This is a genomic window from Nonomuraea maheshkhaliensis, assembly GCF_039529435.1.
GTDB lineage: Bacteria > Actinomycetota > Actinomycetes > Streptosporangiales > Streptosporangiaceae > Nonomuraea > Nonomuraea maheshkhaliensis.
Genome location: NZ_BAAAMU010000086.1, coordinates 1 through 45,472 on the forward strand (window position 1 = coordinate 1; position 45,472 = coordinate 45,472).

Sequence of the window (45,472 nt, forward strand, 5' to 3'; positions counted from 1 at the left end):
GCCGCCGCCTGCCTCGGTGCTGGGAGTGAGCGTGGGCGGCATCACGCTCGGCGACGACGACGTCGCCCGCAGCACGGTCACGTTCCGCACGAACGGCGCCGGCGCGGTCACCGTCACCGCCACCTGGGCGGCGCGCGGCGCGGACGGCACCGTCCAGCGCCTGCGCCTCAGCGGCGCCACCTCCTACACCCGCACGCTGACCTGGCGGATGGATGAGCGCCCCTGCGGCAGGACGGTCACACTGAACGTCGCCACGTCACCGGCGGCCCCCGGCGGGACCACGACGGCCTCCCTGTCCGTGCCGGCCTGCCCGGTCAGGGTGAACGCCCTCGGCGTCGCACTCAGCCTGCCCGAGGCCCCAGGCCGCACGGCCACCGCCCGGGTCAGGCTCACCGCGAGCGGCACCGGCGCGATCCCGGTGGAGGCCAGGTTCGCGGTGGACGGCGAGGCGGTGGGCACCCGCGAGGCCACCCTGTCCGGCCGCACCTCCTACGCAAGGGCCTTCACCCACACGTTCAGGTCCCGTCCCTGCGGCTCGACGCTGTCGGTGCGGGTGAGCGCGGGCGGCAGGACCGACACGGCGCGGCTCTCGGTGCCGTGCCCGCCGCAGGTACGGCAGGTGGCGATCGTCGAGGCGGGCGCGGGGGCCGGCGGGATCACCGCGCAGGTCAGGGTCACCACGGCGGGCACCGGGCCGGTACGGCTCACCGTCAGGCTCGCGGCCGGCGAGGGGGCCGGCACGCAGGCGGTGACCCTGTCGGGCGCGACCTCCTACAGCCGCTCGTTCACCTACCGGGCCAAGCTGCCCTGCGGCTCCAAGTGGTCGGTGACGGCCGCCACCGACCCGGCCGCGGCCGGCGGGGGCGACAGCCGCAGCGGCGCCACCCCGGCGTGCCAGGAGGAGGAGCCGCCCAAGGAGCCGCCGAGCGACAGGCCGGTGGAGAAACCGCAGGACACGCCCAGCGAGAAGCCGCAGGAGCCCGCGAAGGAGACACCGCGAGCGACGCCGAAGATCACACCGAGGCCCGACTCTCCCGGTACCGTTGGGTGACATTTCCCCGCTTGTCTGAATAACGGTAGCGGGAAAGCGGCTCCCTCTGGTTAAGCTACGGACCGTTTGATGAGGGTGGGGGCCCTAGTTACTCCAGAGGAGAACCGTTATGTACGGTGATGGGCCGTGGGGGGTTCCGGGCTACACCGAGGTCCGCGAGCTGGGCTCGGGGGCCGCGGGCCGGGTGGTCCTGGCCAGGCGCGACTACGACGGCGCCGAGGTCGCCGTCAAATACCTCAGTGACGAGCTGAGATCCGACGTCGGGTTCGTGGCCAGGTTCCGCCACGAGGCCAGGCTGCTGGCGACGCTGCAGAGCGCGTACCACGCCAGGCTGATCGACTACGTCGAGGCCGGGCAGGGCGCGGCGATCATCATGGAGCTGATCAACGGGGTGTCGCTGCGCGAGTTACTGCGCTCCGAGGGACCCACGGGGCCCGAGGCGGCCCTGACGGTGCTCAAGGGCTCGCTGCAGGGTCTCGCCTCGGCGCACGCCATCGGGGTCGTGCACCGCGACTTCAAGCCCGAGAACGTCATGGTGCAGCGTGACGGCACCACCAAGCTGGTGGACTTCGGCATCGCGGTCAGGACCGGCGAGCACGCGAGCGCCGCGGGCACGCCGCCGTACATGGCGCCCGAGCAGTGGTCGGGCAAGCCCGCGGGGCCGGCGACCGACGTCTACGCGGCCACCGTCGTGCTCTTCGAGTGCCTGACCGGCACCCGTCCCTTCCGCGCCCCCAACCTCGCCGCCCTGGCCCACCAGCACCAGGCCGTGGCTCCGCCGACCGAGGAGATCCCCGGGCAACTGCGCGACCTGGTCGAACGCGGCCTGGCCAAGGACCCGGCGCAGCGGCCGCCGTCGGCGGAGGCGTTCCTGACCGAGCTGGAGGTCGTCGCGGCGCAGGCGTACGGGGACGACTGGGAGGAGCGCGGGCGCCGCCGCCTGGCCGCGCTCGCGGGCATGCTGGTGCTGCTCTTCCCGAGCGCGCTGGAGGAGCCCGCGCAGACGGAGACCGCGCTCGCCGAGACGAGCTTCGAGGACCCGCCGAGCGTCCTGAGCAAGCTGCCCGTCAAGATCGCCCTGGCCACGGTGACGGCGGGTGTGCTCGTCGCGGCCGTGGTGATGTTCGTCAGCTCCGGATCCGAGGAGCCGGTGCTCCAGGCACAGACCACCGAGGTCACGCCGACCGCCTCCGAGCCCGATCCGGCCGTCGAGGAGACTCCAGAGGACGTGCCCGACGAGGCCACCGAGGAGCCCGAGGAGCCCACGCCGGAGGAGAGCACCTCCGCGCCGGTCCCGACGGCCACGAGCAGTGTCGCGCCGCCGGTCGTGCGGCCCACGGCCACCAGGAAGCCGACCCCCACCCCGGCGCGGACGCCGGTCAGGACGCGGAAGCCGACCCCGAAGCCCACCACCGCGAAGCCCACGGCGACCGACACCGAGGAGCCCGAGCTGAACGGCGACGTCTACCGTCCCGACGGCGAGCGGCCTCCCACCCCGGACGCCCCGAGCTCCACGCCTCCGACCAGGCGGCCGGACCCGATCCCCGACCCGACCACGGCCTCGCCCACCCAGGGCGAGCCCAGCCCCACGAGAGGCGACGGCGACGGCGGCGCGACGGCGACCGGGGGCGGTCAGGAGCCGCCGCGCGGCGAGCCTGAGGTGCCTCGGGCCGCCGAAGGGGGCGCCGGAGGCGCGTTGCTCGCGCTCGGCCTGGTGACGACGGGCGCGCTACCGGTCACACTTGCGGTGAGGCGCCGTATGGCGGGACGTCACAGAAGGAAGCGCTAGACGCGCCCGGGGGGCAGGCGGCGATGAACAACCCTGATCACGGTATCGCCGGATTCCGGCTCACCGAGCACACCTGGATGACCGAACTCGGCAACTGGATCGACGCCATCTCGCCCGACGGCCGCAGGGCCGGCGCGCTGCTGTTCGACCCCAAGATCGTCGGCCTGCCCGGCGTCCGCGACCGCGTCGTGCAGGCGGTCATGACCGACCAGCGGCTCGTGCTGGCCGGGCTGAGCGGGCTGATCCCGGTGGCGGACGTGGTCGCGGCGGGCGAGCAGGTGTGGCTGCTCACCGCGCAGGCGGTCAGCCCGACGCTGGCCGACCTGCTCGCGGCCGGTCCCGTCGATCCGGGCGGGGCGGCCTCCGTCCTGGTGGAGACCGCCCAGACGCTGCTCGCGCTGCACTCGGCGGGGGTCACGCACGGCTCGGTGCATCCGGGCACGGTGGTCGTCACGTCCGAGGGCGTCTCGCTGCTGTCGGAGCGCGGGCTGTCCGACGCGATCAGGGCGCGGGTCTCTCCGCGCGAACGGGACGCGGCCGGCTGGGCCTCCCTGGCCCGCGGCCTCGGCGCCTCCGCCGGCCGGCAGGCCCCCGAGGTGGCCGCGCTGTTCGAACGGGCCGCGAACACGGCCGGCACCCTGGGTCTGGCCGCCGCCCGCGATCTGCTGGTCAACGAGCGCGGCACGCTGCCTGGCGGCCGCATCAGCAGGGAAGCCCTGGCGAGTGCGGCGCGGGGCAGGTCGGCGTTCGCCCAGGCGCCGGCGTACGGGGGGGCCTCGGCGGCGCCGCCGGTCCTGCCGCCGAACAGGGACGAGGGCGACATCGTCACGCTGCTGCACGTCCCCGGCCGTTCGGCGGGACCGGTCCAGTTCGGGCCGGGGGTCGGGACCCGGCCGCAGCAGAATCGGCAGGAGACGGAGGCCGAGCGGATCTGGCGGGCGGGGCGCGACGAGGCGGCCACCGTCCACCGGCCCGGCGGGCGGGCCGACAAGGTCGCGCGGGCCCGGCGGCGGCGCACGATCCTGTCGGCCGTCGTGTTCGCGATCGTGATGGCGGGGGCCGTCCTGGCCTGGCTCAAGCTGGGGACGGGGCCGGACCTGGCGGTCACGTCGGTGAACGTGGTGGCGCCGAAGAAGACGCAGGGCTGCGACCGCGCGGTGGTGATCACCGGCACGGTCGTCACGAACGGGGCGGCGGGCGAGATCACCTACGAGTGGCGGAAGAACCTGGACAAGGAGATCGTCAAGGGGACGTTACGCACGCAGGCCGACAAGACGTCGTACACGGTGCCGCTGCGGTGGACGCTGCGGGGCAGGAGCAACGTCAAGGCCACGGCCACGCTGCGGATCCTCACGCCGGGGCCGGTGCGCTCGGACAAGGCGACGTTCTCGTACAAGTGCTGACGGGCTCGTACGAGTGCTGACGGGCTCGTACGAGTGCTGACGGGCTCCTGCGGGTGGTGACGGGACGGCTGCGCTGAGGCCGTCCGATCGAGCTCAGCAATGCATATCAAAGCGGTTCTTACTAATCTGGCGAACATGACCACGCAGACCCCCGCGGGCTGGTACCCCGACCCCTACGGAGAGCCTCAGCTCCGCTGGTGGGACGGCAGCCAGTGGACGGACGCGCTCCATGCCCAGGAGCCGCCGGGCCGGCAGCCGGCGTCCGGACCCCAGCCGCAGCCCTCCTCCCAGCCGTCCGCCCAGGCCCCGACACAGGCGTTCCCCCAGCCTTCGTTCCAGCCCGAGTCGCAGCCCTCATCACAGCCCCAGCCCCAACCGCAGACCGGTCCAGGCTGGGAGGCGACGCCGGCGAACCCCACGCTGCAGTTCGGCCAGTCGGCCTACGGCGCGCCCGGCGGGCCCGCCCAGCCGTCCACGCAGCCGCCCATGCAACCGTCCATGCAACCGTCCATGCAGCCCCCCACGCAGCCCCCCACGCAGCCCCCCACGCAGCAGCAGTGGGGCGGGCCGCTGCCGGGGCCCGGCTACCCGCCGCCGCCCAAGCAGGGCAACCCGCTGCCGTGGGTGTTCGGCGGCCTGGCCGCGCTGGTGGTGCTCGCGCTGATCGTGGTGGCCGGGATCTTCTTCATCAACCGGGACAGCACGCTCGTCGCGTCACCGCCCAGTGAGACGGCGGAGCCGCGCTTCCCCACCGAGGATCCCCCGTCCCAGGATCCCCCGTCCCAGGATCCGCTGCCGAGCCAGGGCGCCGAGTTCCCGCAGCCGGTCGACGGCGTGATCACCGATCCGCGCAGCGGGCTGGCCTTCAAGGTGCCCAGCGGCTGGCAGGTGGCCGCGGTCAACGAGGTCAACAACGGCAGCCCGGCCGAGCAGCAGTGGACGGCCGCGGTCAAGCAGGACGCGCAGGAGAACTACGAGGGCGAGGCCGACTGGATCGGCAACGTCTTCACGGGCGTGCTCAACGAGCTCTACCCCTACTCCGGCGCCTCGGGCCTCGGCGACACCGCCAAGGCCGTCTTCGTGGACTTCACCACCCGCTACTACGCGCCCGCCCACGAGAGCAAGGTCGTCGCGGACAAGGCGATGAAGGTCGGCGACAAGGACGCGTGGCTGTTGCAGTTCGAGCTCGACTTCACCAAGATCTCGGAGGAGAAGGGCTTCAAGTGGAAGAAGGAGAACGGGGCGATCGTGCTCGTGGACCGGGGCGACGGGCAGAGTCCGGCCATCGCGTACGTCTCCGTTCCCGACAATCTGGGCACCGACGTGGTCGAGCAGGTTCTCGGCTCGCTCAAGCCCGCCTGAGCGATAGCACTAGGCTGGTGGGGTAACAAGCGGGCGGATTGCTCCGAGCCGCTGGGCGAGGAGATCGAATGAGTGACGTGCTGGTCTGGATCGACTGTGAGATGACCGGGCTCGACCTGGGGCGCGACGCGCTCGTCGAAGTGGCGTGCGTGATCACCGACAGCGAGCTCAACCAGCTGGACGAGGGCGTCGACGTGGTCATCAAACCGCCGCCCGAGTCCCTGGAGCAGATGTCGCAGGTCGTGCGGGAGATGCACACCGCCTCCGGGCTGCTGCCCGAGCTGGCGGGCGGGGTGACGCTGGCGGAGGCGGAGGCGATGGTGCTCGACTACATCCGCCGCCACGTGCCCGAGCCGAAGAAGGCCCCGCTCTGCGGCAACTCGATCGGCACCGATCGCACGTTCATCTCCCGCGACATGCCCGGGGTGGATTCGTATTTGCACTACCGGATGATCGACGTCTCGTCGATCAAGGAGCTGGTGCGCCGGTGGTATCCGCGGGTCTACTTCGCCGCGCCCGAAAAGCAGGGCGGACACCGTGCTCTGGCGGACATCACGGAGAGCATCAGAGAGCTGCGCTACTACCGCGCGGCCATCTTCGTGGGGCAACCGGGGCCCGATTCGGCGACCGCTAGAGCGCTGGCAGAGCGGGTCAGCGGCTAAACGGGTGGCGTAAAGACTCCCGAATCCCGCTACACTTTTCCTGTGCCACCACACAGCGGGTGGTCATGGTGGGTGTAGCTCAGTTGGCAGAGCGCCAGGTTGTGGTCCTGGATGTCGAGGGTTCAAGTCCCTTCACTCACCCCAGTGCGAACGGCCGGTCCTTCGGGACCGGCCGTTTGTCTTTTCTACCGACAACGGCCCCAAATCATGACAATGCGGGTTATGCTCGCTGTCTACCGCTAACGCCGGAAGCACGGGGGCCCTCGGCGATCTGACCGTCTGCGCGCCCCCGGAGGCCGGATGAGAGTCGACGACGCAGCGTTCGATAGCGTGTTCACGTCCCTGAGCAAACGCGAAGCCGAGGTCATGGACCTCATCGCCACTGGCCAGTCCAACGGGCAGATCGCGCGACGGCTGTTCCTCAGCGAGAAGACCGTGAAGAACCACGTCAACCGGATCTACGCCAAGCTCGGCGTCGACTCCCGCGTCACGGCCATCGGACTGTGGCGCTCACGCCAGGAGTAGCCGCCGGCCCCGTCACGGGCCTTCTCGCTCCCCCGATCACGCGAGAGGGCCCTCTTGCGTGCGGCGGAAATTGCGCACCGATCCCGTATTCAGTGGTTTAAGAGATGCTGGCGGTGCCATAGGCATCCATGACGCTGCCGAGGGGGAAGGACTCTGTCATGGTGAAGAGAGCGCGGGTCGTCGTCGTGGGCGCGGGTTTCGCGGGGCTGAACGCGACGCGGGAGCTGGCCAGGCGCGGGGCCCTGGTCACGATCGTCGACCGCAACCCCTACTCCACGTTCCAGCCGCTGCTCTACCAGGTGGCCACGGCGGGGATGGGGACGTCCGACGTGTCCTACCCGATCAGGACGTTCGCCGCCAAGTGGCCCAACGTGCGGGCCCGGCGGGCCTCGCTGAGCAAGGTGCTGGCCGGCGAGCGGCGGGTCGAGCTCGACGACGGGACCGTGCTCGACTACGACTACCTGGTGCTGGCCACCGGGGTCACCACCAACTGGCTCAACGTGGCGGGCGCGCAGGAGAACGCGCATCCCATCTACTCGCTCAACGACGCCGCCAGGCTGCGCCGGCTGATGCAGCACTGCCTGGAGGACACCGCGGCCGGCCGGCGCGAGGGCACCCACGTCGTGGTGGTGGGCGCGGGCGCGACCGGGGTCGAGATGGCCGGCACGCTGGCCGAGCTGCGGCGTCGCACGATCCCGCTGACGCATCCCGAGGTGCGGCCCGACCAGACGAGCGTGACGCTGGTCGAGCGGTTCGACTACGTGCTCGCGCCGTACAAGCCGCGGCTGCGCGACTCGGCGGCCAAGGCGCTGCGCAAGCGCGGCGTGCGCCTGCGGCTGGGCTCCACCGTGGCCTCCGTCGAGCCGGACGCGGTGGTGCTCGAGGACGGCACCCGGCTGCCCAGCGACGTGACCGTGTGGGCCCTGGGCGTCACCGCGCCGCCCGAGGTGGGCGCCTGGGGGCTGCCGCAGGGCAGGGGCGGCAGGATCACGCTCACCGAGGCGCTCAACGTGCCCGAGCATCCCGAGATCTTCGTGGCCGGGGACCTGGCCGGGCAGCCGGATCCACTGCCCCAGCTCGCCCAGCCGGCGATCCAGATGGGCAAGCACGTGGGCAAGCAGATCGCCGCGGCGATGCGGGGGCGGCCGCTTGAGCCGTTCGCGTACCAGGATCCGGGGATCATGGCGACGGTGGGCAAGGCGGAGGCCGTGCTGCAGTTGGCCAACGGGCTGACCATGCGGGGGCTGCCCGCCTGGCTGGTGTGGATCTTCATTCACGTGGCGTACCTGCTGGGCGGGCGCAACCGGGTCAGCGTGCTGCTCAACTTCTTCTGGCGGTACGCCGGGCCGAGGCGCACCGCCACCAGCGTCACGCAGTAACCCTGTCTAGAGGGCCGCCGACAGGGCGGTCAGGCCGTGGTCGATGTCGGGCTCGGGGATGTTCAGCGCCGGGCGCAGGCGTACGGACCTGGGCCCGCACGGCAGCACCAGCACCCCGTGCTCCTCCCTGAGCCGGGTCACCAGCGCGTCGCGGGCGGCCTGGTCGGGCAGGTCGAAGGCGCACATCAGGCCGCGCCCGCGCACGTTGGACAGGATCTCGGGCCGTTCGGCCTCCAGCTTGGTGAGGCGTTCGAGCAGCATCTCGCCCACGGTCGCGGCGCGGGCGATCAGGCCGTCGCGCTCGACGATCTCCAGGATGCCGCGGCTGCGCACCATGTCCACCAGGCCGCCGCCCCACGTCGAGTTGATCCGGCCGCTCTGCCGGAAGACGTTGTCGGGCACCTCGTCCACCCTGCGGCCCGCCATGATCCCGCCGACCTGGACCTTCTTGGCGAAGGCCACCACGTCGGGCTCCAGCCCGAGTTGCTGGTACGCCCACGGCGTCCCGGTCGTGCCGCCGCCGGTCTGCACCTCGTCCAGGATGAACAGGGCGTCGTACTCGTGGCAGAGCCCCTGCATGGCCTGGAGGAACTCGGGCCGCATGTGGTTGTCGCCGCCCTCGCCCTGGATGGGCTCGGCGATGAAGCAGGCGATGTCGTGCGGGTGGCGCTCGAACGCCGCCCGCGCCTGGGCCAGCGCCCGCTCCTCGGCCGCCTCGACGTCGCCGAAGTGGATGGCGGGCACGTCGACGCGCGGCCAGCCGAAGGTGGGGAACCGGTCGGTCTTGCCCGGCTCGGTGTTGGTCAGGCTCAGCGTGTAGCCGCTGCGACCATGGAAGGCCTTGGTCAGGTGCAGCACCTGGGTGCCCAGGTCGCGTGATCGGCCCGCGGCCTCATTGCGGCGGCTCTTCCAGTCGAAGGCGGTCTTGAGCGCGTTCTCGACCGCGAGGGCGCCGCCCTCGACGAAGAACAGGTGGGGCAGGGCGGGGTCGCCGAGCACGCGGGCGAAGGTGTCGACGAAGTCGGCCAGGTGCTCGGTATAGATGTCGGGGTTGGCCGGCTTGTTGCGGGCCACCTGGCCGAGGAGCTGGGTGAAGTCGGGGTCGAAGGGCGGGTTCACGCCCAGGGGGGCCGAGGCGAAGAAGGTGTAGAAGTCGAGGTAGCGGCGGCCGTTCCTGGCGTCGACCAGCCAGGAGCCGTGGCTGAGCTCCAGGTCGAGCACGAGCCGGTATCCGTCGACGAGAAGGTGGCGGGCAAGGCGGGCGTGTACGTCCATAGCGCCTCCACAGCGAATCGGGTGCCTGACATTCCTCTTGAAGAATGTCGGCATCCATACAAAATTTACGGGATACCTGCCCCCGAAGTGAAGTTCTTCACGCGTAGAGACAGGGCGATCATCGCGATGCCGTAGAGGACGGCGAAGACGCCGATCAGCCAGGCCAGGCCCAGCAGGCCCGCCTTGGGCCAGACGAGCAGCAGCACGCCGAAGATCACCGACAGGATGCCGCCGACGATGAACATCCACTCGTTGTCGATCACCTTGCGCAGCTGCACGCCGGCCACGATCTCGGCGATGCCGCTGAAGATGGCCCAGAAGGCGATGATGTAGAGCAGGGCGACGGCGGTGATGCCCGGCCAGACGAAGGCCACGATGCCGGCCAGGATGCCGAGGATGCCGGAGACGATCAGCCAGACGCGCGACCGTTCCCCGTGCCGGAATCCGGCGAACAGCTCGGACACGCCGCTGACGATGGCGTACACGCCGAAGAAGACCACCAGGACGAGCAGCGTGATCCCGGGCCAGATGAGCGCCAGGATGCCGAAGACGATGGCTGCCAGGCCCCGGATCAGCAGCAACCACCACGAACGAGCGATATCACCCATGCTGGTCTGCTTTCCGAGGAACGCCCTCAAACAGACCAGCGGCAGGTCAAATGTCGCCTTTTACCACCGCATGGGGATCAGACGTGGGAGTAGACCACGATCGACACCGCGATGTACTGCACCAGGTACGCGGCGACGGTGAAGGCGTGGAAGACCTCGTGGAAGCCGAACCAGCGAGGGGACGGATCGGGGCGGCGCAGGCCGTAGACGACGGCTCCGGCCGAGTAGAACACGCCCCCGACCGCCACCAGCACGACGGCGGCCACGCCCGCGCCTTCGAGCAGTTGCGGCATGACGAAGACCGCGGTCCAGCCGAGCGCCAGGTAGAGCACCGTGTAGAGCCAGCGCGGCGCGTTCATCCAGAGTATCCGGAACAGCACCCCGGCCAGGGCGCCGCCCCAGATGACCGAGAGCACCGCGACGCGGGGCACGCCGTCGAGCGCCAGGAGGGCGAACGGGGTGTAGGTCCCGGCGATGATCAGGTAGATGTTCGCGTGGTCCACCCGGCGCAGGAACTCCGCGAGCCGGGGGCCGAGCTCACTGCGGTGGTAGGTGGCGGAGATGCCGAAGAGCAGGGCCGAGGTGACGGCGTAGACGGCGGCGGCGGCGCGCGCCTGCAAGGTGGGCCCGAGCGCCACGAGCACGAACCCCGCGACGAGGGTGACGGGCAGTGCTCCGGTGTGCAACCAGCCTCGCAGCCTGGGCTTTACGGTGATGGTCGTCATGAAACCTACGGTACCGTAGGTTAGCGGACGCTCTCCTTCCGGCCCGGTGGAAATCACAGGCCCTGCAGGAAGCGGGCGGCCACCGGGACGGCAGCCGCGCGGCCCGAGCCGCCGTTCCTGATGAAGACGCAGAAGGCCAGGTCGTCGCGGTATCCGATGAACCAGGCGTGCGAGGTCTCCCCCTCCACCTCGGCGGTTCCGGTCTTGCCCGCGACCCCTTCGGGCAGTCCCATGTCGCGGGCGGTGCCGTGGTCGACGACGGCCGTCATCATGTCCCGCAGCGCGGCCACGATCGTCCCGTCCATGACGACGTCGCCGTGCGGGACGCCGTCGATGCGGCGTACCTGCTCCTTCGACAGCAGCCGCGGCGAGCGCCAGGTGCCGCTCTCGACGGCGGCGGCGAGCGCGGCCATGCAGAGCGGGGTGGCGACGACCTCGCCCTGACCGATGACGTCGGCGGCGAGCATGTCGAGGTCGGTGGTCTCCGGCACGGTGCCGCAGGTTCCGCCGATGCCGGTGGCGATCGGCCGGCCGAAGCCCCATTCGTCCGCCGTCTCGCGCAGGGCGGCACCCGTCAGCCTCGTGGTGCCCTGCTCGACGAAGGTGGTGTTGCACGAGTGGGCGAAGGCGTCGGTGAACGTGACGACCCCGCGGTCCACCTCGCCGTCGTTCTCGTACAGGCCGTGGAAGGGGATCTGGTACGTGCCCGGGCAGCCGACCTGGGCCCCCGGGTCGAGCCCGCTCTTGAGCAGGGCCGCCGCGGTGATCGTCTTGAAGACGGAGCCGGGCGGGAAGACGTCGCGGACGGCGCTGTAGTTGTCTTCGAGCCGGTCGGCCAGGCCGATGATCTCGCCGGTGCTGGGCCGGATGACGATGATCGTGGAGTCCTCGACGCCGTCCAGCGCCCGCGCGGCCGCCGCCTGGACGGGGCGCGACAGGGTGGTGCGCTCGACGTTCGCCTCGGGCCGCCGGGTCATCAGCTGCTTGTCCGGCTGTCCAGGAACCTTCGAGACCAGCGCCCAACCGTGCACGGCCTGCTCGAACTCGGGCTTGAGCGGGTTGAGGTAGGCGTCGGCGTAGCTGTCGTTCGGGATCTTGTCGCCCTCCGCCGTGACGAGTTCGGCCGCCGAGGCGTCGATCTCCGCCAGCTCCAGCGTGCCGCCGTCCTTGAGCAGCGGGTGCAGGGTCTCGGGCGCCCACAGCACCTTCCAGGCCCGGTCGCGTACGGCCAGGCGTAACACGCTGTCGAACGGCCACGCCCCGAACTCCGACAACTGCCGCACCCCCGAGAACGGCACCTCGGCGCTCTCCTCCCCCGTGCTCTTCACCGGGCCGGGCACGAGTTCGATGGACTCGACGTGCAGATCGTCGCTCAGCGCGCGGTGCCGTACGACGAAGTCCGGCGGAGGCTGGTAGACCAGGCGGGCCATCTCCGTCGCGTCCGCCTCCCGCCAGGCCGCGAAGTACTTGGATGCCGTCTCGGCGGCGCTGCCCTTGACCCGGTTCGACGCCATGACGGCGAAGGCACCCGCCCCGACTACCGCGACAACGGCGATAACGAGCACAATCAGCCTTCGTCGTCGCATACGGTTTCTCCCAGGAGGGGATCAGACGTGGCACGTGGACAGCGAGAGCCGATGCCTGGCCTGTACCCGGTGACTTTCGGCGAGATCGAGCTGCTCCGGGATCTGGACAGGCAGGACGGCTGGGTGCTGTCCAAGGATGGCGTACCTCAGTCGTATGTAGATCTACAAGACCCGACATTTCTGGAATTTGAGTATGTACGACTCATGGCGGATGTGATCGACCTTTTGCCAGAAGGGGCGCTCAGCTGCGTCCACGTGGGCGGCGGCGCCTGCACGATCCCCCGCTACGTGGCCGCCACCCGGCCCGGCTCCCGGCACATCGTCATCGAACCGGACGGCCTGCTGGTCAACCTGGTACGCGAGCAGCTCGACCTGCGCTCGGTCCCCCGGCTGAAGGTCATCGTCGCGGGCGGCCGCGAGGGCACCGCCAAGGTGTGGGACGAGACCGCCGACCTGGTCGTCCTCGACGCGTTCACCGGGGCGACGATGCCGGTCGAGCTGGCCACGGCCGAGTACATGGGTGACCTCGCCCGCGTCCTGCGCCCGTCGGGGACCCTGCTGATCAACCTGGCCGACGGCAAGGGCCTCGCCTTCGCCCGGCGGCTGGTGGCCACGGTCACGGGGACGTTCCGGCACGTGGCCCTGCTGGCCGAGCCCGGCATCCTGCGCGGGCGCCGCTTCGGCAACCTCATCGTGGCAGCCTCCCGTACCGAGCTGCCGATGGACCTGCTGACGCGGCGGGCGGCGGGCGGCCTGACGCAGGCGCGCTGCGTCCACGGGGAGGCGCTGACGAACTTCGTCGCCGGCGCGGCCCCCATCAAGGACGGAGACCCGGTCCTCGCCCCGGTCCCGCCCCCCGCCGTCTTCGGCTGACCCCCGGACCCCGCACCTGAGAGCCGCCGGCGCCATGTGCCCCCGCGGTGACATCGCCATGCCCGCATGAAGGTCCCATCGACTGCGGGGTTTCCCCGTCTCACAAAAAGTGATATCACTTTGCTAGCAAGGTGAAGTCACATGGGAAGGGAGACAGGTCGATGGCGAACACATCGGGCGGGGTCGCGCTCGAAGGCACGGTCGTGGACATGCCGGAGCCCCAGACGAGCGAGCGGCCGCTGCGCGCGGCCAACGGGTTCGTGATGGCGGGCGTGGCGACGGCGCTGGAGCTGGCCGGCATCGCGCTGTTCATCGTCGGGATCGTCGTGCTCACCACGGACGGCGGGCAGGCCGGGGTGTGGGCGCTCGTCGCGGGCATCCTGGTGGGGCTCACCGGGTTCTTCCTCTACTTCGGCCTCACCGCCGTGGCGCCGGGCGAGGCCAGGGTGGTGCAGCTGCTCGGCCGCTACATCGGCACCCTGCGCACCCCCGGCTTCCAGTGGATCAATCCGATCACCCAGCGCCGGCGGGTCTCCACCAGGATCCGCAACCACGAGACCGACGTGACCAAGGTCAACGACGCCGACGGCAACCCCATCCAGATCGCGACCGTGGTGGTCTGGCAGGTGCGGGACACCGCGCAGGCGGTCTTCGAGGTGGACGACTTCGTGGAGTTCGTGGCCATCCAGGCCGAGACGGCGGTGCGGCACATCGCGGGCAGCTATCCGTACGACGCCCACGGCGAGCCCAGGCTGTCGCTGCGCGACAACGCCGAGGAGATCAACGACCAGCTCTCCGCCGAGATCGGGGCCAGGGTCGCCTCCGCCGGCGTGAAGGTCATCGAGTCCCGCATCATCCACCTGGCGTACGCGCCCGAGATCGCCCACGCGATGCTGCGCCGCCAGCAGGCCGGGGCGGTCGTGGCGGCCAGGCAGCGGATCGTCGAGGGCGCGGTCGGCATGGTCGAGATGGCCCTGGAGAAGCTCGCCGAGCACGACGTGGTCGAGCTCGACGAGGAGCGCAAGGCCGCCATGGTGAGCAACCTGCTCGTGGTGCTGGTGGGCGACCGTGACACCCAGCCGGTCGTCAACACCGGCACGCTCTACCAGTAACCACCGTGGAACGTAAGAAGATCCTTCTCCGGCTCGACCCCGTGGTCCACGACGCGCTGGCCCGGTGGGCGTCCGACGAGCTGCGCAGTACGAACTCCCAGATCGAGTTCCTGCTGCGCAGGGCGCTCACCGAAGCCGGCCGGATGCCCGACGGGGTGGGGCGGATCCGCCCGCGCGGGCGGCCGAAGAAGATCCCCGAAGACGGCCAGGACGAGAGCCGGGACGAACAGGAGCAGGCGGATGGAGACACCGGCGAAGCAGACTGAACCGCTGACCAGGGCGGCCTTCATGCTGGCCTTCGACCTGAGCAAGGAGCGCCTGACCAACCGCGGCGAGCTGGGCTACCTGCTGCGTGCCGCGGCCCTGGCCGAGCTGCTGCTGGCGGGGCACCTGGCCGACGAGTCCGGCAAGCCGCGGGCCCGCAGCGCGCCCCACTCCGGCGGGCTGCCGCAGGTCGTGTGGGAGCAGATCTCCGCCTCACCGCCCCGCTCCTGGCGTCACTGGATCCGCAAGGAGAGCGGCAAGGCGGTCCGCCTGGTGCGCGACGAGCTGGCGCACGACCGGGTGATCAGCGTCGAACGGCGCCGGTTCCTGCTGTTCCCGCTCACGGTGGTCCTGCCGCGCAAGGCGTACCTGTGGCGCAGGCTCGCCGAGCGCGTCGGCCAGGCCATCCGCGGTGGCCGGCCGGTCACCAGGATGGAGCAGGACACCCGCGTGCTGGCGGCGCTGGCCGCCGCCGCCCGGATGAAGGTGGTCCTGACCAGGACCGAGTCCTACCGGCACCGCAAGCGCATCGAGCAACTGTCCGAGCCCGTCAAGCCGATCACGACCGCCCTGCGCAAGAACATCGACGCGGCCAGGAGCGCCGCGGCGGCGGGCTGACCCGCGGAAGGAGAGCAATGACCACGCTGACTCAGCCGCCCGGCCCCCCGGGCGTCGCCACCGGCCGCGCGCTGGCCCCCGACCTCGCCCGAGGGGCCATGCTGCTGGCCATCGGATTCGCCCACGCGCCGCTGTTCGTGACCGCCGTCGATCGCGGCCCGGCGGTGGCCAACGCGATCACCGACCTCTTCCACGTCCTCTTCGTCGGCAACCACGCGCGGCCGATGTTCGCCTTCCTCTTCGGGTACGCGCTGGTGCAACTGCTCGACCGGCGGCTGGCCCGCGGCGACACCTGGGTGAGCGCTCGCAAGCTGCTGCGCCGGCGGGGCTGGTGGCTGATGGCGATCGGGTTGGCGCACACGGTGGCGCTGGTGCCGATCGACATCCTGGCCGTCTACGGGTTCGGCGCCGTCCTGCTGACCGGCCTGCTGCGGCGCGGCGACAGGGCGCTGCTGTGGACGGCCGGGCTCACGCTGATCCCCGCCACCGCCGTGATCGGGGCCGTGATGTGGTTCCCGCTGTCGCAGGGCGTGTCCAGCTACACCAAGGGCAGCGTCGCGGCCGGCGCCCAGGGCTTCGGCGAGCTGCTCGTCGAACGGACCCTCGTCTGGCCCTTCGGCGTGCTCTCCGCCGTCGTCACCGTCCTTCCCGGGATGGCCTTGGGCATGTGGGCGGCGCGGCGGCGCATCCTGGACGAGCCCCACCATCACCGCGCCCCGCTCATCCGCTTCGCGGTGATCAGCAGCGTCGTGTCCGTCGCCGGGGGCCTGCCCGCGGGCCTCCTGCAGATCGGGGTGTGGAGCGCGCCGGACGCGGCGGTCTGGGCGGCCGCGATGGCGCAGCCGCTCACCGGGTACGCGGGCGGCATCGGCATGGCGGCCGTCGTGGCCCTGGTCGCGATCCGGGCCTCCCGTAGCAGGGGGCGGCTCACCACGATGGTCGAGGCGCTCGGGCAGCGCTCGATGACCTTCTACCTCTTCCAGTCCGTCGTGTTCGTCCTGGTCTTCTACCCCTACGGTCTGGGGCTGCAGGACGACCTCGGCCTCGCCGCCGCCACCGGGGTGGCCGCGCTGACCTGGCTGGCCTCGCTGGTGCTCGCCGACGTCATGCGGCGCGTGGGCCACCGCGGCCCGGCCGAGATCCTGCTCCGCCGCCTGGCCTACCGCTGAACCACCTGCTGGTGAGCCTCCTGCCTGGGGCCGGTTACGAGGGCTCCGGCCCCAGGTAGGCCAGCACCGCCGCCACCCGCCGGTGCACGTCGCCGCTGTTCTCCAGGCCGAGCTTGGTGAAGATGGCGTTGACGTTCTTCTCCACCGAGGAGATCGACAGGTGCAGGGCGCGGGCGATGGCCGCGTTGGAACGGCCGTGCGCCATCTCCCGCAGCACGTCCCGCTCCCTTTCTGTCAGCGCCTCCTGCTGACCCCGCACGCCGCGCCGGGCCAGCAGTCCCTCGACCACCTTCGGGTCGATGACCGAGCCGCCCGACGCCACCGCCCTGATCGCCCCGAGCAGCTCGTCCAGGTCTCCCACCCGGTCCTTGAGCAGGTACGCGTACCCCTCAGTGCCGTGCTTGAACAGCTCGAACGCGAACAAGGCGTCCGCGAACTGCGACAGCACCACCACCCCGATGCCGGGATGCGCGGCGCGGATGCGGTGGGCGGCGTCGATGCCCTCGAAGCCCTGCCGCCACTGCCCGCCCGGCATCCGGATGTCGGTGACCACGACCTCGGGGCCGAGCCTGCGTACGGCGTCCATGAGCTCGTCGGCGTCGCCCACCGCGCCCACGACCGTCACCTCGCCCGACATCTCCAGCAGCCGCCTGGTGCCCTCGCGCACGAGGTAGTGGTCGTCGGCCACCACCGTGCGGATCCTTGGGCGGATCGTTGGGCGAATCACTGTGCGGATCACGTCACCCACCGATCGGCACCCACGCGTTCACCCGTGTTCCCTTCCCCGGTTCGCTGTCCACCGTCAGTTCCCCGCCGAGCGCGTCCAGCCGGTCGGCCAGCGTGGCCAGGCCCCTGCGGCGCGTCGTGTGCGGGTCGAAGCCCTTGCCGTCGTCGGCGACCGTGGCGCTCAGGCGGCCGTCCGGCTGCGCCAGGCCCACCTCGATGCCGGCCGCGCCCGCGTGCTTGAGCGCGTTCGCCACGGCCTCGCTCACCGTGAAGTACAGCGCGCCCTCCACCTCGTCGGCGAAGCGCCGGGCGCGCAGCGACGGGGGCGCGCTCACGGTCGTCCGCACGGGGAGCCGGGAGCAGCGCTCCTCCACGGCCTCCACCAGGCCGCCCTGGCTGAGCGCGGACGGATGGATGCCGGCCGCCAGCTCGCGCAGGTCGTCGAGCGTCTGCCTGGCCTGCTCGCGCAGGCCGGCCAGCATGTCGGCGCCGGCGCCCGTGGCCCTGGCCAGTTCGAGGCCGGCGATGAGGGCGACGAGCTGCTGCTGTACGCCGTCGTGGATGTTGCGCTCGATCCGGCGGCGTTCGGCCTCCTGCGCGTTGACCAGGCGGGTGACCAGGCCGGCGCTCTGGATCGCCAGCCCGGCGGGCACGGCCAGGGCCTCAAGCAGCCGGCGGTCCACGCGGGTCAGCGGGCCCGCGTCCCTGGGGCCGCACTCGATCCGGCCGAGCCCACCGCGTACCGGCAGCTCCAGCACCGCTTCGCCGCTCTCCCTGCCCGACACCACGCGGGTGCCGTCGGCCAGCGTCACGGCCGCCCATCTGAGGTCCAGCCCGGACCGCACCGCCGCGGCCAGCCGGCCGACCTGCTCCACCGGCTCGGCGGCGTCCTCCAGCGCCGTGCCGAGGTCGGACAGCACCTCGTCCGCCGTCGGCCGCAGGTCGAACACGAGCTGCAGGCGCGAGCCGCGCAGGCCGACCCTGATGTCGAGCAGCCGGTGCCGTACGACGGCCACGGCGATCGCGGCGGGCAGCGAGCCGACCACCGTCAGGATCCCGATCATGCCGACCGCCGCGACCTGGACGCCGCCGTAGCTGAACAGCGTGGTCAGCACCGCGCCCGCCGCGGTCGCGACCATGCCGGCCACCATCAGGGCGTACTGCCCGCGCTCGCCCTCACCGGCTCGTCGCCAGCGCAGGACCAGCCCGCAGAACACGATCACCGCCATGATCCAGGTGACCAGTTGCCCGGCTCCCGACGTGAGCATCGCGGCCAGCGCCACCGCCGGGCGCGGCCGGTCCATGGCGGACGGGGCGATGCCGGCCGCTGCGGCGCCCCCGGCGTGCGCCGCGACCGCGACGCCCGAGATCCACGCCACCGGCCGCCAGCGCGGCGACGGCAGCCGCCCGTCGGGGAACAGCAGGGGCACGTAGATCCAGGTCAGGCCGTAGAAGACGGCGAACAGCGAGCAGAGGAAGGCGACCAGCACCGAGGGCCCGCCGTGCAGGTCGAGGCCGACGCCGAGCATGCCGAGCCCCAGGGCCAGCGCGGCGGCCAGCAGCAGCCAGCCGTAGCCGAGCTCGGGACGCCTGGCCGCCAGCAGCCAGCCGAGCGCGGGCAGGAGCAGGGAGACCACGACGAACGCCCACTGCGTGGCCGGCGCGGGCAGGCCCGACTCCAGGAGCCCGCCGGTCACGATGCTCCCGGCCGCCAGCAGCGCCGGCGGCGCCGCCATCAGCCTGCGCTTCATAGAGCCTCATCGTGACGAACGTGCACGTACCGCGTCTATGAGGTTAACCGCATATTCGTTACGGCCATCCCCACCAGCGACAACGGCGGCCCGCTTGGTGGTGGCGACCACGCCGGGCCGTGTTCGCTGAACCCACGAACCAGAAATCCGAACCGAAACCGCAACCCGAAACCCGGGGCCCGAAGCCAGAGGACGACCCCGAAGCCCTAGCCGGCCCTAAGGCCCCAAAGCCCTTAGCCCGAAACGGAGCTCCCCATGAACATCAGGTCGAAGCCCGTCCGGCTGCTCGCGACGGCCGCCATGGCGGTCACCATGACGGCGTGCGTGAGCCACCCCGCCCCCGTCCAGGCCGACACCACCACCGCGCCCGCCTCCCCCACCGCCTCCTCCACCGCGCCGCAGATCCCCGGCACCCCGGCGGGCAGACAACTCAGCTGGCTGTTCGAGGCGGTCCCACGCGCGCCGATCGCCGACGACGAGCTGGCCGGGCACTTCACCGCCGACTTCCTCAAAGCCGTCCCCGCCACCCAGATCAACCAGATCTTCGCCCAGGTCAAGGGCATGCGGCTGGAACGCATCGTCAGCTCCGGCGACACGCAACTGGTCGCCAGGGTCGTCGTGGGCAGCACCCCGTTCGAGATCGTCGTCGCCGTGAACGGCGCGGGCCTGATGAACGGTCTGCAGTTCCGCGAGCCGGTCGAGGCCAAGCCGGCCCCGAAGAGCTGGGCGGAGGCCGACAAGCTGCTGCGCGCCGTCTCCCCGCAGGCGGGCTTCCTCGCGGCCGAGCTGACCGCAAAGGGCGGCTGCGTCCAAGCGCACACCCTCGCCGCCGACCACGCCCGCCCGCTCGGCTCCATGGTCAAGTTGTACGTGCTCGGCACGGTCGCCGACCGCATCAAGCGCGGCGCGTTCGGCTGGAACACCCAGCTGACGATCAAGGACGAGCTCAAGAGCCTCCCGACCGGCAAGCTCCAGGACCGTCCCGACGGCAGCAAGGTGTCGGTCCTCGAAGCCGCCAAGCTGATGATCTCCATCAGCGACAACACCGCCACCGACCTGCTCATTCACAAGGTGGGCAGGAGGGCCGTCGAACGCACCATGCGCGCGTGGGGCGTGCGCGAGAAGGGCAACGTGCCGCTCCTGACGACCAGAGACCTGTTCGCCCTGAAGGGCGCCGACTACCCCCGCCTCGCCAAGCGGTACCTGTCACTGAGCCCCGGCCAGCGCCGGGCGTACCTGGAGCAGGTCGTGGCCAGAACACCCCTGTCGCAGATCAAGCCCTGGACCAGCCCCCGCGAACTGGACACCATCGAGTACTTCGCCTCCCCGTCCGACATCTGCCGGGCCTACGCGCGACTGATGAAGCAGGGCGACAAGCACATCGGCGAGGCCATGTCGATCAATGACGCGGGCATCGGCCTGGACAAGAAGCGGTGGCCGACGGTGTGGTTCAAGGGCGGCTCGGAGGCCGGTCTCTCGGGCCTGAGCTTCCTCGCGCGTACGAAGGCCGGCAGGACGTACGTCGTCACCACCATGGCCGTCGACCCGACCGCCCCGATCACCGAACAGGACACCCTGGACCAACTGATCGTCTCCCGCGCCGCCTTCACCCTGCTCACCAAACCCTGACCAGCGGGCCCTGACCTGGCGACACTCTTAGGAGCGCACTTCTTATAAACGCACTCCTGAAAGCAGGCGTACGATTCCGCGGGCTGTGCGGCCTTCTGTGCAACCTTCTGTGCAACCTTCTGTGCTTCCGAGGGCGTAAGACGGGTGATTGTCCCTTGGAGGAAGGACCGCGCATGGCGGATCGCAGCCGGCCCGCGTTCGAGCGGCCGATTCCGTGGCACGCGCTGCGGGCCGGGGTGCGCCATAAGCGGCGACGCCGGTTGTCCGCCGTCGCGGTCGCCGGCACCGTCGCGGTCGTGGCCCTCGCGGCGGGGACGGTCGTCGGCTTGGGCGGGCCGGAGGAGGTCGAGCGGGCGACGTTCAAGGTGAAGGTGACCGGCAAGCCGGTGGCCGTCCTGCCCGACTGCCCGACGCCCAAGGCGTCGCCGCTGTACGTCAGCGCCCGGGTGCCGGGCCTGGACAAGGTCTTCCAGCTGTCACCGGTGCCCTTCCTGATGAACTCGTGCGGGCGGGGCACAGCGGTCGACATGCAGCTCTTCCCCGCGGGAACGCGGACGATGACGTGCACCGTCGAGGACAGCGGCAAGAACACGAACGAAGGGAAATGGCGGTTCGGCGTGTACGAATGGACACCGCCGGCCACGCCACGGCCCCCCGCGCCCCCGGTCGAGCCGCCGGCGACGATCAGCGCCGGGAGTCTCCACCTGGTCACCAAGGGCAGCGCCACCTGGCCCGGCACCCGCGAGGTGACGCTGATCGTGCCGAACAGGGGTCGCAGCGTGGCCCTCGTCATCTACTGCGGGGACGGTCTCACCGAGCGGCTCACCACCGACGTACGGGTGAACGGGCGCGTGATCAAGGGCCCCCAGGGGTGCTCAGCCCCGCCGACCCGCCGTGGGGGCGGCTACCTCGATCTGGGCAGGCAGCCGCGCGGCGAGTAGACGCCGACGATCAAGGTCCGGCCGGAGACGGACATTCCCGGCTACCGGCAGCGCGCGGGAACGCTGACGGTAGCGGCCTACGACGGCAGTCGGTGACGGGTCACTTGAGCGTCAGGCAGGCGATGCGGTCGCCTGCCTGACCGGCCTGCGGGCCCGAGGGCTTGGTGGCCTTGGCGTGGATGACGAGCGAGCCGGGCACCTTGGCCGGGTCGAGGGTCCACTCGTGCCGGGCGCTGGCGCGTCCGGCGCCCTCGCCGTCGGTGGTGAAGTCGAGCCAGACCTCGCTGGTCGGGTCGATCTGGCCGGGGTGGTGCTGGTAGTGGGGGCCCGAGTCGTCGGGCTTGGCACCGCAGGGCTTGGTGTGCAGGTGGGCGCCGTAGCGGCGGTCGGGCAGCAGGCCCTCGGCGACGAGGGAGGTGCGGGTCTGCCCGTGCCCGGACTCGACGGTGACGCTCGCCTGGCTGCCCTTCGGGGCGAGCTTGCGGTCGTAGGCGATGGCCGCGGTGTCGTCGTCGCTGAACTCGCCCGCGGCGGACAGGTTGACCGACTGCTCGGGGGCGGTCTTGGCGTTCTGTACGGGAGCGGGCGGTGCGGCGCAGGCCGCCGTCAGCAGGATGAGCAGGAACGCGGGCACGCGCATGAGACCCCCCATGACGAGAGCCCCACCGGCACGAGGGCTCAGAGAGAGCACCCACTCTAACCAGTGACCGCTCTGCCACGCTGGGTAATCAGCGGCTACGCGCCATGTTTTGCCGCGATGTCGTCGATCACGGCGGCCAGCCTGAAGTCGAGCTCCGTGAGCCCGCCCGCGTCGTGCGTGGTCAGGGCCAGGTGGAGGGTGCGCCAGCGGATGTCGATGTCGGGGTGGTGGCCGAGCTCCTCGGCCTTGACCGCGATCTCGTCCACGATGCGGATGGCGGCGGGAAAGTCGGGCGCGGTGAGCGTGCGCCTGATCTCGTCGCCCTCGCGCCGCCAGCCGGGCAGGCCGGCGAGCCTGCTGTCCACGTCCATGGGGCCTCCCGCGTGCGTCGCCTACGCGACCACGTTACTTGAGGGCCCCCGAGCCGAGCCCCGACTGGATCTGGCGCTGGAAGATGATGTACACGATCATGACCGGCAGGATGGAGATGGACAGGGCGGCGAACAGTCCTGGCCAGTCCGCCTCGTAGCCGGCCAGGGTGGAGATCCTGGCGATGCCCTGGGTGAGCACCCATTTGTCCGGGTCGCCGGCCAGGAGCACCAGGGGCAGCAGATACTGGTTCCACTGCCCGAGCACGTTGAAGATCGTGATGCTGATCAGGCCCGGCCTGGCCATGGGGACCATGATCTGGAAGAACGTGCGGGTGTGGGAGGCACCGTCGATCTGGGCGGCCTCGGCGACGGCCTCGGGCAGCGTCCTGAAGAAGGCCGCGAGGAAGAACACGGTGAACGGCAGCGAGTACGCCACGTACACCAGCACCAGGCCGACGTGCGAGTTGAGCAGCCCTACCTGCTTGACCACGAAGAACAGCGGCCCGAGCGCCAGGAACACCGGGAACGCCAGCCCGGCCACGAAGTAGTAGTAGATCAGCCTGCCACCGGGGAAGCGGTAGCGCGCCAGCACGTACGCCGCCATCGAGCCGAACACCATCGTGCCCGCCGTGCCGAAGCAGACGACGATGACCGTGTTGAGCATGTACCGGCCGATGTGGGCCGTGTCCCAGGCCCGCCCCCAGGCGTCCAGCCGCAGCGCGCCGGGCAGTTGCAGCGGGTCGCCGAAGATCTCGGCGTTGCTCTTGAACGAGGCCAGGAACGTCCACAGCAGCGGCGCGACGATGAGCAGCGCCCACACGGCCAGCGCCACGTGGGACAGCCCGTTGAGCACGCCGATCCGGGGTCTTTCGAGCTTGCGCGCGGCCATCTACAGCTCAACCCTCTCCCGCCTGGTCGTCCGCAAGGTCAGCACCGCGAAGGTCACGGTGAGGAAGAACAGCGCCACGCCCATGGCGGAGGCGTAGCCGACCTTCTGGTAGGAGAAGGCGGTGTTGTAGATGGTGATCGGCAGGATGGTGGTGGCCCCGTCGGGCTCGCCCTTGTCGCCGGCCAGCACCTGGATGAGCGCGAACCCGTCGAAGGCGGCGATGCCGAGATAGATCCACCCGACCTGTACGGTGTCGCGCAGCAGCGGCAGCGTGATGGAGAAGAAGAGCCGCAGCCGGTTGGCCCCGTCGAGCGCGGCGGCCTCGAAGTAGTCCTTGGGGATGGCGGCCATGCCCGCCGAGAACAGCACCACGTAGAAGCCGACCGCCTGCCAGACCATCACCGCGATGATCGACCACAGCGCCAGGTCCGGCTCGATGAGCCAGCCGACGGGCTCGATGCCGAACCGGGCCAGCACGCCGTTGATCACGCCGTCCTCGTCGGGCCGGTAGACGGCCTGGAACAGCACGCCGACCACGGCCACGGCCAGGACCTGGGGGAAGAAGAACACCATCCGGTAGAAGTTCGACCCCCACACCCCTTTCATGCCGGCGCCTCGCGTGCCTCCGCCGAGGTTGAGCAGGAAGGCGAAGACGAGCGCGATGAGGATGGTCACGACCGGCAGCACCAGCAGCAGGATCCCGTGGTTGCGCAGGGCCCGCCAGAAGACCTCGTCCTGGAAGAGCCGCCCGAAGTTGTCCAGCCCGACGTAGCGGACGATCGAGCTGTAGCCGTTCCAGCTCGTCAGCGCGAGCTGGAACGCCTGGACGTACGGGCTGATGACGAAGACGCTGTAGAGCACGAGCGGCACGGCGAGGAAGCCGGCCACGAACCCGTACCTGCGCAGCCGCTCCATCGGTCACTGGCTCCGGGTCTGCTTGGTGACCGCGTCGTCCGCCTTGACGGCGTCGGCCTTCTTCTGCAGGTTGGCGCAGAACTCCTCGGGGGTGATCCGGCCGGCCATGACCACGTTGATCTGCTCGGTGCCGTAGTCGAAGAGCTCCTTGTACCAGCCTTCGAAGCGTGCCTCGGTGATGACGTTCGCTCCGGCCTTGTCCTGGGCCCTGGCGGCGCTCATGAGGCCGGCGGGCAGGTCGACGCCCTCGGCGGCGCCGTTCACGACCGTGACGTTCTTGGTCCTCTCGGTGAAGCCGCGCGCGCCTTCCTTGGAGAGCATGAGGCGGAGGTACTCCAGGCCGCCCTGCGGGTTCTTGCCCTTGGCGGCGACCACGAAGTTCTCGCCTACGCCGACCTGGATGGCCCCGTACGGCATCCGGTCGGAGCCGGTGACCTCGGGGATGGGGGCGATGGCGTACTCGAAGTCGTCCGGCATGTCCTTGGCCATCTCGTTCTCGATCCACGAGCCGACCGGGTAGAAGAGGACCTTGTTCTGCAGTTGCTTGATCTGGGTCTGGGTGTGGTCGAGACCGAAGTACGCTTTGTCGCCATATTTTGCCTGGATGGCCGCCCAGACGGTGACCGCGCGCTTCATGGGCTCGGCGTTCCAGGCGTTGTCGACCAGGTTGTCGATGTCGATGATGACCTGATTCCCGCCGATCTTGGCAGCGGTGTAGAGGACGTTCCAGAACTGGTAGTACGGCCCCTTCTGCCCCGGATACGCGAAGAGCAGGATGCCCTCCTTCTTGGCGGTCTCCCCCAGCGCCGTGAACTCCTCCCAGGTCGCCGGCACCGTCCAGCCCTTCGCGGCGAACAGCTTGGCGTTGTACCAGAGGGCCCGGTGCGACACCGAGTAGTTGAGCACCAGGTCCTTGCCGGTGACCTTGGCGTTCTCCAGCACGGCCGGGGTGATCGTGTCGCGCACCTTCTTGGCCGGGTCGTCCACCGAAGGGGCGTCGAACAGCGGGGTCAGGTCGGCCAGGTGACCCTCGGCGGCCAGGGCGGCCAGGTCCATCGACTTGGGGCCCGAGTTGTTGATCACGTCGGGGGCGTCGCCGCCGACCAGGCGCGGGCGGAGCTGGGTGCCGATCTCCTGGGTGGCGGTGTGCTTGATCGTGACGCCGGGGAAGGACTTCTTGTAGAGCTCCTCGTGCAGGTCCTTGGCGTAGGCGTCGCCGTAGCCGCCGCTGAAGATGACCACTTCGAGCGGCTTCTTGGCGTCCACGCCGAAGGGGTTCTTCGGGTCGGCGGAGGCGGGGAGCGAGGTGGAGAGGGCGGCGGAGGGCTCACCTCCGGTGCCGGCGGTGGCGCAGGCGCTCAGCAGGCCGGCGCCTGGGCCGGCGGCGAGCGCGGTGATGCCGATCCGGCGGAGCAGCTGACGCCTGGTGATGTCACCGGGGTGGGTCATGGGGGCTCCTGAATTAGGAAAGTTTCCTAAACGATCTCCGCAACGTACGAACGGGTCCGCGGGGGCGTCAAGGGGGTGCGATCGAGACGTGACCTTGCCGTGACGGGCTTGCACAGAACAAAATTCTAGAATTAGAGTTGATCCATGATTGCCGAGTACGCGGAGCGCGTGTGGCGGGGCGAGGCCGACGACAGCATCGTCGACCCGGGCATGCAGGGCAGGGGCGTCCTCACCGTCGCCGACGGCGTGGGCTGGTGGCCGGGCTTCGGCAACGTGATCGCGTTCGAGACCGAGGGTGAGCTGGCGCTGTTCGACACCAGCAGCCCCTTCTCGGCCAAGCGGCTGCACGAGGACGTACGCGCCTGGACGCGCGCGCCGCTGACCACCGCGTTCTACTCGCACGGGCACATCGACCACGTCTTCGGCACGGGCCCCTTCGAGGAGGAGGGGCGACGGGCCACGATCTACGCCCACGAGGCGGTCGTCGCCCGCTTCGAGCGTTACCTGCTGACCAACGGCTACAACGCGGTGATCAACCAGCGCCAGTTCCAGGCGCCACAACTGCGCTGGCCGGACGTCTACCGCAATCCGGACGTCACCTACGCCGACCGGCTGACCGTGCGGCGCGGCGGGCTGACGTTCGACCTGATCCACGCCAAGGGCGAGACCGACGACGCCAGCATCGGCTGGGTGCCCGAGCACAGACTGCTGCTCCCCGGCGACCTGTTCATCTGGGTGACGCCCAACTGCGGCAACCCGCAGAAGGTGCAGCGCTATCCCAGGGAGTGGGTGCACGCCCTGCGCCTGATGGCCGGGCTGGAGGCGGAGATCATGCTGCCCAGCCACGGCGCGCCGATCTTCGGCGCCGACCGCATCCGGCAGGCGCTGCTGGAGACGGCCGAATGGCTGGAGTCGCTGGTCACGCAGACGCTCGACCTGCTCAACGCGGGGGCGCGGCTGGACGAGATCGTCCATTCCGTACGGCCGCCGGCGCACCTGTCCGACCGGCCCTACCTGCGGGCGCGCTACGACGAGCCGGAGTTCGTGGTCCGCAACCTGTGGCGGCTCTACGGCGGCTGGTACGACGGGAACCCCGCCCACCTCAAGCCCGCCCCCGACGCCGTCCTGGCCAGGGCCGTGGCCGAACTCGCAGGCGGCCCCGCCGCGCTGGCGGACGCGGCCGGCAAGGCGCTGTCCGAGGGGGACGAGCGGCTGGCCGGCCACCTCGCGGAGATGGCCGCCCTGGCGGCGCCCGACGACGCGGGCGTGCACCGCGTGCGTGCGGAGGTCTTCGCCACCAGGGCGGCGAACGAGCTGTCGACCATGGCCAAGGGCGTCTTCACCTGGGCCGCCGCGGAGTCCAAGCGGCGGGCGGGTGAGTAGGAGACCTCAGCCGGCGTGACGGGCGGGCTCGCGCCCGTCACTGGCAGGCTGGGCCCGTCACGGGCGACCGATCCGGGCGCCTCAGCCGAAGTGGGCGCGGGTCTCCGCGAACGCCTGGTCCGTGCCCTCCAGGGCCTTGGCCACGTCCGCCTCCGTGTGCGCGGCCGACATGAACCAGTTGTGCCACGGGTGCAGGTAGACCCCGTGCCGCAGGCACGCGTCGCTCCACCACATGGCCACCGACAGGTCCGCGTCGCCGTCGAAGCTGAGCCACGGGATCGTCACGGGCCCCGTCTGGTTCACCGTGAACCCGTGCGCCTTGGCCTGCGCGTACAGGCCGTCGCGCAGCTGCGTCCCCGCCCGTTCCATGGCCCCGATGCCGTCCTCGTCGCGCAGCGTCTCGATGGTCGCCTTGGCCGCCGCCATCGCCACCGCCGAGAACCAGAACGACCCCGTCGAGTACAGCGTCTGCGCGGGCCCGCGCAGCGCGTCGGTCCCGGTGACCGCGGCGATCGGGTAGCCGTTCGCCATCGCCTTCGACCAGGCCGTCAGGTCCGGCCGCACGCCGTACGGCTCCCACGACCCGCGCAGGTCGATCCGGAACCCGGCCCGCACGTCGTCGATCACCAGCGCCGCCCCGAGCCGGTCCGCCAGCGCCCGCGCGCCGCGGGCGAAGGCCGGCTCGACCGGCTCCTGATCCTCGAACGAGTCGTGCTTGAACGGCGTGACGATGATCGCCGCCACGTCGCCCTCCACCGTGGCCGCCGCGGCCTCCAGGGACTCCAGCGAGTTGTACGCGAACTCCACCAGGTCGGCCCGCTCGTTCGGCGTGGTGCCCGACAGGGACGGCGTGCACCACGGGTCCGCCCCGTGGTAGGCCCCGTGGGCCATCAGCACCTTGGTGCGCCCCGTCGCGGCCCTGGCGACCATGAGCGCCTGCGTGGTGGCGTCCGTGCCGTTCTTGGAGAACATCGCCCAGTCCGCGCTCGGCACGGTGTCGACCAGCAGCTCCGCCAGCTCCACCATGATCGGCCCCGGCCCGTTGAGGCAGTCGCCGCGCGCGGCCTGGCGGGCGGCGGCCTCCTCCACGCGGGGGTGGCGGTGCCCGAGCACGACGGGGCCCCAGCTGCACATGAAGTCGATGTACTCGCGGCCGTCCACGTCCCACTGGCGGCAGCCTTCGCCGCGTTCGAAGAACTGGGGGAAGCCGGGGGCGAACAGGGCCGCGTTGAGGTGGCCGTACATGCCGCCCGGGACGACTTTCCGGGCCCGCAGGCGGAGCTCTGCGTCGGTCATGAGGGGTCCTTGGGGTTGAGTGGAGGAGATCTCAGAGGAGGGCGAGGGTGGAGTCGAGGTCGGTCAGGCCGGCGTCGGAGCCGAGGCCGGTGGCGACCCGGGCGGCGGCGGCCGTGCCCCAGCGGGCGGCCGTCATGACGTCCTGGTCGTGCAGCAGGCCGGTGATGAAGCCGGCGCAGTAGGCGTCGCCGCAGCCCGTGGTGTCGGCCACGTCCGTCTTCAGCGCCGGCACCTGCCGCACGCCGTCCTCGGTCACGACGAGGCTGCCGGCCTCGCCGAGCGTGACGAGGACGCCGCGCGGCCCGTCGGCGAGCAGCGCCCGCGCGGCGGACTCGACGTCCTCCGCGCCGGTCGTCAACAAGACCTGGGACTCGTTCGGCAGCACGTAGTCGACGTGCGGGAGGAACGCGCGGGCCATGCCGAGCAGGTCGGGCAGCTCGGAGAGCAGGTCCATGGTGACGACGGCGCCGTTCGCGCGGGCGGTGTCCAGCAGCTCGAAGAACGCGGGATCACCGAGCCCGAACGTGACGTCCATGCCGCCCAGGTGGATCGCCCGCGCCCGGAGCAGCGTCTCGGTGTCGAGATCGGCGAGGGTGACCCCGAGGTTGGCGCCCGGCACGTGGAAGCTGGGCCGCCCGCCGTCGGGCCTGATGGGCAGGATCGAGGCCGCCGTCTGCTCCCCCGGCCTGCGGACGAGGCGCGAGGCGTCCACGCCGCGCTTGGCCAGGATCATCAGCAGGAAGTCGCCGAGCTCGTCGTCGCCGATCGCCCCCATGGTGACCACGTCGTGGCCCAGTTTGACGAGGTCGACCGCCGTGCCCGCGGCGGCGCCCGCGGCGGTGAGGCGGATCTGGTCTACCAGCACGGTGTCCTGGCCCTCGGGGATGTGATCGACGGGCCTGGCGAGTATGTCGACGATGTGGACGCCGACGGTGACGACGGTCATAGTCTAAATAGACAGACGTCCGAATAAAAAGTCAACGGAGGTTCGATGCCGAAGATCGTCGATCACGACGAGCGCAGGCGCGAGGTCCTGTCGGCGGCCGGCCGGGTGATCGTCAGGGACGGCATCGACGCCGCCACCACCCGCGCCATCGCCAAGGAGGCCGGCTACTCCAACGGCGTGCTGGCCCACTACTTCGCCGACAAGGACGAGATCCTGCTGTCGGCGCTGCGCCAGTCGCACCAGCGCATCCGCCACCGGCTGACCGGCAAAGTGACCGGCGCGGGCGGCCCCGGCGGCTCCGCCCTCGCGGCGCTGCGCGAGCTGCTGCTGGACAACCTGCCGCTGGACGACGAGCGGGCCCGTGAGACCCGGCTGGAGGTGAGCTTCTGGAGCCGCAGCCTGGCCTCGGAGCGGCTGGCCGAGGTGCAGCGGGCGGAGGCGGGCGAGCTGCGCGCCGCCGTACGCGACCTGCTCGGCCGGGCCCGCACGGCCGGCGAGCTGCGCGACGGCGCCGCCCCGGACGACCCGACCGCCCATGGACTCGACGCCGCCACCGTCACCGGCACCGGCCCTGGCACCGAGACCGACCCCGCCATCGACGAGCTCGACGACCTCGCCGAGCACCTGCTCGCCCTGATGGACGGCCTCAGCCTGCACCTGCTGCTCTACCCGGAACGCCTGACCCGCGCCGACGCCGAGCGCGTCATGCTCAAGGCCCTCGATCGCCTGTGATGCACTACATTCCACGCCTATGAGCCTTCGCGAGCAGTTGTGCGAGTACGGCCGCCGCGCCGTCGAGCTGGGCCTGGTCATCGGCACCTCGGGCAATCTCAGCGTGCGCCAGGGCGACCTGGTCGCGGTCACGCCGTCGGGGGTCGCGCTCGACCGGCTGACGCCGGAGACGTGCCCGGTCGTGGACGTGAGCGGCCACCTCGTGGAGGGCGACCTGCGGCCGTCCAGCGAGACCCCGATGCACCTGGCCGTCTACGAGACCACCGACGCGCAGGCCATCGTGCACACGCACTCCGTGTTCGGCACGGTGGTGGCCACGACGATGACCGAGCTGCCGCCCGTGCACTACAACGCGCTGCTGCTGGGCGGGGTCGTGCGGGTGGCCCCGTACGCCACCTACGGCACCCCGGAGCTGGCCGCGAACGTGCGCGCCGCCCTGGAGGGCAAGCGGGCCGCCCTGATGGCCAACCACGGCGGGGTGAGCATCGGGGCCAGCCTGGAGGAGGCGTTCGAGGCCACCCGGCTGCTGGAGTGGCTGTGCGAGGTCTACGTGCGCGGGCTCGGCGTCGGCCGCCCGACCGTTCTGACGGACGAGCAGCTCGCCGCCGTGATCGAGCGGGCGGCGAACCCGCCCGCCTTCCCCCGCCGCTGAGCGGCTACGCGAGCGCGACCTGCTCGGCCAGCCCGAGCGGCAGCCCGCCCGACCCGGCGATCCGGTCGTGGAACTCCTTCGGCGTGCCCTGGAACGACTCGCGGATGCGGTCGATCTCGATGGCGCCCGTGAGGTAGGAGGGTGCTTGCGTGGGCCAGGCGCAGTAGCGGCTCACCTCGCCCTGGGCCGTCCCCGGCGACAGCGACGCCTTCGTGGACATGAACGTCTCGGCCTCCTCGACCGTCATGTCCTCGCAGTGCAGCGCGGTGTCGACGACGATCCTGGCGGCGCGGAAGATCCGGCAGTCGAGGTGGGCCAGCTCGGTGGCCGGGGTGTCGAAATACCCCTGCTCGTGCAGCAGCTTCTCGACGTAGAGGGCCCAGCCCTCGGTGAAGTACGGCGTCCTGAAGACCTTCCTGACGGTACGGGGGTTGCCCGCCATGTACGACAGGTGCCAGTGGTGCCCGGGGTAGGCCTCGTGGACGGCGATGGAGGGCATCTGGGCCCGCGAGTTGGTGCGCAGGCGCTGGCGTACCTGCTCGGGGGTGAAGTCGTCCGGCGTGTACGGCACGAAGAAGATGCCCCTGCGCGAGGCGCTGAGCGGCGGCGGCGCCAGGTAGTGGGCCACGGCCAGAACCGGCCGGGTGTACTCGGCCGACGGCAGCACCTCGCACTCCTCACCGTCGGCGAACGTCACCAGGTCCCGCTCGCGGACGAACTCGCGCGCCCGCCGCGTCTCGGCCTCGTACTCGGCGCGCATGTCGGCCAGCGTCGGCGGATGGTCGTCCATGAGGGACTCCATGGCCGCCCGCCAGTCGTCGCCGCCGTTGACCCCGACGGCCACCGCGCGCATGCGCGCGTCCAGCTCCGACCAGGCGGCCTGGCCCTTGGCGTGCAGTTCGGCCGCGCCGTACCCGAGCATCTCGCGTTCGCGCAGCAGCGTGGAGTAGAGCTTCTCGCCCATCCGCCAGGTGCCGCCGCACTCGAAGCCCTCCAGGAAGGCGACGAGGTCGTCGAAGGCGCGCGCGGCCGGTTCCGCGGCCTCGGCCAGGCGGGCGCGCAGCTCGGCGTCCTCGACCATGGCCGGGATGGTGCGGGTGAGCAGGTTGCGGCCGGTGCGCGCCTGGCCGAGCCCGCGCGTGACCAGCAGCGGGGCGGCCAGGTCGGGGTCCAGGTTCGCGCGGCAGGCGGCCAGCACGCCGGGCACCTCGGCCAGCCGGGACAGGGCCGACTCGACCAGCTCGGCCTCGGGCTTGAGCCGGCGCTGGAACGGGGTGTACATGGCCGCGAAGATCGTCGAGAGGTAGACGGCGGGGTCGCGCCGCCACTCGGGCCAGGACGCGAGTGCGATCGAGCCCCTCAGCTGCGACAGGACGAGATCCCTGTCGATCGCGTCGTCCAGGGACGGAGCCTCGGCGGCCGAGAGCCGGTCGAGCCACTGGACCTGCTCGCGCTCGCGCGTCTGCCAGCCGGAGGCGGTGAGATCACCGAGGGTGTGGTCGTAGCCTTCGGCCCCGAGAGAGGCGGCGGCGACGGGATTGTGAGAAAAGTACCACTTGAGAAACTCGTCCACTGATGCACCTTATCCTGTGGAAATGCCCCTGCAGATCACCGGCGCGCTAGGCGACCCTGACCTGATCCGCCTCCCGTGGGAGGTCCCCCTCGCAGAATGGCCGCAGCGCCATCTCGTCGATCTGCCGCGCGGCATCTCGCGGCACGTGGTGCGCTTCGCCCGGCTGTCCGGCAAGGTGTACGCGATCAAGGAGATCAGCGAACGCTACGCCAAGCGCGAGTACCAGCTCCTGTGGGACCTGGCCAGGCTCGACGCCCCCTCGGTCGAGCCGGTCGCGTACGTCACCGGCCGCGAGGAGGGGCTGGACGCCGCCCTGATCACCCGGCACCTGCAGTACTCGCTCCCCTACCGCGCCGTCATGTCCGGCACCCTGCGCCCCGACACGCTGACCCGGCTGCTGGACGCGCTCGCCGTGCTTCTGGTGCGGCTGCACCTCAACGGCTTCTACTGGGGCGACTGCTCGCTGTCCAACACGTTGTTCCGGCGCGACGCGGGGGCGTTCGCGGCCTATCTTGTGGACGCCGAGACCGGCGAGATGCATCCCATGATCAGCGAGGGACAGCGGCTGGGAGACATCGACACCGCGCACACCAACATCTTCGGCGAGATGCTCGACCTGGAGGCCGGCGGGCTGCTGCACCCGTCGATCGACCCGATGGAGACCGCCGAGGACATCGTGGCCCGCTACCACCGCCTGTGGAACGAGATCAACGAGAGCGAGATCATCGAGGAGGTGGACTGGCACCGCGTGGAGCAGCGCATCAGGCGGCTCAACCTGCTCGGCTTCGACGTGGCCGAGATGATGGTGCGGCGCAAGGTCGGCACCGGGCGGCTGATCGTACGGCCCAAGGTCGTGGACGCCGGCCACCACCAGCGGCGGCTGCTCCGGCTGACCGGGCTCGACGTCGAGGAGAACCAGGCGCGGCGGCTGCTCAACGACCTCGACGGGTTCCGGGTGGCTAAGGGGCTGCGGCACGAGGACGAGGCCATCGTGGCGCACCGGTGGCTGGCGGAGGTGTTCCAGCCGACGGTCGAGGCCATCCCCATGGAGCTGCGCGGGAAGCTGGAGCCCGCGCAGCTCTTCCACGAGTTGCTGGACCATCGCTGGTACCTGTCGGAGCAGGAGGGCGCCGACGTCGGGCTGCCCGCCGCGGTGAAGTCGTACGTGGACAACGTGCTGGTGCACAAGCCCGACGAGCAGGCGCTGCTGCCCGACGAACCTGGCGAGGAACTCGCCGGTCAGTAGGCCCGTCAGTAGGCCCGTCAGTAGGCCCGTCAGTAGGCCACGGTGATGCGGCGGCGCGGGTTGGCGTTCCGCTCCACCTCTTCGGCGATGGCGACGGCGAAGTCCTCGGCCGAGATGTGGCTGTTGCCCTCGTCGTCGCTCAGGAGCTCGTCGCCACCGACCCGGAAGGTCCCCGTACGTTCTCCCGGGGCGATGACGGCGGGCGGGCAGACGAACGTCCAGTCGAGGTCGTCCACCTCCCGGTACATGCGCAGGGCGGAGCGCGCGGCCAGCGACTCCTTCTTGTACTCCTCCGGGAACTCGGGCGTGTCGACCAGGTCGAGGCCGGGGGCCACCTGGAGGCTGCCGGCCCCGCCGATGGCGATCACGCGGCTCACCCCGGCCGCGCGAAGGCCGTCGAGCAGGGCCCGGTTGGCCTCGAGGAACGGCTGCTCGGGCTCGTCCACGTCGCGCGCGGGACCGATGGCGGAGATGACCGCGTCGTAGCCCTTGGCCAGGGTGGCGGTGTCGTGGATGTCGCCCTTGACGGGGCCGCGGCGGCTGAGGCCGGTGACCTCGTGGCCGCGGTCGCTGAGTTCGGCGGCGATGCGCTGGCCGACCATGCCGGTCGCGCCAAAGAGAAGGATCTTCATGCGACCAAGAGTATCCATCGGATACTGGTTACTTCATCGTGCTATAAGTACCTTATGGATACCGGCGATGTCTTCGACCCGAACTGTCCGACCAGGGTGGTTCTGGACAGGATCGGCGACAAATGGTCGGCGCTGGTGCTGCTCTGCCTCGTCGGGGGCCCGATGCGCTTCACCAAGCTCAGGGAGCGCATCGGCGGGGTCACGCCGAAAGTGCTCACCCAGACGTTGCGGGCCATGGAGCAGGACGGGCTGGTGACGCGCGAGGTGTTCGCGGAGGTGCCGCCGCGGGTGGAGTACGCGCTCACGGACCTCGGCCACTCGCTGCACGGCCCGATGGCGGCGGTGGCCACGTGGGCCGAGCAGAATGTCGGCCAAATTCTCCGAAGCCGTGAGATGCATTCATAAATCGTAGAGTTATCCGTACTGGTGGTGTTTTTCTTACCCGTAGCCATATAAAAGCTCAACGCCACCATTCCGCCGCCGCGAGCGGATCACGCCGGGCCCCTACGCTTGCCTCCGTTCCATGAAAGGCGAGGGAGGTCCCGTGCTCGGAATCGACACCTGCCTGGCAGAGGTCATGTCCATACCGGGGGCGCTGGACGCCATGCTGGTCGACCACACCAGCGGGATGGCGGTGGCCTTCAGCAGCGCGTCCGGGGTGGACGCCGACCGGTCGGCGGCGGCGCTCACCGAGGCGCTGCGGGCGACCACCGACGGGCTGGCCCGCACGTGCCCCGGCGACGTCGTACGCATCGATGACATGCTCGTCACCACGGACAAGGGTCACCATCTGCTGCGGCTGCTGGAGACCGTGTTCGAGGGGCCGCTGGTCATCTACGTACGCCTGGACCGGGAACGTTCCAACCTGGCCCTGGCCAGGCACCGCCTGCAGAACATCTCCAGCGCCCTGACGACGAAGTGACCCATGACCAGGCTGGACACCCTCCTGGCCGGCCTGGCCCGCGAGCGCTCCACGGGTGCGCTCCGGGTCGGCAGGAGCGGCACGATCTTCCTCGCGGACGGGCGCGTGACGTACATGGAGTGCGCCCAGGCGCCCAGCGTCGAGCGGCTGCTGGCCGCCAGGGGCCTGATGAGCGAGGCGGCGCTGCGCCGGCTGCGGGACGACGGCGGCTGCGCGCGGCTGATCGAGGAGGGGCCGCTCACGGCGGGCGAGCTGCAGTACGCGGTGCTCGGCGGGGTGCTGGACGCGGCCTTCTTCCTGCTGCCGGTCAGCGGGGCGCGGCCGAAGTTCCGGCCGGGCGAGCGGCACTGGCTGGGCGGGCAGTGGTTCTTCGACGTCTCGGGGCTGGTGCGCGAGTGCGCGCGGCGGCGGGCGCAACTGGCCCAGATCTGGCCGTCGGCCGAGGTGGACACGCTTCCGGTACGCCCTCTGGCCCGGCTGCCCGGCCACGGCGTGACGCTGAGCCGGGTGCAGTGGGAGGTCGTCGTCCGGGCCGATCACAAAGCGACGCCGCTGGAGCTGGCCAAGCAGATCGGGCGGCCGGCGTACCCGGTGCTGCTGGCGGTCAGAAGGCTGGCCGCCTCGGGACTGCTCGCCGAGCCGGAACCCGCCGGCCTGCCCAAACGCGGCCAGCACGAGGCGGCGGGGCGACCGCCGCACGATCCCGGGGCGGCCCCCCAGCCGCTGGGGCCGCCCGTCACGGGCGATCCGACCGATCTGGCGCTGCTGATGCGGCTGAAGAAAGCGCTGGAGGAGCTGTCGTGAGGTTCCCCTCACTCAGGAGGAGGCCACCGGTGGAGCTACGACAAGAGGTGCTGGAGGAGATGACGCTCCTCCGCGGACGTACGCCGGACGTGGCCGGCAGCGTCGCCTGCACGGTGGACGGCCTGCCGATCGCCTGCGACCTGGAGAGCCGTACCGGCGAGCAGATCGCGGCGCTGTCGGCGGCGCTGCTCGCGATGAGCAGGCGGATGCTGGTCATCACCGGCCAGGGGGCCCTGGAGGAGACGCTCATCTCCGGCACCGCCGGTTTCGTGGCCTTCTACGCCGCCGGCCCCACCATCGTCCTCACGGTCCTGGCCGGACCCGGCGCGAACGTCGGGCTGCTGCGGCTGGAGGGCAGGAAGACGGCCGCCGCGGTGGCCGCCGTCGCAGCACGCAAACACTGAGCGGAACCCGTTCAGAACACGACAAGGGAGGAAGAAACATGGCCGGAATGGACGTCTCTCTCAAGGAGATGATGAGCATCGACGGCACGGTCGGCGCGGCCATCGTCGATCACGGCAGCGGCATGGCGCTGGGCACGCTGGGCGGCTCCAAGGACCTCGACCTCCAGATCGCCGCGGCCGGCAACACCGAGGTGGTCAAGGCCAAACTCCGCACGATGGACTCGCTCGGGCTCAAGGAGAGCATCGAGGACATCCTGATCTCGCTGGGCACCCAGTACCACATCATCCGCCCGATCACCGGGCGCGGCGGCAAGGGGCTGTTCCTCTACCTCGCGCTCGACCGCTCGCGCGCCAACCTGGCGCTCGCCCGGCACCAGTTGCGGGGCATCGAGGAGAAGCTGGAGATCTGACAGCGCCGTGGCCCGCGCGCGGCGCGGGCCACGGCTCGCCGCCTCAGGCGGAGGTCAGTTTGGTGATCTCGGCGGTGAAGGCGGGCCAGAGCTCGCGCGGCAGGTCGTGCCCCATGCCGGGGTAGGTCACCAGCCGCGCTCCCGGGACGGCCGCCGCCGTCGCCCGGCCGCCGGCCACGGGGACGAGCGGGTCGGCCTCGCCGTGCAGCACCAGCGTCGGCACGCGCACCCCCTTCAGCCCCTCCGTACGGTCGCCCGACGCCATGATGGCGGCGAACTGCCTGGCCGTGCCCGCCGGGTCGAAGCTGCGGTCGAAGGAACGCCCGGCCATCTCCGTGATCCGCTCGCGATCCAGCTCGTAGCCGGGCGAGCCGATGACCGCCCACCGCTCCACCGCCTGCTCAAGCGCCGACTCGCGGTCGGCGGGCGGGCGGCCCATGAGCGCCGCGGAGGCGGCCTCCGTGGGCGGGGCGACGGACGGGGCGGGGGTGGACATGATCGAGGTCAGGGTCAGCACCCGCTCGGAGTGGCGGATGGTCAGCGCCTGGGCGATCATGCCGCCCATCGAGGCCCCCACCACGTGGGCGGACGGCCAGCCGAGCACGTCCATGAGGGCCGCGGCGTCGTCGGCCATGTCGTCCAGCAGGTAGGGGGCGGGCGCTCCCGCCGCGGGCACGCCCGCGTCGTGGAAGTGGGTGGACAGCCCCACGTCGCGGTTGTCGTACCGGACGACGTGGTGCCCCTGCTCCGCGAGGAGCTCACAGAGCCCTTCGTCCCATTGGATCAGCTGGGCGCCGAGGCCCATGATGAGGAGCAGGGGCCGGCCCTGCGGTGAGCCGAAGCTCTCGTAGGCGATGTCGATGCCGTTCGCGGCTGCGCGGTTGGTCACGAAGACCAGAATGACATTCTGGTCTTGACTCCGCAAAGGCGGACGTCGGGGGTCAGCCCTGGGATCAGCTCTGAGCCTCGTCCTGCGGCGGGGTGGCCGGGTTGTGGTCACGCTCGGCCCACGCGCGGGTCGAGAACGGGACCGGGTAGTTCTTCTTGCCCGGGCCGTCGCCCCACTTGGTGATGACGTAGTCGATCTCGATGTGGCCCTGGCCGCCGACGCCGTCCACGCCCAGCGTGCTGGAGTTGAACCGGCCGCCGGTCAGCTCGGCGAAGGTCTTGGCGTCGAGGTCGAGCATGATGCCCCGGTTGGAGGGCTCACCGGGGCCGCGGTCGCCCACGAAGAAGGGCAGCTTCTTGCCCTTGTACATCACGTACCCCTCGGTCATGAGGGGCCAGCTGGGGCTGGCGGCCAGCCCTTTCTGCATGGGCTTGCCACTGGCGGGGAGGCCGGTGTCGCCGGCGCGGCCCGAGGCGTCGTCCCAGAAGTACGAGGCCGTGGTGGAGCCCTTGAGCAGGACCTTCTCGTCCGTGCCGGTGGCGGCGTGAGCGGCCGGGCCGGCGATGGTCAGCGTGCCGATGGCGATTGCGGTAAGGAGGGTGAGGGAACGCAGGCCAGAACGGGCAGACATGAAAAGGTAAACCCTTCGCGAGGGGACAAGGGAGTTTGCGCCCATGGGGGAATGGCGCGTAGCGGGAAATCACCTGACGTCGCTACGCGATACGCAAAATGACGAGCCTTTGGAGAAGGGGGCCGCTCTAGTAGGCGGCCGGCACGCGGTCCGGGGGTGTGACACGCTGATGCATGGGGTATTCGGTCCTCTCCATCACGCCTACCGGGTTAGCTGACGGGTTCGGGCGTGGAGATGCCCTACCGGCGTGTGGCCGGATTCACCCCATGAGGTGGGTCCCCGGTTCCCTGGGTTCGGGATTCGGCGCCAGTCGGCAGTCTCTTTGGGTAAGGACTAGGTCACCGGCTGGTAATGGCCGTTACTCTAACTATGGAAACGGACATACGCAAACGTTCCACCACGAACAGGTCGAAAGATCTACCTTCGTCCGGGAATGAAGAAGGGGGCACGGGCATGCCGTACCCCCTCGGATTTTTCCGCCTCAGCCGCCGCTCTTGCGCCTGAACGATCTCTTACTCGCAGCCGGACCGTGCGCCCCGTGGATCTTCGAAGGGTCGACGCCCCTGCCACCCGCGCCCGAGCCCGCGGCCTGGCTGCGCTTGCGCTCCAGTGCCTCGCGGAACTTGCGCTTCATCTCGTCCTCGGGAGTTTCGCTGACTTCCGGCTCCGGTGTATCCGCCATGAGGACCTCCAAGGTGTTGGGGACACTGACAGCTTCGCATGACACCGCTTACGACGCGAAACCGGCCTCGAGGCGGTTCAGGCACGGCAACCCTCACCGCTCTCCGGACGCGGTGAAGGCCAGCAGCCGGAACACCGGATCGGCGGCGCCGTCGCGCCCCTGGCCGTGCCCCGCGAACCGGGCCTCACCGCTGAGCACCAGCCCGTGCCCGGCGGCCACCTCGACCACGAGTTCGGCCCGGTCCGGCGGATCCTGCCGCCCGCCGGGCCCGTGCGCGGCCCGCTTGTCGACCGTCGTGACGAACACTCCCCCGGGCCGCAGCACCCGAGCGGCCTCGGCGATCACCGGGCGGGCGTCGTCGAGCAGGTGGAGCAGCCAGATCGTGGTGACCGCGTCGACCGAGCGGTCACGCACGGGAAGCCGGCGCCCGTCGCCCAGGACCACGTCGATCCGGCCGGCGGCCACCCCGGCCATCCCGGCCGAGGCGTCCACACCGAGCACGCGCAGCCCGAGCCCGGCCAACTCCCGGCTCACCAGGCCGGTGCCGCAGGCGATGTCGAGCAGCGTCCCCTCGCCGGGCAGGCCGTGCGCGGCCTGGCCGGCGAGCATGCCCGTGCCGACCAGATCGTGCACGGCCTGGGCCGCTGCTCTGGCGCGGGGAAGGCCGCCGCGGCTTTCGTCGTAGGAGGCGGCCTCGCGGTCGTAGTTGAGCACGGTTTCAGGGTAAAGGGGTTCCTTTGCGTTCCTGGTGTTGCTTTGGAGCGGTCCAGGATAGGGATACGCCAATGAGACTCCTCGGTCGTGACCTCGCGATGGATCTGGGAGCCGCGAGCACGCGGATCTACGCCAGACGCAAGGGCATCGTGCTCGACGAGCCCTCCGCCGTCATGTGTGACGGCCGGACGGGCAAGGTCATCGGGTACGGCGTGGAAGCCGCCGCACTGGGCGGGGGCGGGCGTACGTGCTGGCCGGTCAGCGGCGGGCTGCCCGCCGACACCGAGCTGGCCCGGCGCATGATCCGGCACTTCCTGCGCAAGGTGCACTGGCATCCGTACGCCCGCCCGCGCGTGGTCATGGCGTTGCCCGCCGACTCCACCCCGATCGACCGGGCGGCGCTGCGTGACATCGCCTACGAGGCGGAGGCGCGGACGGTGCAGCTCGTCCCGCACGCCCTGGCCGCCGCGCTGGGGGCCGGGATGGAGCTGAACGACTGCGCCGGGCACATGGTGATCGACATCGGCCGGGACGCGGCGCGGATCGCGGTGCTGTCCGGGGAGTCGGTGGTGGCGGCCGGTTCTGTGCCGTACGGGGGACAGGCCGTCAACCGGGCCATCGCCCGCTTCGTCGAGCGCGAGCACGGGCTGCTGCTCGACGAGCCCGAGGCCGAGTCGGCCAAGCGCCGCGCGGGCGGCGGGGACCGGGAGATCATGGTGCACGCCCGCGACCCCGACACCGGGCGTGAGCGCGAGCTGGCGCTGCCCGTGGAGCGGATCTTCGAGGCGACCGCGCAACCGGTCGAGTCGATCGTACGGACGGCGATGGAGACGGTCGAGCGCTGCCCGGCCGAGCTGACCGCCGACCTCGGGGTGCGCGGCGCGGTGCTGGTCGGCGGGGGTGGGCTGCTGCTCGGCCTCGGCCGGCGGCTGCGCGGGCGGCTGTGCATGCCGGTACGCCGGGCCGAGCGCCCGCTGGAGGCCGTGGCGCTCGGGCTGGGGCGGTGCGTGGACGAACTGGGGCCGATCGGGAGGCTCCGGGGGCGTCTATGACAGACGCCCTGTCCCACCGGCTTCGGGGACGTTCTATGACGGGCGACCTGTTCCAGAGGGCCCGGGGGCGTCCATGACGGACGACCTGTTCCATACGGGTGTCTCGCTCGCCGACAAGGCCATCAGGACCGTCGTCGTCTATCTCGCCGTGGCCGCGCTGCTGCGGATCGGCGGCAAGCGCGGCATCGCCCAGCTCAACAACTTCGACTTCGTGGTCATGCTGCTGATGAGCAACGTCGTCCAGAACGCGATCATCGGCCCGGACAACTCGCTGGCCGGCGGCCTGGCCGGGGTGGTGATCCTGATGGCGATCAACGCGGTGGTGGTGCGGCTGGCCGCCGCCGTGCCGATGGCCGGCAAGCTCGTCGAGGGCGGCCCGGTCGTGCTGGCCCGCGACGGGCAGTACCTGACCCGCGCGCTGCGCCGACTGGGCCTGCGCCAGGCCGATCTGGACGTGACGATCCAGCTCAGGGGCGGTACGAGCGTGGCCGACACCCGGCTCGTACGGCTGGAGCCCGGCGGCGCGGTGCTCGTCCGGCTGCGCCCCGAGGAGGAGAACGCCGAGCGCGGCGACATCGACGAGTTGCGCGCCCGGCTCGATCGCATCGAACGCAAGCTCGACGCGCTGGCCAGGACAGGAGGTGGCGCATGACCGCACGCGGCATCGACCACGTCGGAGTGACCGTGCCCGATCTCGACGCGGCGACCGAGTTCTTCGCCCGCGCCTTCGGCGCCGAGGTCCTCTACGACACCCTTCCGCGCTCGGACGGCCCCAAGGGCGGCTGGGGCACGGAACGACGGCTCGGCGTGCCCCAGGGGACGGCCGAGGTGGCGGTGCGCATGCTGCGCCTGCCGAACGGGCCGGGGATCGAGCTGTTCGAGTTCAGCGGGCCCCGGCAGGGAGAGGCGGCGCTGCCGTGCGATCTGGGCTGGCAGCACGTCGCCGTGTACGTGGACGACGTGGACGAGGCGCTGCGGCTGGTAACCGAGGCGGGCGGGAGTCCGCTGTCGGAGCCGGTGCCGCTGCCGGGGCCCGAGGCGGGCGAGCACAACCGGTTCGTCCACTGCCGCACGCCCTGGGGCTCCACCGTGGAGCTGGTGAGCTATCCGGATCCGCAGGCGTACGAGAAGGAGACGGACCAGCGGCGCTGGCGGCCCTAGTGGCGTAACGGTCCTGGCCCGGCGCCCGCGGCCGGCCGCCGGCGCTCGCGGCCCTGGCACGGTGGCTGAGCTTTTCGTGATTGGGCCGTTAGCAATTGGTGATCTTGGCTAAGATCGTCGCGTGCGCACCCGTCGTCACGCCCTGTCCGCGGTGCTCTTCGGTCTCGCGGCGATGACGGCGTGCGCGGCCCCGTCCGAGCTGCCCACGCTGGCGGAGGCCTCCCGGAGGCTCGACTCCGACGCCGGCGACCTGCTCGGCGCGGCGGAGCTGCGACTGTCGGCGGTGCGGCGGGCCGACGACGACACCTGCGTCCCCGGCCAGACCCGGCACTTCTTCCAGGCGGAGACCGACGCCGAGGACGCCCCGGCCGGGCTGCTGCGGCGGCTGCGCGCCATGGGGTACGCCGAGGTCGTCGACGATCTCGACCTGCGCGACGAGGCCCACCGGGTGTCGGTGCTGCGTGACCCCCTGACCCGGGTGACGTTCGAGCTGACCGTCCTGTCCGGCGACCGGCCCGGCGTCCAGGTGGTCGGCAAGACGATCTGCTACGCCACCGGCTGACACAGCGGGCAAGACGCTCTGCCACGCGACCGGATGGCACCCGGGCCGAGGTCAGGGGGTGGACAGCGCCTCCGTCGGGGAGAGGCGGGAGGCGCGGACGGCCGGGTAGAGCCCCGCGACGGCGCCGATGGCCAGGGTCGCGGCCAGGCCGCCGAGCGTGGCCCAGGCCGGTATGACCGAGGGCCAGCCGCTGTAGAGGGCGTATCCCATCGTCACCGCCGTCCCGAGCAGGATGCCGCCGAGCCCGCCCAGCGCCGACAGCAGCAGCGACTCCGCCAGGAACTGGGTGCGGATCTGCCCCCTGGTCGCCCCGAGCGAGCGGCGCAGGCCGATCTCCGCACGGCGTTCCAGCACCGAGATGACCATCGTGTTGGCCACCCCGACCCCGCCCACCAGCAGCGCCACCGCGCCCACGCCCAGGAGCAGGTTGGCGAACGCCTCGTTGGTCGCCTGCTTGGCGGCCAGCGCGTCGGACGGGCGGGAGACGTCCACCTCGTTCGGCGCCTCCGGGTTCGCCGTGCCGGCCAGCACCTGCCGTACGGACTCCAGCCTGGCCTCCTCGGCCCGCGTGTAGAGGACGGTCGGATGCCCGTCGAAGCCCAGCCGCTCCTCGGCCACCGGCCAGCCGATCATCACGCCGCTGTCCAGCTCGGCGGCCAGCGCGACGGGCTCCAGCACGCCGACGACCGCGAACCGCACGCCGCCGACGACGATCTGCGTGTCCTCGCCGACCGGCCCGATGCCGAGCCGCTGGGCGGCGGACGCGCCGATCACGGCGGCCGGGTATCGCTCCGTGGCCGCGTTGAGCCACGTCCCGCTGCGCAGGGTCGCGCCCACCGTGGCGGGCAGGTCGAGGCGGGCGGCGTAGGCGTTGAGGCCGCCCGTCTGCGCCTGCGGGATCCGTTCCGAACGGTAGACCTTCGCCTCGGCGACCTTCCCGATCGAGGACGCGGCCTGCACCGGGCCGATCCGCTCGATCATGACCTCCGCGTCCACCGGCATCTGGGCCGCCTCGCCCATGAGCGTGGTGCCCGAGGAGATGGTCAGCAGGTTCGTGCCCAGGGCCGACAACTGGCGGTCGAGCTCGGCGCCCGAGGAGGACGAGAGTCCGACCACGCCGACCATGGCCGCGATGCCGATGGCGATGCCCAGCGCGGACAGGAACGCCCGCAGCGGGCGCGTGCGCAGGCCGACCGCGCCGACCCGCATCACGTCGCGCGGCCGCATCCTGGCTGGCGCCGGCTTCGGCCGCGGCACCTCGACGACCGCCATCACGCCACCCCCGATTCCACAGACCCTGACGAGACAGACCCGGACGAGACAGACCCGGACGGCACCGGCCCTGCCGAAGGCTCCGAGGCGATGGAGGTGGCAGAGTCGGAGACGATCTCGCCGTCGCGCATCCGCACCTGACGGGGCAGGCCGGCCGCGATCTCCCGGTCGTGGGTGATGATCACGATGGTGGTGCCGCCCGCGTTCAGCTCGTGCAGCAGCTCCATCACCCCGGCCCCCGAGACCGAGTCCAGCGCGCCGGTCGGCTCGTCGGCCAGCAGCAGCGGCGGATCGCCCGCCACCGCCCTGGCGATGGCCACCCGCTGCCGCTCCCCGCCGGACAGCTCGTGGGGCTCGTGGTCCATGCGGTGCCCGAGCCCCACCCGTTCCAGCGCGACCGCCGCGCGGCGGCGCCGCTCGGCCCGGGCGAGGCCGGTGTAGACGAGGCCGTCGGCCACGTTGTCCAGCGCCGGCACCTTCGCGGCCAGGTGGAACGACTGGAAGACGAACCCGATGGTGGTCGCCCGCAGCGCCGACAACTGGTTGTCCGACAGCATCGAGACGTCGTAGCCGTCGATGTGCAGGGTTCCCGAGGACGGCCGGTCGAGGGTGCCGACGACGTTGAGCATGGTCGACTTCCCCGACCCCGACGGGCCCGCGATGGCGACCAGCTCGCCGTGGCCGATCCGCAGCGACACCGACCGCAGCGCCGCCACGCCGCCGGGATACGTCCGTGAAACGTCCCTCAAGGCGATCATGGGGTACGTCATTTGGCCATCCCCACGGTCATGCCCTCGCTCAGCCCGTCGCCCGAGACCTCGACCCGGCCGCCCGCGTACAGACCGGTCTCGACCCCTATGTAGCGGGACCTGCCGCCTTCGACGACCTCAAGGCCGTAGCCGCCCTCCTGCAGCGCCACGAGCGCCGCGATCGGCACGGTGAGCACGTTCTTGCGCTGCGAGGCGGTGAACGTCACATCCACCGCGGCCTTGTCGAGCCCCTTCGCGGACTTGGCGGCGCCGATCGAGACCAGCGCCTCCACCCGCGTCTGCGGCTCCTCCTGCCCCTCCCCCGGCACGATGACCGTGGCCACCTCGGTGACCTTGCCCTTGACGCTCTTGCCGTCCGGCAGCGTGACCTCGACCTTGGCGCCCTTCTTGGCCATCCGCTGGTCCTCGGCGTCGAGCTGCACCGTGATCACCTTGGCCGTGCCCGTGTACGTCAGCACCTTCATGCCCGGCGTGACCGGCGCGCCCTCCTCGGTGTCGAGGCTCTCCACGCGGACCTTGCCGGGGGCGAACACGACCCGGCCCAGCTCGACCACGCCGGTCTCCTCCAGGCCGCGGTCCTCCTGCCACTCCATGACGGCCTGGGCGGTGTCCCAGGTGAACTCGTCGTCCACGGTGAAGCCGTCGTAGCCGAGTTTGTCCAGGTTGCGTTCCAGGTTCTCGACGTCCTTGCCCTCCATACCGTTACGCAGGTCGCGGTAGGCGGGCCGGTCGCCGTACATGAGCACGACCGGCTTGTTGTCCGCCCGGAACAACGACCGGCCGCGGCTGATCGTCGCGCCGCTCTCGGGCAGCCAGGTGACGGTGCCGGGCTGCCTGCTCACGGCCGTGGTCACCGGGCCGTAGCCGAGCTCGCCGTCGGCGTCCCTGGTGTCGTTCAGCGTCTGCCTGGTCACCGTCGTGGTCGCGGTCGGCAGCACGGCGGCCGCCTTGGTCGGGCCGGCGCCCACCTCCAGCACGCCCGCGCCGTTCACCGCGATGAGCGCGCCGCCCGCGACGGCCACCACGC

48 protein-coding genes, 1 tRNA gene, 1 pseudogene and 1 riboswitch are annotated in these 45,472 nt (G+C 71.1%); of the genes and pseudogenes, 28 read left to right on the plus strand and 22 right to left on the minus strand.

The genetic code is table 11. The features are described from left to right. The 8 genes and pseudogenes from ABFX54_RS39420 to ABFX54_RS39455 all read left to right on the plus strand — a co-directional run. Positions 1-1,051, plus strand: a pseudogene (locus tag ABFX54_RS39420) (hypothetical protein); the annotation flags it as partial. A 109-nt stretch (positions 1,052-1,160) separates the two neighbouring features. Further along, positions 1,161-2,840, plus strand: a complete 1,680-nt coding sequence (locus ABFX54_RS39425; RefSeq protein WP_346111923.1) for a protein kinase domain-containing protein — start codon at positions 1,161-1,163, stop codon at positions 2,838-2,840. Between the two features lie 23 nt (positions 2,841-2,863). After that, on the plus strand, positions 2,864-4,243 hold the full coding sequence (locus ABFX54_RS39430) for a protein kinase family protein (protein WP_346111924.1): 1,380 nt from the start codon (positions 2,864-2,866) through the stop codon (positions 4,241-4,243). A 135-nt stretch (positions 4,244-4,378) separates the two neighbouring features. Then, complete coding sequence (locus tag ABFX54_RS39435; RefSeq protein ID WP_346111925.1) at positions 4,379-5,605, plus strand: DUF2510 domain-containing protein; 1,227 nt, start codon at positions 4,379-4,381, stop codon at positions 5,603-5,605. Between the two features lie 68 nt (positions 5,606-5,673). Next, complete coding sequence (gene orn, locus ABFX54_RS39440; protein ID WP_346111927.1) at positions 5,674-6,267, plus strand: oligoribonuclease; 594 nt, start codon at positions 5,674-5,676, stop codon at positions 6,265-6,267. A gap of 68 nt (positions 6,268-6,335) precedes the next feature. Next, positions 6,336-6,411: transfer RNA gene (locus tag ABFX54_RS39445), tRNA-His, on the plus strand. Positions 6,412-6,597: 186 nt separating this feature from the next. After that, positions 6,598-6,792 carry a helix-turn-helix domain-containing protein gene (locus tag ABFX54_RS39450; protein WP_326636162.1) on the plus strand — a complete coding sequence of 65 codons (195 nt, stop codon included), beginning with the start codon at positions 6,598-6,600 and terminating at the stop codon, positions 6,790-6,792. A gap of 158 nt (positions 6,793-6,950) precedes the next feature. Continuing rightward, on the plus strand, positions 6,951-8,171 hold the full coding sequence (locus tag ABFX54_RS39455) for an NAD(P)/FAD-dependent oxidoreductase (protein ID WP_346111928.1): 1,221 nt from the start codon (positions 6,951-6,953) through the stop codon (positions 8,169-8,171). 6 nt (positions 8,172-8,177) lie between these two features. On the opposite strand, the gene lat is transcribed toward ABFX54_RS39455, so the two are convergent. The 4 genes from lat to ABFX54_RS39475 all read right to left on the minus strand — a co-directional run bounded on the left by lat (position 8,178) and on the right by ABFX54_RS39475 (position 12,293). Continuing rightward, on the minus strand, positions 8,178-9,446 hold the full coding sequence (gene lat / locus ABFX54_RS39460; RefSeq protein ID WP_346111929.1) for an L-lysine 6-transaminase: 1,269 nt from the start codon (positions 9,444-9,446) through the stop codon (positions 8,178-8,180). 65 nt (positions 9,447-9,511) lie between these two features. Beyond that, positions 9,512-10,054, minus strand: a complete 543-nt coding sequence (locus tag ABFX54_RS39465) for an HdeD family acid-resistance protein (protein WP_346111930.1) — start codon at positions 10,052-10,054, stop codon at positions 9,512-9,514. Positions 10,055-10,131: 77 nt separating this feature from the next. Next, positions 10,132-10,779, minus strand: a complete 648-nt coding sequence (gene trhA / locus ABFX54_RS39470; RefSeq protein WP_346111931.1) for a PAQR family membrane homeostasis protein TrhA — start codon at positions 10,777-10,779, stop codon at positions 10,132-10,134. A 53-nt stretch (positions 10,780-10,832) separates the two neighbouring features. Then, the gene (locus ABFX54_RS39475) at positions 10,833-12,293 is read right to left on the minus strand and encodes a penicillin-binding transpeptidase domain-containing protein (protein ID WP_346111932.1); all 1,461 of its coding nucleotides are present in this window, start codon (positions 12,291-12,293) and stop codon (positions 10,833-10,835) included. A 123-nt stretch (positions 12,294-12,416) separates the two neighbouring features. Between ABFX54_RS39475 and ABFX54_RS39480 the strand changes: the two genes are divergently transcribed. From ABFX54_RS39480 to ABFX54_RS39500, 5 genes are all read left to right on the plus strand, one after another. Further along, the gene (locus ABFX54_RS39480) at positions 12,417-13,238 is read left to right on the plus strand and encodes a spermidine synthase (protein ID WP_346111933.1); all 822 of its coding nucleotides are present in this window, start codon (positions 12,417-12,419) and stop codon (positions 13,236-13,238) included. Positions 13,239-13,399: 161 nt separating this feature from the next. Beyond that, complete coding sequence (locus tag ABFX54_RS39485; RefSeq protein WP_346111934.1) at positions 13,400-14,350, plus strand: SPFH domain-containing protein; 951 nt, start codon at positions 13,400-13,402, stop codon at positions 14,348-14,350. Positions 14,351-14,355: 5 nt separating this feature from the next. Then, complete coding sequence (locus ABFX54_RS39490) at positions 14,356-14,616, plus strand: type II toxin-antitoxin system antitoxin (RefSeq protein ID WP_346111936.1); 261 nt, start codon at positions 14,356-14,358, stop codon at positions 14,614-14,616. Then, positions 14,591-15,232, plus strand: coding sequence for a GPP34 family phosphoprotein (locus tag ABFX54_RS39495; protein WP_346111937.1), 642 nt, complete (start codon positions 14,591-14,593; stop codon positions 15,230-15,232). Before ABFX54_RS39490 ends, ABFX54_RS39495 begins: the two co-directional genes overlap by 26 nt. Before the next feature lie 17 nt (positions 15,233-15,249). After that, the gene (locus tag ABFX54_RS39500; RefSeq protein ID WP_346111938.1) at positions 15,250-16,401 is read left to right on the plus strand and encodes a DUF418 domain-containing protein; all 1,152 of its coding nucleotides are present in this window, start codon (positions 15,250-15,252) and stop codon (positions 16,399-16,401) included. 34 nt (positions 16,402-16,435) lie between these two features. Here the strand turns inward: ABFX54_RS39500 and ABFX54_RS39505 are convergent, their stop codons facing one another. Next, complete coding sequence (locus ABFX54_RS39505) at positions 16,436-17,092, minus strand: response regulator transcription factor (RefSeq protein WP_346111939.1); 657 nt, start codon at positions 17,090-17,092, stop codon at positions 16,436-16,438. Positions 17,093-17,141: 49 nt separating this feature from the next. Further along, positions 17,142-18,878 carry a sensor histidine kinase gene (locus ABFX54_RS39510; protein ID WP_346111940.1) on the minus strand — a complete coding sequence of 579 codons (1,737 nt, stop codon included), beginning with the start codon at positions 18,876-18,878 and terminating at the stop codon, positions 17,142-17,144. Positions 18,879-19,133: 255 nt separating this feature from the next. Here ABFX54_RS39510 and ABFX54_RS39515 point away from each other — a divergent pair, with 255 nt between their 5' ends. After that, complete coding sequence (locus ABFX54_RS39515) at positions 19,134-20,507, plus strand: serine hydrolase (protein WP_346111941.1); 1,374 nt, start codon at positions 19,134-19,136, stop codon at positions 20,505-20,507. Positions 20,508-20,680: 173 nt separating this feature from the next. Then, entirely contained in the window at positions 20,681-21,448 is a 768-nt protein-coding gene (locus ABFX54_RS39520; protein WP_346111942.1) for a hypothetical protein, read from the plus strand. A gap of 100 nt (positions 21,449-21,548) precedes the next feature. On the opposite strand, the gene ABFX54_RS39525 is transcribed toward ABFX54_RS39520, so the two are convergent. From ABFX54_RS39525 to ngcE, 5 genes are all read right to left on the minus strand, one after another. Next, a complete protein-coding gene (locus tag ABFX54_RS39525) occupies positions 21,549-22,088 on the minus strand; it encodes a hypothetical protein (RefSeq protein WP_346111943.1) in 540 nt (179 codons plus the stop codon). A gap of 95 nt (positions 22,089-22,183) precedes the next feature. Then, positions 22,184-22,459, minus strand: coding sequence for a 4a-hydroxytetrahydrobiopterin dehydratase (locus ABFX54_RS39530; protein ID WP_346111944.1), 276 nt, complete (start codon positions 22,457-22,459; stop codon positions 22,184-22,186). Positions 22,460-22,493: 34 nt separating this feature from the next. Then, on the minus strand, positions 22,494-23,348 hold the full coding sequence (locus ABFX54_RS39535; RefSeq protein ID WP_346111945.1) for a carbohydrate ABC transporter permease: 855 nt from the start codon (positions 23,346-23,348) through the stop codon (positions 22,494-22,496). Then, positions 23,349-24,263, minus strand: coding sequence for a carbohydrate ABC transporter permease (locus ABFX54_RS39540; protein WP_346111947.1), 915 nt, complete (start codon positions 24,261-24,263; stop codon positions 23,349-23,351). A gap of 3 nt (positions 24,264-24,266) precedes the next feature. Continuing rightward, a complete protein-coding gene (gene ngcE / locus ABFX54_RS39545) occupies positions 24,267-25,712 on the minus strand; it encodes an N-acetylglucosamine/diacetylchitobiose ABC transporter substrate-binding protein (RefSeq protein WP_346111948.1) in 1,446 nt (481 codons plus the stop codon). 144 nt (positions 25,713-25,856) lie between these two features. Between ngcE and ABFX54_RS39550 the strand changes: the two genes are divergently transcribed. Then, positions 25,857-27,095 (plus strand): alkyl sulfatase dimerization domain-containing protein, encoded by a 1,239-nt coding sequence (locus ABFX54_RS39550; RefSeq protein ID WP_346111949.1) that lies wholly within the window; start codon positions 25,857-25,859, stop codon positions 27,093-27,095. Positions 27,096-27,176: 81 nt separating this feature from the next. Here the strand turns inward: ABFX54_RS39550 and ABFX54_RS39555 are convergent, their stop codons facing one another. Beyond that, positions 27,177-28,391 carry an aminotransferase class III-fold pyridoxal phosphate-dependent enzyme gene (locus ABFX54_RS39555; RefSeq protein ID WP_346111950.1) on the minus strand — a complete coding sequence of 405 codons (1,215 nt, stop codon included), beginning with the start codon at positions 28,389-28,391 and terminating at the stop codon, positions 27,177-27,179. Positions 28,392-28,422: 31 nt separating this feature from the next. Next, on the minus strand, positions 28,423-29,337 hold the full coding sequence (locus tag ABFX54_RS39560) for a carbohydrate kinase family protein (RefSeq protein WP_346111951.1): 915 nt from the start codon (positions 29,335-29,337) through the stop codon (positions 28,423-28,425). Positions 29,338-29,382: 45 nt separating this feature from the next. Here ABFX54_RS39560 and ABFX54_RS39565 point away from each other — a divergent pair, with 45 nt between their 5' ends. Both ABFX54_RS39565 and ABFX54_RS39570 read left to right on the plus strand, forming a co-directional pair. Next, entirely contained in the window at positions 29,383-30,069 is a 687-nt protein-coding gene (locus tag ABFX54_RS39565; RefSeq protein WP_346111952.1) for a TetR/AcrR family transcriptional regulator, read from the plus strand. A 19-nt stretch (positions 30,070-30,088) separates the two neighbouring features. Further along, positions 30,089-30,721 (plus strand): class II aldolase/adducin family protein, encoded by a 633-nt coding sequence (locus ABFX54_RS39570; protein ID WP_346111954.1) that lies wholly within the window; start codon positions 30,089-30,091, stop codon positions 30,719-30,721. 4 nt (positions 30,722-30,725) lie between these two features. On the opposite strand, the gene ABFX54_RS39575 is transcribed toward ABFX54_RS39570, so the two are convergent. Beyond that, positions 30,726-32,294: a DUF885 domain-containing protein gene (locus tag ABFX54_RS39575; protein ID WP_346111955.1), complete on the minus strand. Its 1,569-nt coding sequence runs from the start codon at positions 32,292-32,294 to the stop codon at positions 30,726-30,728. Between the two features lie 22 nt (positions 32,295-32,316). Here ABFX54_RS39575 and ABFX54_RS39580 point away from each other — a divergent pair, with 22 nt between their 5' ends. After that, positions 32,317-33,540: a DUF4032 domain-containing protein gene (locus tag ABFX54_RS39580; RefSeq protein WP_346111956.1), complete on the plus strand. Its 1,224-nt coding sequence runs from the start codon at positions 32,317-32,319 to the stop codon at positions 33,538-33,540. A gap of 29 nt (positions 33,541-33,569) precedes the next feature. Here the strand turns inward: ABFX54_RS39580 and ABFX54_RS39585 are convergent, their stop codons facing one another. Further along, entirely contained in the window at positions 33,570-34,172 is a 603-nt protein-coding gene (locus ABFX54_RS39585; RefSeq protein WP_346111957.1) for an NAD(P)-dependent oxidoreductase, read from the minus strand. A 54-nt stretch (positions 34,173-34,226) separates the two neighbouring features. Between ABFX54_RS39585 and ABFX54_RS39590 the strand changes: the two genes are divergently transcribed. From ABFX54_RS39590 to ABFX54_RS39610, 5 genes are all read left to right on the plus strand, one after another. Continuing rightward, on the plus strand, positions 34,227-34,577 hold the full coding sequence (locus ABFX54_RS39590; protein ID WP_346111959.1) for a winged helix-turn-helix transcriptional regulator: 351 nt from the start codon (positions 34,227-34,229) through the stop codon (positions 34,575-34,577). Between the two features lie 139 nt (positions 34,578-34,716). Then, entirely contained in the window at positions 34,717-35,094 is a 378-nt protein-coding gene (locus ABFX54_RS39595) for a roadblock/LC7 domain-containing protein (RefSeq protein WP_346111961.1), read from the plus strand. 3 nt (positions 35,095-35,097) lie between these two features. Then, on the plus strand, positions 35,098-35,898 hold the full coding sequence (locus tag ABFX54_RS39600; RefSeq protein WP_346111963.1) for a hypothetical protein: 801 nt from the start codon (positions 35,098-35,100) through the stop codon (positions 35,896-35,898). A 29-nt stretch (positions 35,899-35,927) separates the two neighbouring features. After that, positions 35,928-36,302, plus strand: coding sequence for a roadblock/LC7 domain-containing protein (locus tag ABFX54_RS39605; protein WP_346111965.1), 375 nt, complete (start codon positions 35,928-35,930; stop codon positions 36,300-36,302). A 38-nt stretch (positions 36,303-36,340) separates the two neighbouring features. After that, entirely contained in the window at positions 36,341-36,712 is a 372-nt protein-coding gene (locus ABFX54_RS39610) for a hypothetical protein (protein WP_346111967.1), read from the plus strand. A 43-nt stretch (positions 36,713-36,755) separates the two neighbouring features. On the opposite strand, the gene ABFX54_RS39615 is transcribed toward ABFX54_RS39610, so the two are convergent. From ABFX54_RS39615 to ABFX54_RS39630, 4 genes are all read right to left on the minus strand, one after another. Then, on the minus strand, positions 36,756-37,601 hold the full coding sequence (locus tag ABFX54_RS39615) for an alpha/beta fold hydrolase (protein ID WP_346111968.1): 846 nt from the start codon (positions 37,599-37,601) through the stop codon (positions 36,756-36,758). Between the two features lie 64 nt (positions 37,602-37,665). Then, positions 37,666-38,232, minus strand: a complete 567-nt coding sequence (locus ABFX54_RS39620) for a hypothetical protein (protein WP_346111969.1) — start codon at positions 38,230-38,232, stop codon at positions 37,666-37,668. Positions 38,233-38,415: 183 nt separating this feature from the next. Continuing rightward, positions 38,416-38,548, minus strand: a riboswitch (cyclic di-AMP (ydaO/yuaA leader). Positions 38,549-38,713: 165 nt separating this feature from the next. Next, positions 38,714-38,914, minus strand: a complete 201-nt coding sequence (locus ABFX54_RS39625) for a DUF5302 domain-containing protein (RefSeq protein ID WP_346111970.1) — start codon at positions 38,912-38,914, stop codon at positions 38,714-38,716. Positions 38,915-39,007: 93 nt separating this feature from the next. Next, positions 39,008-39,628, minus strand: coding sequence for a class I SAM-dependent methyltransferase (locus ABFX54_RS39630; RefSeq protein ID WP_346111971.1), 621 nt, complete (start codon positions 39,626-39,628; stop codon positions 39,008-39,010). Between the two features lie 71 nt (positions 39,629-39,699). On the opposite strand from ABFX54_RS39630, the gene ABFX54_RS39635 reads away from it, so the two are divergent. The 4 genes from ABFX54_RS39635 to ABFX54_RS39650 all read left to right on the plus strand — a co-directional run bounded on the left by ABFX54_RS39635 (position 39,700) and on the right by ABFX54_RS39650 (position 42,403). Then, positions 39,700-40,680 carry a rod shape-determining protein gene (locus ABFX54_RS39635; protein WP_346111972.1) on the plus strand — a complete coding sequence of 327 codons (981 nt, stop codon included), beginning with the start codon at positions 39,700-39,702 and terminating at the stop codon, positions 40,678-40,680. Positions 40,681-40,753: 73 nt separating this feature from the next. Then, positions 40,754-41,332: a DUF421 domain-containing protein gene (locus ABFX54_RS39640; RefSeq protein ID WP_346111974.1), complete on the plus strand. Its 579-nt coding sequence runs from the start codon at positions 40,754-40,756 to the stop codon at positions 41,330-41,332. Beyond that, entirely contained in the window at positions 41,329-41,841 is a 513-nt protein-coding gene (locus ABFX54_RS39645) for a VOC family protein (RefSeq protein ID WP_346111975.1), read from the plus strand. Before ABFX54_RS39640 ends, ABFX54_RS39645 begins: the two co-directional genes overlap by 4 nt. A gap of 121 nt (positions 41,842-41,962) precedes the next feature. After that, positions 41,963-42,403, plus strand: coding sequence for a hypothetical protein (locus ABFX54_RS39650; RefSeq protein WP_346111976.1), 441 nt, complete (start codon positions 41,963-41,965; stop codon positions 42,401-42,403). Between the two features lie 51 nt (positions 42,404-42,454). On the opposite strand, the gene ABFX54_RS39655 is transcribed toward ABFX54_RS39650, so the two are convergent. From ABFX54_RS39655 to ABFX54_RS39665, 3 genes are all read right to left on the minus strand, one after another. Beyond that, a complete protein-coding gene (locus tag ABFX54_RS39655; protein WP_346111977.1) occupies positions 42,455-43,675 on the minus strand; it encodes an ABC transporter permease in 1,221 nt (406 codons plus the stop codon). After that, positions 43,675-44,445 (minus strand): ABC transporter ATP-binding protein, encoded by a 771-nt coding sequence (locus tag ABFX54_RS39660; protein ID WP_346111978.1) that lies wholly within the window; start codon positions 44,443-44,445, stop codon positions 43,675-43,677. The genes ABFX54_RS39655 and ABFX54_RS39660 overlap by 1 nt, the downstream gene beginning before the upstream one ends. Beyond that, on the minus strand, positions 44,442-45,472 hold a 1,031-nt coding region (locus ABFX54_RS39665), incomplete at its 5' end, for a peptidoglycan-binding protein (protein ID WP_346111979.1). The genes ABFX54_RS39660 and ABFX54_RS39665, both read right to left, overlap by 4 nt.

Excerpts from the sequence above, each read along its gene's own strand:
- ABFX54_RS39570 (WP_346111954.1), top strand. The coding sequence starts at position 30,089 with ATGAGCCTTCGCGAGCAGTTGTGCGAGTACGGCCGCCGCGCCGTCGAG.
- ABFX54_RS39655 (WP_346111977.1), bottom strand. The coding sequence starts at position 43,675 with ATGGCGGTCGTCGAGGTGCCGCGGCCGAAGCCGGCGCCAGCCAGGATG.
- ABFX54_RS39540 (WP_346111947.1), bottom strand. The coding sequence starts at position 24,263 with ATGGAGCGGCTGCGCAGGTACGGGTTCGTGGCCGGCTTCCTCGCCGTG.
- ABFX54_RS39585 (WP_346111957.1), bottom strand. The coding sequence starts at position 34,172 with ATGAAGATCCTTCTCTTTGGCGCGACCGGCATGGTCGGCCAGCGCATC.
- ABFX54_RS39515 (WP_346111941.1), top strand. The coding sequence starts at position 19,134 with ATGAACATCAGGTCGAAGCCCGTCCGGCTGCTCGCGACGGCCGCCATG.
- ABFX54_RS39535 (WP_346111945.1), bottom strand. The coding sequence starts at position 23,348 with ATGGCCGCGCGCAAGCTCGAAAGACCCCGGATCGGCGTGCTCAACGGG.
- ABFX54_RS39455 (WP_346111928.1), top strand. The coding sequence starts at position 6,951 with ATGGTGAAGAGAGCGCGGGTCGTCGTCGTGGGCGCGGGTTTCGCGGGG.
- ABFX54_RS39620 (WP_346111969.1), bottom strand. The coding sequence starts at position 38,232 with ATGTCTGCCCGTTCTGGCCTGCGTTCCCTCACCCTCCTTACCGCAATC.
- ABFX54_RS39550 (WP_346111949.1), top strand. The coding sequence starts at position 25,857 with ATGATTGCCGAGTACGCGGAGCGCGTGTGGCGGGGCGAGGCCGACGAC.
- ABFX54_RS39580 (WP_346111956.1), top strand. The coding sequence starts at position 32,317 with ATGCCCCTGCAGATCACCGGCGCGCTAGGCGACCCTGACCTGATCCGC.
- ABFX54_RS39640 (WP_346111974.1), top strand. The coding sequence starts at position 40,754 with ATGACGGACGACCTGTTCCATACGGGTGTCTCGCTCGCCGACAAGGCC.
- ABFX54_RS39500 (WP_346111938.1), top strand. The coding sequence starts at position 15,250 with ATGACCACGCTGACTCAGCCGCCCGGCCCCCCGGGCGTCGCCACCGGC.
- ABFX54_RS39520 (WP_346111942.1), top strand. The coding sequence starts at position 20,681 with ATGGCGGATCGCAGCCGGCCCGCGTTCGAGCGGCCGATTCCGTGGCAC.
- ABFX54_RS39480 (WP_346111933.1), top strand. The coding sequence starts at position 12,417 with ATGCCTGGCCTGTACCCGGTGACTTTCGGCGAGATCGAGCTGCTCCGG.
- ABFX54_RS39530 (WP_346111944.1), bottom strand. The coding sequence starts at position 22,459 with ATGGACGTGGACAGCAGGCTCGCCGGCCTGCCCGGCTGGCGGCGCGAG.
- ABFX54_RS39645 (WP_346111975.1), top strand. The coding sequence starts at position 41,329 with ATGACCGCACGCGGCATCGACCACGTCGGAGTGACCGTGCCCGATCTC.
- ABFX54_RS39465 (WP_346111930.1), bottom strand. The coding sequence starts at position 10,054 with ATGGGTGATATCGCTCGTTCGTGGTGGTTGCTGCTGATCCGGGGCCTG.
- ABFX54_RS39510 (WP_346111940.1), bottom strand. The coding sequence starts at position 18,878 with ATGAAGCGCAGGCTGATGGCGGCGCCGCCGGCGCTGCTGGCGGCCGGG.
- ABFX54_RS39590 (WP_346111959.1), top strand. The coding sequence starts at position 34,227 with ATGGATACCGGCGATGTCTTCGACCCGAACTGTCCGACCAGGGTGGTT.
- ABFX54_RS39565 (WP_346111952.1), top strand. The coding sequence starts at position 29,383 with ATGCCGAAGATCGTCGATCACGACGAGCGCAGGCGCGAGGTCCTGTCG.
- ABFX54_RS39625 (WP_346111970.1), bottom strand. The coding sequence starts at position 38,914 with ATGGCGGATACACCGGAGCCGGAAGTCAGCGAAACTCCCGAGGACGAG.
- ABFX54_RS39635 (WP_346111972.1), top strand. The coding sequence starts at position 39,700 with ATGAGACTCCTCGGTCGTGACCTCGCGATGGATCTGGGAGCCGCGAGC.
- ngcE (WP_346111948.1), bottom strand. The coding sequence starts at position 25,712 with ATGACCCACCCCGGTGACATCACCAGGCGTCAGCTGCTCCGCCGGATC.
- ABFX54_RS39485 (WP_346111934.1), top strand. The coding sequence starts at position 13,400 with ATGGCGAACACATCGGGCGGGGTCGCGCTCGAAGGCACGGTCGTGGAC.
- trhA (WP_346111931.1), bottom strand. The coding sequence starts at position 10,779 with ATGACGACCATCACCGTAAAGCCCAGGCTGCGAGGCTGGTTGCACACC.
- ABFX54_RS39425 (WP_346111923.1), top strand. The coding sequence starts at position 1,161 with ATGTACGGTGATGGGCCGTGGGGGGTTCCGGGCTACACCGAGGTCCGC.
- ABFX54_RS39430 (WP_346111924.1), top strand. The coding sequence starts at position 2,864 with ATGAACAACCCTGATCACGGTATCGCCGGATTCCGGCTCACCGAGCAC.
- lat (WP_346111929.1), bottom strand. The coding sequence starts at position 9,446 with ATGGACGTACACGCCCGCCTTGCCCGCCACCTTCTCGTCGACGGATAC.
- ABFX54_RS39475 (WP_346111932.1), bottom strand. The coding sequence starts at position 12,293 with ATGGCGTCGAACCGGGTCAAGGGCAGCGCCGCCGAGACGGCATCCAAG.
- ABFX54_RS39560 (WP_346111951.1), bottom strand. The coding sequence starts at position 29,337 with ATGACCGTCGTCACCGTCGGCGTCCACATCGTCGACATACTCGCCAGG.
- ABFX54_RS39525 (WP_346111943.1), bottom strand. The coding sequence starts at position 22,088 with ATGCGCGTGCCCGCGTTCCTGCTCATCCTGCTGACGGCGGCCTGCGCC.
- ABFX54_RS39610 (WP_346111967.1), top strand. The coding sequence starts at position 36,341 with ATGGCCGGAATGGACGTCTCTCTCAAGGAGATGATGAGCATCGACGGC.
- ABFX54_RS39435 (WP_346111925.1), top strand. The coding sequence starts at position 4,379 with ATGACCACGCAGACCCCCGCGGGCTGGTACCCCGACCCCTACGGAGAG.
- ABFX54_RS39555 (WP_346111950.1), bottom strand. The coding sequence starts at position 28,391 with ATGACCGACGCAGAGCTCCGCCTGCGGGCCCGGAAAGTCGTCCCGGGC.
- ABFX54_RS39495 (WP_346111937.1), top strand. The coding sequence starts at position 14,591 with ATGGAGACACCGGCGAAGCAGACTGAACCGCTGACCAGGGCGGCCTTC.
- ABFX54_RS39660 (WP_346111978.1), bottom strand. The coding sequence starts at position 44,445 with ATGACGTACCCCATGATCGCCTTGAGGGACGTTTCACGGACGTATCCC.
- orn (WP_346111927.1), top strand. The coding sequence starts at position 5,674 with ATGAGTGACGTGCTGGTCTGGATCGACTGTGAGATGACCGGGCTCGAC.
- ABFX54_RS39600 (WP_346111963.1), top strand. The coding sequence starts at position 35,098 with ATGACCAGGCTGGACACCCTCCTGGCCGGCCTGGCCCGCGAGCGCTCC.